This is a genomic window from Caenispirillum bisanense, assembly GCF_039523075.1.
Taxonomy (GTDB): Bacteria; Pseudomonadota; Alphaproteobacteria; order Rhodospirillales; family Rhodospirillaceae; genus Caenispirillum; species Caenispirillum bisanense.
This window is the reverse complement of the sequence record NZ_BAAAEP010000045.1, coordinates 1-42787: the sequence shown is the minus strand read 5'-3', so window position 1 is coordinate 42787 and position 42787 is coordinate 1. Positions and strand designations below refer to the sequence as shown.

The window sequence follows — 42787 nt, the reverse complement described above, 5'->3', positions numbered from 1 at the left end:
CCTTCACCAGCCTCGCGCAGCTTACTGCCGACGCTGGGCAAGACATACAAGGGACAGGGAAAAAACACTTCGGCGCCTGAGGGACCAGAAAAAACAAACTCCCCGGGGAAACCCTGACCTACTTCGGGTTCCGACCCTGGCGGGCCAGCGGCTCGTTGGGCATCAGTTCGGCGTCCCAGGGGAACAGCAGCCAGACGCCTTCCTTGATCGGCACGGCGAAGGTGTGGGCCTCGTGCTGGCCGGCGGGCTTGGCGTAGACGGTGGCGAGGTGGCCCTTGGGCAGCAGGCGCTTGACCTCGCGGGCGGTGACGCCGCTGTCGACCAGGTCGTCGACGATCAGCCAGCCTTCGCCGTCGTTGTCCACCGCCGAGGGGGCCTTGATGACCTGCGGCTCGCCGGCCACGCGGTCGTCATAGGTGACGACGCCGATGCAGTCGATCAGCCGGATGTCCAGCTCGCGCGCCAGGATGGAGGCCGGGATGAGGCCGCCGCGGGTGATGGCGACGATGCCCTTGAACGGGCCGGCGCCCGATTCCATCAGCTTGTGGGCCAGGGCGCGGGTGTCGCGGTGGAACAGTTCCCAGGCGATGGGAATGTAGACGGCGGTGGTGTAGTCCTGGGCCATGCTCGGCAGTCCTGCACTGACAGACGGGGCGGCGGGGGGTGAAAGGCGGTTGATTTATACGAACGCGCACCGGAGGGCAAGGCGGCCTTGCAGCGGTCGCGGCTCCGGCGTCCGCCAGCCGATGCCGTCGGGCCGCCCCGCCACGGCCGCAGGGCCGCCTGTACGGATAAACGCTTTACCCTTTCGTCTTCTTTTTCAACAATGTCGCCGAAGAGTCAGGACGAGGCGGCATGCTCCACACCTCTTATGCACGACGCGGCATGGTCACGGCCCCCCACGCGCTGGCGGCGCAGGCGGGGGCGGCAGTGCTGCGCGAGGGCGGCAACGCGGTGGAGGCGATGATCGCCGCCGCCGCCACCTGCGCCGTCGTCTATCCCCACATGAACGGCCTCGGCGGCGATGGCTTCTGGCTGATCTCGGAACCCGGCCGGCCGGTGGTGTCCATCGACGGCAGCGGCGCCGCCGGCCGCAAGGCGACGCCGGAAACCTACCGCGCCCACGGCCTCAACGCCGTGCCGGCGGTGGGGCCGCTGGCCTGCGCCACGGTGGCCGGCACCATTTCCGGCTGGCAGTCGGCGCTGGAACTGTCGCAGCGCTGGGACGGCCGCCTCGGCCTCGCCCGGCTGCTGGCCGATGCGGTGTGGTACGCGCGCGACGGCGTGCCGCTGACCGCCGCCGAGGCGCTGGCCATGCAGCCCCGGCGCGAGGTGCTGGCTCGCCAGCCCGGCTTCGCCGCCCTGTGCCTGGGCGAGGATGGCGCGGTGCCGCCGCTCGGCAGCCCGCGCCGTAACCCGGCACTGGCGGAAACGCTCGAGTCGCTGGTGCGCGACGGGCTCGACGATTTCTATCGCGGCGCGGTCGGGCGCCGCATCGCCGCCGATCTGGCGGCGGTGGGGGCGCCGCTGACGGGCGACGACCTCGCCCGCCAGCGCAGCGTGCGGCGGCGGCCGCTGTCGGTCGGGCTGGACGGCGCCACCGTCTACAACACCCCGCCGCCGACCCAGGGCCTGGCGTCGCTGATGATCCTCGGCCTGTACGAGCGCCTGCGGGTGGCGCCGGAGCAGGCGGAGGGCTTCGCCCACATCCACGGGCTGATCGAGGCCACCAAGCTGGCCTTCCGGGTGCGCAACACCCACATCGCCGACCCCGGCGCCATGCAGATCCACGCCACCACCTTCCTGTCCGACCACCTGCTGGACCGGCTGGCGGCGGAGGTGAGCCCGAAGCGCGCCCTGCCGTGGCCACTGCCGGCCATGAGCGGCGATACGGTGTGGCTCGGCTGCATCGATGCCGAGGGCCGCGCCGTCAGCTTCATCCAGAGCCTCTACCACGCCTATGGCTCCGGCGTGGTGCTGCCGGAAACCGGGTTGCTGTGGCACAACCGCGCCATCGCCTTCGACTTCGACCCCGAAAGCCCGCGCTTCCTCGCCCCCGGCCGCAAGCCCTTCCACACCCTGTCGCCGGCGCTGGCGCGGTTCCGCGACGGCCGGGTGATGGTCTACGGCAGCATGGGCGGCGACGGCCAGCCGCAGACCCAGGCGGCGGTGTTCACCCGCCATGCCCTCTACGGCCAGGGCCTGCAGGCGGCGGTGACGGCGCCGCGCTGGGCGCTCGGCCGCTCCTACGAGGGCGAAAGCCGCGACGTGACGGTGGAAAGCCGCCTCGACCCCGCCGTGGTGGCGGCGCTGGAGGAGGCCGGGCACACGGTGCGGCGGGTGGAGGCCTTCGACGACCTGATGGGCCATGCCGGAGCCCTGGTGCTGCGCCCCGACGGGGTGATCGAGGGCGCTGCCGACCCGCGCGGCGACGGCGCCGTCGCCGGCTGGTGAGCGGCGGCGGCGGTGCGGTGGTTGTGAGGCAGGCAACTGCGCAACACCGATCAAGCGGCCGGCGCTAGCCTGACCGGGCATCGGAGGAGACACCATGCCACGCGCCGCCACCGCCCTTGACTACAGCCGCCGCATCCAGCGGGTGATCGCCCACATCGGCGCCCACCTGGACGGCGACCTGAGCCTGGAGCGGCTGGCGGCGGTGGCCTGCCTGTCGCCCTACCACTTCCATCGCGTCTACCGCGCCCTCACCGGCGAGACGGTGGCCGACACGGTGCGCCGCCTGCGGCTCGCCCGGGCCGCCGACTCGCTGCTGCGCCGCCGGCTGACGCTGGAACAGGTGGCGCGGCAGGCCGGCTATGGCGGCGTCGTCGCCTTTACCCGCGCCTTCGGCGCCGCCTACGGCATGCCGCCGGCCGCCTATCGGGCCGCCGGACGGCTGGTGCCGCCTCCGCTGCCGTCCCAACCGACTCCGCTGGAGGATACGACCATGCCTGACGTCACCATTCGCGACTGTGCCCCGATGACCCTCGCCGCCATGCGCCACACCGGCCCCTACATGGGCATCGGCGCGGTGTTCGACCGCCTGGGGGCCTGGGCCGGGCCGCGCGGCCTGATCGGGCCGCAGACCCTGGGGGTCGGGGTCTACTTCGACGATCCCGCCAGCGTGCCGGAGTCGCAGCTGCGCTCCGCCGCCGGCATCACCGTGGCGGCGCCGGTGGACGACCCGGCGGTGGAAACCCTGACCCTGCCCGGCGGCCCCTGTGCGGTGCTGCGCCACCTCGGCCCCTATGCCGAGCTGGAACGCTCCTACCAGTGGCTGTACCGGGAATGGCTGCCGACCAGCGGCCGCGAGCCGGCCGACCAGCCGTGCTGGGAGGTCTACGTCAACGACCCGCGCACCACCCCGCCGGCGGAGCTGGTGACCGAGATCCACCTGCCGCTGAAACCGTAACCGCACCGGCCGGGACCGCCGGAGGCGGTGCTTCAGGCGGTGGCGCCGAAGGCCGGGTGGAAGGTCACCCGGCCGCTCGGCACCGCCGCCCCGAAGGGCAGCACCAATGCCCTGGCGCTGGCAGTCCGGCCGCACCGACACCGTACCAGCCGACCGCGCCGGCGCTGGCGGGAGACGGGAAGCCCCAGGCGCCGCTGCCACTCCCGGCGGCAATGCGCGCCCTGGCTGCCGGGTCAACGAACGATGTCGCCGCTACCGCAAAGAGGTGGATGCGACTGGTTCGGAGTTTTCCCGTTGTCCGTCGGTCCGACACCCCTCACCCGGTCCGGCGGTGGGGCTGTAGGCCTGGGCGGGGCGGCAGGATGGCCGCCTGCAGGCGGTGGCCGGCGTCGGAGTCCAGGCGCAGGCCCGGGGTCACCGGGCGGTCCTCCACCACGCGGCCGGCATCCAGCACGGCGATGCGGTCGCACAGGCGGGGGATCAGGCGCAGGTCGTGGGTGATGAGGACGAAGGCCGTGCCCAGCCGCTGCCGCAGCCCGGCCAGCAGGTCGAGGACCTGGATCTGCAACACCAGGTCCAGGTTCGACACCGCCTCGTCCAGGATGATCAGGTCAGGCCCCGGCGCCAGGGCACGGGCGATACACACCCGTTGCACCTGCCCGCCGCTCATCTGGCCCGGCAGCTTGTCGGCATCGGCGGGCGACAGGCCGACCAGCGTCAGCAGCTCCGCCACCCGGTCGGCGCGCTGGCGCTCGCCGAGGTCGGTGAGGTGGCGCAGCGGCTCGGCGATGGTGCGGCCGATGCGGTGGCGCGGGTTCACCGCCCCCAGCGAGTCCTGGAACACCACCTGCACCGCCCGGCGGTAGGCCAGATGCTCCGCCCCGCGCAGGGCGTCGAGGGGGCGGCCGTTGAACAGGACGGTGCCGCTGCTCGGCCGCTCCAGGCCCAGCAGCAGGCGGGCGAGGGTGCTCTTGCCGGAGCCGCTGGCTCCCACCAGGGCGAGGCTCTCCCCCGCCGCCACGCCAAGGTCGATGCCGCTCAGCACCGTCCGGGCGGGGCCGCTGCCGAAAAAGCCGCCGCTGCGGTAGGTCTTGCCGACGGCCTGCGCCTGCAGCAGGGTCATGGCGCATCCTCCGGCGCGAGGTCGGGGTAAAGGGCGAGGTGCGCCGCCACCAGGGCGCGGGTGGGGGCGGCGGCGGGAGCGTCGAACACCTGCGCCACCGGGCCGTGTTCCACCATGCGGCCGTGGTCGAGCACGGTGACGGTGTCGGCCAGCCGCGCCACCACGCCCATGTCGTGGGTGACTAGCAGCACGCCGAGGCCGCGATCCGCCACCAGCTGCTCGATCAGCGCCAGCACCTGGGCCTGCAGCACCAGGTCGAGGTCGGTGGTGGGCTCGTCGGCCAGCAGGAACGGCGCCTCGCTCAGCAGGGCGAGGGCCAGCATCATGCGCTGGAGCATGCCGCCGCTCATCTGGAAGGGGTGCAGGCGCAGCACCCGGCGCGGATCGTCCAGCCCCACCTCGGCCATGGCGGCCAGGGCGCGGCGCTCCGCCTCGGCGCCGGTGATGCCGCGGGCGGCCAGCGTCTCGCGCGCGTGGGCGGCCATGGTCAGCGCCGGGTTGAAGGCGCTGCGCGGCGCCTGCATGACGGTGGCGGTCACCCGCCCGCGCAGGGCGGCGGGGGCGGTGTCGCGGCCGTCGACCGTCACGCGGCCGCCGGTCTGCGTCACCCCCGGCGGCGTCAGGCCTTGCAGGGCGAGGCAGGTGAGCGACTTGCCGGAGCCGCTGGCGCCCACCAGGGCGGTCACCTGCCCGCGCCGCAGGTCGAGGCCGAGGCCGTCCACCAGGGTGAGGGGGCGGCCGTGGCGGCGGGTGACCAGGGTCAGGCCGTCGAGGCGGAGATGGCTGGCGGCGGTGGTCATGCGTCGCCCTCCGCCTGCAGAGTGGGGTCGAGGGCGTCGCGCAGGGCATCGCCCAGAAGGTTGAAGGCGGCGACGGTCACCAGAATGGCAAGGCCGGGCCACACCAGCAGCAGCGGGTTGGTCCAGATGAAGTCGCGGGCGTCGCCGATCATCACCCCCCATTCCGCCGTCGGCGGCGTGACGCCGAGGCCGAGGAAGGACAGGCCGGCGACGTGCAGGATCATGTGGCCGATGTCGAGCGTCAGCAGCACCACCAGCTGGGCGAACACGCCGGGCAGGATGTGTTCGGCGAACACCCGCAGGCGCGAGGCGCCGGCCACCCGCGCCGCCAGCACGTACTCGCGCTCCTTCAGGGTCAGCACCAGCCCGCGCACCAGACGGGCATACCAGGCCCAGTGCGACAGGGCGATGGCCAGCACCACGTTGACCAGCCCGGTGCCGAGCACGCCGACCATGAACATGGCGAGCACGAAGGTCGGGATGGTCAGGAACATGTCGCAGCCGCGCATGATCACCGCATCCACCCGCCCGCCAATGAGGCCGGACAGCCCGCCGATGCCGATGCCCAGCACCACGATCAGCGTCAGGATCACCGCCACCGCCCCCAGCGAGACGGTGGCGCCGTGCATGAGGCGCGACAGGATGTCCCGCCCCAGGTGGTCGGTGCCCAGCCAGTGCGCCGCGCTCGGCCCCTGCAGGCGCTCGGTCAGGGCGATGGCGGCCGGGTCGTGGGGGGCGATCAGCGGCGCCAGCAGGGCGACCAGGACCAGCAGCACCGCCAGCCCGGCCCCGATGCGCGCCGGCCACGGCCAGCGGCGGCGGCGGCCGGGGGCGGCGACGGCGGCGGCCGGGGCGGGCTCGGCGTCGGTGGCGGCAGTCATGACGGGGCCTCCCCCTTCAGGCGGATGCGCGGATCAAGCCAGGCATAGAGGATGTCGACCACCAAGTTGCACAGTACGAAGATCAGCGTCATCAGCAGGGTGAAGCACTGGATGACCGGGTAATCGCGGTTGTAGATGGCGGAGACGGCATAACGCCCCACCCCCGGCCAGCCGAAGATGTTCTCGATCACCAGGGTGCCGCCGATCAGTTCGCCGATGTGCATGCCGACGGCGGTGACGATGGGCAGCAGGGCATTGCGCAGCACATGGCCGCCCACCACCCGCCGCTCGCTCAGGCCGCGCAGGCGGGCGTAGAGCACATGGCGCTGGCCAGCGGTTTCCAGCATGCTGGCGCGCAGCATGCGGGCGTTGATCGACAGCGACATGAAGGCGGCGGCGAAGGCCGGCATCAGCAGGCTGGTGGCGCCGTCGCGGCCCATGGGCGGCAGCCAGCCGAGCCAGACCGAGAACAGCAGCACCAGCAGGAAGCCGAGCCAGAAGTTCGGCACCGACACGCCCAGGAAGGCGATGCCGCGCACGATCTGGTCGGGCAGGCGGTCGCGGTGGCGGGCCGCCCAGATGCCGAGCGGAACGCTCACCACCAGCGTCACCGCCAGCGCCGCCGCGCCCAGTTGCAGGGTGGCCGGCAGGTAGTACAGCAGCTCGTCCAGCACCGGCCGGCGGTTCACGAAGGACTGGCCGAAATCCAGGTGCAGGGCATTCCACAGCCAGGTGAGGAACTGTTCCGGCAGCGGCCGGTCGAGCCCCAGCATCACCCGCGCCGCCGCCACCGCCTCGTCGGTGGGCGGGATCTGCGACAGGCGCAGGTAGTCCACCGCCGGATCGCCGCGCCCGAGGCGCAGCAGCAGGAATACCACCAGCGACACGCCGAGCAGGATGAACGGCAGCGCCAGCAGGCGGCCAAGGATGTAGCGCAGCATGGCGGCCGGTCCTCAGCGCGCCGCCGGGCGGATGGTGTGCAGCGGGATCTCGTTCCTGGTGGCGCCGAAGGTGACGTTTTCGATGGTCGGCCGGGCGACGGCGACGCTGGTCAGGTAGGAAATGGGCAGGTACACCGCCTGCTGGTGCAGGGTGGTCAGGATGTCGGTGTAGAGCGCCTGCCGCTCCGCCTCGTCCACCGACACCAGCACGGCGCTGATCCTGGCGTCCAGGTCGGCCTTCATGGGCAGGCCGGACTGGGCCTGATAGTCGGCGTGCGACGGCATCCGCATGGAGGCGACGAAGGAGTGCGGCTCGTAGGGGGCGCCCCAGGTGGCGTTGAAGATCATGCCGAAGGAACCGTCCTTCTGGCGGGCCTGGAAGGCGCTCTTTTCCTCGCCCACCAGGGCGGCGTCGATGCCGACGACGCGCAGCTGGGCCTGGATGATCTCGGCGATGGCCTTTTCCTGCGGCTCGTTGCCGACGAAGCACAGCTCCAGCCGCAGCGGCAGGCCGTTCTTCTCGCGGATGGCGCCGGGCTTGGGGGCGATCCATCCGGCCGCCTCCAGCAGCGCCGCCGCCCGCGCCGGGTCGAAGGCATGGGGCGGCAGGCCGATGTCGGCATAGGGCACGTTCGGCGCGAACAGGGTTTCGGCCACCGGCTCCAGGTCGTGCAGCACGCTGGCGACGATGGCGCGCTTGTCGACGGCATGGCTGATGGCCTGGCGCACCGCCAGGTCGTCGGTGGGCGCCCGGCCGGAGTTGATGGCCAGCGCCCGCGTCGCCTGCGGGGCGGAGATGCCGGTCCACAGGTCGCCGCGGGCCTGCAGGCGGGCGAAGGTATTGGCGCTGATCTGGCTGTCACCGCCGTAGATCAGGTCGATGCCGCCGGTTTCGAAGGCGACGGCGCGGGCGTTGGTGTCGGGGATCACCTTCACCAGCAGCCTGTCGAAGGCCGGGGCCTCGCCCCAGTAGCGGTCGTTGCGGGCGTAGAGGTCGAACTCGCCAAGGCGCGCCTCCACCAGCCGCCACGGCCCGGTGCCGATGGGAGCGACGATGCCCTCGGCGGTGGAGCCGCCGGCGGGAATGGCGGCGGGCGACAGAAACCGGAACGGCCGCACCAGGGCGAGGTCGTAGAGGGTCGGGTAGTAGGCGCCCTTCAGGGTCAGGCGGAACGTACGCGGGTCGATCACCTCGGTGCGCTCGATCTGCGCCGCCAGTTCAAGCCAGCGGTGCCGCTCCAGGTTCGCCAGCACGGCGTCGAAATTGGCCTTCACGGCGGCGGCATCGAAGGGCACGCCGTCGGAGAAGGTCACCCCCTCGCGCAGGGTGAAGGTGTAGACGCGGCCGTCGGGCGAAACCTCCCACGCCGTCGCCAGCCACGGCTCCAGGGTGCCGTCGGCGCGGTACTTGAGCAGCGGCTCGTAGACCAGCGACTGCGCCGTCATCTCGTTGGGGGAATAGAGGTGCGGGTTGAGCGCCCCGCCGTTGCGCGGCCAGGAATAGGTCAGGGTGGTCTCGGCCGCCGCCGCCGCCGCCGCCGTCGCGACCGGCAGGACGGCCGCGCCGAAGGCAAGGGCGCCCAGCATCAGCCCGCCGCTCAGCACCGCGGCCGGAGTCATCCGTGACTGCATCTCAAGTCCCCTCCGTGGCATAGTGACCGCCGCCCCACCGCGCCGGCCCCCCTTCGAGCCTGATTAGCGCGGCTTGAGTATGATGTCCAACGCAAAACGTCATACTCGCGGAGCGGGGCGGATCGGCACACCACGGCGGCAGGGGCGACATGCAGCGCATCACCATCACTCTCGACGACGATCTGCTGGCGGAGATTGACCGGCTGGCGGCCGATCGCGGCTACAGCGGTCGGTCGGAGGCGGTGCGCGACCTGGTGCGCAGCGGCCTGAAGGAAGCCCGCAGCAGCGCCGGCGGCGGCCCCTGCGTGGCGGCGCTGGTCTATGTCTACGACCACGCGGCGCGCGAACTGGCCAAGCGCCTGACCCGCACCTTCCACCATCACCACCATGTGTCGCTGGCGTCGCTGCATGTGCATCTGGACGAATCCAGCTGCATGGAGATTTCCGTGCTGCGCGGCGATGCCGACGAGATCCGCGGGCTGGCCGATCAGGTGATCGCCGAACGCGGCGTGCGCCACGGCCAGGTGGTGACGGTGGGGGTGGACGGCGACGGGCCCGGGGCCGGCGAGGGCGACGGCTCCCACCATGGCCATTCCCACGACCACGACGAGCCCGCGGGCGACCAGGATCGGCCGGCTACGGACGCACGAACTCGATGAAGCGGGCCATGGCCGGCGACGGCGGCAGGTTCAGGTCCTCCGCCGTCACCTGATTGACGATCAGCGCCGGCTGCGGCGGGGCGACGATGGGGATGGTCGCCGGGTCGGCCCCTTCCAGCACCCGATGGGCCAGCCGCGCGGTCAGGCGGCCGACGTCGTGGTAGCGGTAGACCAGCCCGAGCAGGGCATGGCCGCTGCGCACCGGCGCCTCGCCGGCCGCCAGCACCGGCATGCGCTGGCTGAGCGCCGCGGCTGTCAGGGCGTGGCGGTTGACGTTCAGGAAGGTATCGGCCGGCTGGTAGACGAGATCGGCGCCGGACGAGGCCAGGTCCGCCATCAGCCGCGGGATGGCGCTGGCATAGGGCGCCCCTGACTCGTCCAGCGGCAGCGGCAAGGCGGTCAGCTGCAGGCCGCGGCGGGCGGTTTCGGCCCGCAGCTGGTCGATGTTGATGACCGCATTGGGCTCCGCCGGGTTGTAGAGGGTGCCGACATGGGTGATGCCGTCGGTGCTGTCCCACGGCGTGGTGCGGCGGCTGCCGACGTAGGCCGTGGCGGTATCCAGCTGCTCGCGCACGTCGGAAAGGTACAGGCTGCCGGTCAGCGGCCGCCCCGGCGCCCGCACGTCGCGCACCAGCCCCGACGCCACCGGCTGCGACACCACCATGAAGATGCCCGGCACCCCCACCACATGCACCGCCGGGTCCACCGCATCGGCCTGCCCGAACACCGCCTGGGCGGTGCGGGTGCCCCAGGTCACCACCAGATCCGGCGGCGAGGCGCGGATGCCGGCGACGATCTCCGCCAGCCGGTCCATGGACTGGCCGGCGTCGTGCTGGCGGATGTCGACCGGGATGTTGCGGTTGGCGAACCAGTCGATGAAGCCGCGGCAGGCATCCTCGCAGCCGCGAAACAGCACCAGGTCGATGGTGTGGCGCGGCCGGCTGCTCTCCACCGGCTGGGCCGGGGCGGCCGTGGGCAGCAGCGGCAGCAGCAGCGCCAGAAGCGCGAGCAGCGGCATGACCCTGCGACAATGACAGCGGCGGCCGGACACGGTTGCCTGATCCCCAGGTGACGCGAAAGACGCGAGAGACACTGCAGTTTTATGGTATTTCTGCTGGCAGCGAAATGCCCATTGGGAATTGGTGCTCATGGACAGCGATCCGCGGCCGCCGATGCCGCCGCCCGACGCCGCCGCCCATGGCCGCCGCCGCCGGCTGCTGCTGCGGTGGCCGGCCACGGCGGCGGGGGCGGCCATCGTCAGCGCCCTGCTGGTGGTGACGGGCCTGTTCCTGATCGACGACCACCGCAAGCACCTGGGGCTGATGCTCGGCCGTGCCGACACCGCCATGGAACGGGCCTACAGCGACATCCTGACGCCGCTGCAATCCATCAACACCTTCTTCGCCGCCGCCGTCATGGTGGCGGCGCGGGACGGTCCGGGCGACAGCCTGTCGTGGGTGACGCCGGGCACGCTCGATACCCTGCGGGTCGGCCATGTGGCGGTGACCGACCACCACGGCGCCATCCTGGCCGCCGCCGGCCTGCCGATGACGGCGGTGGAGCGCATTCCGGTCCCGGCCGCCGCCGGCATGACCCGTCTGCACGTTTCCGCCGTTCTGGCCGGGCCGCTGCCGTGGCTGCGGCGCATTGATCTGGTGCGCGGCATCGTCATCGAGGACGGCCAGCCGCTCTACCTGTTCGCCAGCATCGACCCGACCCTGTTCAGCGACGGCCTGCAGGCGGCCGTGCTGCCCCATTCCACCTTCATCCTGCGCAACCAGGAGGGCGAGGCGCTGATGGTGGTCGCCGACGCCGGCGCCACCGTCGGCGAGGCGGCCCAGGTGGCGGAGGCGGCGGTGACCGGGCGCCCCGGCCAGCGGCAGGTGGAGATCAGCGACGCCCGCCACGGCCTGCAGCTGGTGCAGGTGATCGACGTCAAGGCCATCACCGCGGCCTGGCTGCGCGACCGCCTGGTGGTGGCGGCGGCGGCGCTGCTGGCCGGCGGGCTGATCCTGTGGGGTGGCCGGCGCATCGACCGTCAGGCCGCCGATGCTCTGTTCCGCGGCATCACCGATGCGGTGCCCAACGGTCTGGTGGAGGTCGACGGCGGCGGCCGCATCCTCTACGCCAACCCGGCGCTGCGGCGCTTCCGGGCCGGTGACGGGCCGCTGCCCGACCTGCGCGGCGCCGCCCTCGACGGACTGTTCGCCGCCGAACACCGCGATCTGGTGCGGCAGATGGTGCGCGGCCGCGTCGCCCAGCCGGTGACGGTGCGCCTGCAGCAGCTGGACGGCGGCTGGCTGGAGATGGACGTCGGCGGCGCCGACCTGCCGCCGGCGGCGGTCGGGCTCGGGGCCGACGGCGGTGGCCGCATCTTCAGCCTCACCGACGTCACCGCGCGCGAGGGCGCCCTGCGCGCCCGCGCCGCCGCCCTGGATGCGGCGCGCGAGGCCAGCGCCGCCAAGAGCCGCCTGATGGCCGCCGCCAGCCACGACCTGCGCCAGCCGGTGCAGGTGGTGACCCTGATGGCCGACCGGCTCGCCAAGCGCGACCTGCCGCCGGCGACGGTGAAGGAGGTGGCGCTGGACATCCGCCAGGCGGCGCGGGTGATGACCGACTTCATCTCCGCCATCATGGACTACAGCCGCCTCACCGCCGGCATCATGGAGGTGCACCGCCGCGACGTCGATCTGGTGCCGATGCTGCACGAGGCGACCGCCAGCGCCCGCGCCGGCTGCGAGAAGCCGCTCGACTTCGCCCTGCGCACCCCGGCGGCGCTGGTGGCGGAAACCGATCCGCTGCTGTTCCGCCGCATCGTGCAGAACCTGCTGTCCAACGCCGTCAAGTACACCGCTGCCGGCACCATCACCGTCAGCGCCGAGGCCGGGCCCGACGGCCGCCCGCTGGTACGGGTGAGCGACACCGGCATCGGCATCGCCTCCGACCTGCAGGGGCGGGTGTTCGACGAGTTCTTCCAGGTGGACAATCCGGCCCGCGACTTCTCCCGCGGCTTCGGCCTCGGCCTCACCATCGTGCGGCAGGCGGTGGACCTGCTGGGCCATGACCTGGACCTGCAGTCGGCGCCCGGCCGCGGCACCACCATTACCATCCGGCTGTAGCCGCCGGCGGCGCCTCAGCGGCGGCGGGCGGGCGGCAGCAGGTCGTGCCGGCGCAGGGCGGACAGGCTTTCGACCAGGCTCTTCAGGTCGGCGCGCAGGCGGCCGAGGCCGGGGCGGCGGCTGAAGGTTTCCTCGTCCATGTAGAGCCGGCGGTTGATCTCGATCTGCATGGCGTGGACGCCGTGCTCCGGCCGGCCGTAATGGCGGGTGGTGTAGCCGCCGGCATAGGGCGCGTTGCGGGTGACGGAATAGCCGAGGTCGGCCAGCCGGTCCTCCGCCGCCGCCGTCACCGCCCGGGCGCAGGAAATGCCGAAGCAGTCGCCCAGCACCATGTCCGGCGGCGGCGTGCGGCCGTCGCCGCTGGCCGAGGGCATGGAATGGCAGTCGATCAGCAGGCAGAAGCCGAACTGCGCCACCGTATCCTCCACCAGCCGGCGCAGCGCGGCGTGATAGGGGCGGTAGAGGCTCTGCACCCGTCGCTCGGCCTCGGCGAAGGACAGCTTGCGGGCATAGATTTCGGCGCCGCTCGCCACCACCCGCGCGATGGTGCCAAGCCCCGCCGCCACCCGCGCCGAGGTGGTGTTGACATGGGCCGGCAGGTCGTCGGCGAACATGGCCGGGTCCAGCTCGTAGGGCTCGCGGTTGGGATCGAGGTAGGCGCGCGGGAACAGGGCCTTCAGCAGCGGCGCGCCAAGGGCGGGCACGTCGGCGAACAGCTCGTCGACGAAGCAGTCCTCCGACCGCCGCAGCCCGTTGCCGTCCAGCAGCGAGGCGGCCAGCAGATCGTCGGGGTAGGCGCTGCCCGAATGGGGCGAGGCGAAGACCATGGGCAGGGTCTGCCGCGCCGGCGCCTCGACCGCCAGCACGCCGGGAATGGACAGCCGGCCTGACAGCCCGGCCGCCGGCGATGCCTCGGTTGCGCCCTGGGGAGCGGCCGGAATGTCACGGCGTGTCTGGTTCATGGGTGCTAGCCTATCCTACCGGCCCGTCCGCCGCCATAGGGCAACGGCCGACCGGATAAGCCGGCCCGCCATCCTCCGCCGGTTTAACGTGGGGTGCCATCCCGCCGCTGCAACCCGCCCGCCGGCGGAGCGGCAGGGTGTTGCAAGGGCATGAAAAAAGTTCTTGCCAAGGCCGGGAGGGGACGGTACATAGGGCGCCCTCGGGACGGACATTCCCGCCGGTGCCGAGAGACAAGGGCGTGTAGCTCAGCGGGAGAGCACTACGTTGACATCGTAGGGGTCACAGGTTCAATCCCTGTCACGCCCACCACCGAAGCCCCAGCGGAAACGCTGGGGCTTCGTCCGTTCTGGGGGTTGGCGGTTGGACCGGATGTCTCGGTCTGTATCTCCAGATTGCGCGAGTTGATTTAATCCCGATTATGCTGCATCAAGGGAGCTTCTGGTAGGCAGAGGCATCCATGACGCTTAAGGCTATCACTGTGCTGGTTGATGAGGCGGACGAGCGGACGATCCAGACGGTCGCTCAATGCCTTCGTGCGGGCGGGCGGCGAGCTGGGCAGGTTCGTGATTTTGCGGCCAGCATTGAAGAACACCACCCGGTGCAGGGCCTCCGCTTCATGCCGAAGCCGGGCCAGATCCTGTTCTGCGACTTCGGACTGGGTTTCCAGCGCCCGGAGATGGTCAAGGCGCGTCCTGTTCTTGTGATCTCCCCGATGCCGCGGGAGAAGAGCGAATTATGTGTGGTCGTGCCGATCAGTTCTAAGGCGCCACAGTCCCCCATGCCCTATCATTACCGCCTTCCAGACGGACTTGTACCCGACAAGAGCTACGACGAAGCCTGGATCAAGGGGAATCATATCCACACCGTGGGGCTGCACCGCCTTGACAGGTTCAAGGTCGGTTTTCGAGACTATCGGTCTCCCGAGGTTCCTCTGGAGGTGCTGAAGGCCGTGCGACGGTGCGTATTACACGCCACAGGAATGCATCTCTTGACGCGGCACCTGTGAGGTAGTATATAGTTCCGGTCACCGCTTCGGCGGACTTGGAAGACCACCGCGAGGTGGCAGGCTCCGGCGAGGACGATAACAAGTCTGCTGGAGCCTCAAGGCTAGGCCCCGCTTCGGCGGGGCCTTCCTTTTTTGGGCGTCGCCTCCCGGCCCATCAGCCGCCCCTTGCCGCCTCTACCCCTTCCGGCGTAGCCTCAGGTCCGTTGCGGGCGGGGGGCTGCCTGCCGTGGGGGGATGAGGACATGACTATCCGCAGGGCGCTGTGGGTTGCGGCGGTGGCTGTTGTGCTGCAGGGGTGTGGGCCGGTCTATACCACCCATTACGATTACACCGCACCGGCCACGCCCGAAGGGAAGGCCTGTGCGGCGCAGTGTCAGGTCAGCCAGACCCACTGCCGCAGCTCCTGCGAGTCGGCGCAGGATGCCTGCCGGGCCCGCGCCAGGCTGGAAGCGGTGCAGGAATACGAGCGCTATGCCGAGGCGCGCACCCAGGCCGGCAAGAAGATCGACCGCAGCGTGTCGTCCTTCGACCGCTCCTACTCCTGCAGCAGCCAGACCTGCCGGCCCGGCTGCGACGATGACTTCCGCATCTGCTACAGCACCTGCGGCGGTCAGGTGAGGGCGACCGTGGTCTGCACCTCCGGCTGCGAGTAAGGCGGGGCGGGCGGAGCGGGCCTCAGGTGTCGGCGGGGGCGTGGCGGGGCCAGGCCTTGAACACCGCCTGCACCAGCGCGGCCAGCGGGGCGGCGAAGAAGATGCCCCAGAACCCCCACACGGCGCCGAAGATCAGGATGGCGACGATGATGGTGATGGGGTGCAGGTCCATGGTGCCGGCCAGCAGCAGCGGCGCCAGCACGTTGCCGTCCAGCAGCTGGATGATGCCGTAGGCAATCATCGCCCACATCAGCTGGTCGCCGGCCCCCCACTGGGCGAACCCGACCACCGCCACCGGCAGGGCGGCGACGGCGGCGCCGACGTAGGGCACCAGCACGGAAAAGGCGGTGGCCGCCGCCAGCAGGGCGGCGAAGTCCAGGTCGAGCAGGGCGAACACCACGTAGCTGACGGCCCCGACGATGGCGATTTCATACAGCTTGCCGCGCACATAGCCGCCCACCTGGCGGTTCACCGTGTGCCACACGCTGGCCGCCAGCCGGCGGCGGGGCGGCAGCAGGCTGGTGAAGAAGCCGAGGATCAGCGGCTTGTCCTTCAGGAAGAAGAACACCACCAGCGGCAGCAGGATCAGGTAGACGCCGATGGTCACCAGGGTCGGCAGCATGGCGACGGAATAGCCCACCAGCCACTGGCCGATGAGCAGCACCTCCGCCCGCATGTGCTGCACCATCTCGGTGGCCTGTTCCTCCGCGATCAGGTCGGGGTACAGCTCCGGCAGGGCGAGCAGGCGGGCCTGGAGGCTCTGGAAGGTGCCGGGCAGCATCTGGGCGAGCGCCGCCATCTGGCCCAGCAGCAGGGGCAGCAGCACCAGCAGCAGCGCCAGCATGAGGGCAGTGAACAGCATCCACACCACCGCCACCGCCACCGGGCGCGGCATGCCCAGCCGCCGCAGCCCTTCCACCGCCGGGTCGAGCAGGTAGGCCAATACCAGCGCCGCGATGATGGGCGCCAGCACGCCGCCGGCGATCATCAGCACCAGCAGGCCGGCCAGCAACAGGCCGCTCAGCAGCAGCACCTCGGAGTCGGAGGAATGGCGCCGGAACCACGCCCGCAACGGGCCGAAAGGCTCCCCTGGGGCGGGTGGGGGCGGCTGGTCCTGCTCCGTCGCCATCCGGCGGTCTCCCTGCTGTGACGGCGGCCAGTCGAGCATGAACGGCGCCGCCGCCGCAACTCTCCATGCGGCGGGCGCCCCGTGGCGGCCCGCCAGCGCACCACATGGGTGCCGGCGGCGGCAGGACCAGCAGCAGCGGCAGCAGTAGCAGCCGCCGCCGGGCCGACGTCAGTCGACGCCGCGTTCGGCGCCGTAGCGGGCCTTGATTTCGGCCACCCGCTCGGCATTGGCGGCCAGCCAGGCGTCGAAGCGGGCGATCAGCTCCGGGTGGCGGGCGGCGGACAGGCGGTAGTCGTCGCGGCTGTGCGGCAGGCCGGCGTCGAACACCAGCGCCCCGGCATCGCCGAAGTCGGCGGCCAGCAGATGGCTGGCGACGGCGACGCTGACATAGGCGCCGTCGATGCGCTCCGCCATCACCTGGCGCAGCAGGGGGCGCATCTGAGCGTTCTCGCTCAGCCGCACGCGGCCGTCCTGGATGCGGTCCAGCCACGAGAAGGGGGTGAAGCCGGTGACGGTGCCGAGGGTGGCGACGGCATCGGGCCCGGCGCCCTTGCGCGCCGGCCGCACCATCACGCCGTCGATGTAGGCGATCACCGGGGCGCTGTAGACCACGTCGGCGCCCGCCTTGGCGGCGGGGTTCCAGTGCGGGTTGTCGGGGAACTTGAAGTCGATGCCGCCGCCGGTGAGGTCGGCATAGAGGCGGTTGACCGGCAGCGGCTGGTAGCGGAAGGCAACGCCGGCATCGGCGGCGAAGGCATCCAGAATCTCCCGCGCCGCCCCCACATAGGCGCCGTCCTGCACGGCGTAGACGGGGTAGTAGTCCAGTTCCTCCACCCCCACCACGTATTCCGGGCGGTCGGCGGCCAGGGCGGCGGGCGCCGCCGCCAGGCCGAGGCAGAACAGCAAGCCGAGCAGACGCCGCATGGTCTTTCCCCTTCCCGTCATTTCTGCTTGAGGACGATCAGCGTGAGGTCGTCGAAGATGGTCTGCGTGCCGATGTGGGCCATCACGTCGTCGACCACCGCCTGCTTGATGCCTTCCGCCGGCTCGTGCCAGTGGCGGGCCAGCACCTCGCACAGCCGGTCGAGGCCGTAGAGCCGGTGGTCGGCCGCCGCCGCCTCGGTGATGCCGTCGGTGTAGAGCACCACGCCGTCGCCGGGCGCCAGGGTCAGGTCGGCACCGCCGATGTAGGCGTCGATGCTGTCCACCAGCCCGAGCGGCATACCGAGCAGGGTGGTGTCGATCAGTTCCACCCGGCGGTCGGCGCGCACCACGATCACGCTTTCGTGCTGGCCGCCGATGCGCAGGCCGCCGCCGCTGCCGCCGGCCGGGGCGGGGGCATAGTCGAGCAGGGCGAGGGTCAGGTTCTTGTCGCTGCCCATGCGCTGCACGTTGTCGTAGACGGTGCGGTTGAGCACGGCGAGGGTGCGGCGCATGTCCGACTCGTCGGCGGTGATCATGGTGCGCACGGCGCTCTGGATCATCAGCATGACGACGCCGCTTTCCAGCCCGTGGCCGGTGACGTCGCCGATGCCGATGCGGACGCGGCCGCCGGCCTGCAGGATGTCGTAGTAGTCGCCGCCCACCTCGTTGGCGGGCTGCATGAAGGCGGCGACGTCCAGCCCCGGCACCGCCGCCAGTTCGGGCGGCTTGGGCAGGATCATGCACTGGATGCGGCGGGAAACGTCCAGTTCCGCCCCCAGGCGCAGGTTCTCGGCGGCGAGGCGGCCGTTCAGCTGCTCGATCTCGTCCTTGGCGGCGGCCAGGGCGGCGGTGCGCTGCTCGACACGGGCCTCCAGCTCCAGGGTGAGGGCGGTCAGCTCGTTCTCGGCCCGGTCGCGCTGGTCGAGGCCGCTCTGGAAGGCGGTGAGCAGGTGGTTGAGGGTGCCGATCAGGCCGCCCAGCTCGTCGTGGCGGTGGCCGGCGGCGGCGGGCACCAGGGCGGCGCCGGGGTTGCCGGGGTCGATGCGCGCCACCTGCTGCGACAGCCGCAGCAGCGGCCGGGTGATCATCAGGTAGAAGGCGAGCACCACCACGCCGCAGATGGCCAGCGCCCGCAACAGGCCCATGACGGCGTTGTAGGCGGCGCGGTCGAAGAACGGCTGGGCGAGCAGGGCGGCATCCAGCTCCACCGCCAGGGTGCCGACGGCGCGGCCTTCGTGCGACAGCGGCACGTCCCAGTGGGTGAGGTCGCCGAACAGCCGGTCGGCCAGGTGGCGCGGGCCGCTGCCGGCGGCGCCGGTGTGTTCGGCCAGCACGCCGTCGAAATCGTCGCGCAGGGTGACGCGGGTGACCGAGGCATAGCCGGCGAGGCCGCTGGTGACGCGACGGGCCAACGCCTCGTTCAGCTGGTAGGCGGCTTCGGCGGCGGAGGGTTCGACCATGGCCAGGGTCTGGCGCATGGTGGCGGCGGTGTCCTGGCGCATGGCGCGCCAGTCGAACACCAGTTCGGCGGCGCTGCCGAGGATGCCGAACAGCAGGGCGATCACCAGCGTCACCGCCGCCTGCTTGGCGGTCAGGCTGCGCAGGGCGCCCACCGCGGCGGCACCGGGGGCGCCGTCGTCGTCGTCGGAGCGCGGGGTGGCGCCGCCGGCCGGCACCTCAGACGAAGTCCATCACCAGCGCCGGCATAAGGCGCTGCAGGTTGACCAGGGACTTGCTCTGCCACGGCACCGCCCGCGCGGCGCGGATGGTGAGCGCCACCGACTTGTTGCGCGCCTCGATGACGAACTTCGACAGCACGGCAATGCCCGAGCTGTTGAGGAACTCCAGCGCCGTCAGGTCGACGGTGACGCTCTGGTGTTCGGCGATGCTGCGGGACAGCAGGGCCACCACCGGGGCGTACTCCGTCATGCCGTTCAGGCGCATGATCCCCGACAGGCGGACCGTGCCCGTCGCCGCGTCGTAGGCGGCGGCATGGGTGGCGCCCGTGATGTTGGTATCCATTCCTCAGTAACCCTCTCAGATGTCCACCGTGACGAAGGTGGTGACCGTCACGGCGGAACCGGCCGCGTCCTCGAACTTCCAGCCGAGGTTGGCGGCGTAATCGTTGATCATGGTCAGAAAGCCGAGACCGGTGCTGGTGCCTTCGGCGGCTTTTTCCAGCTGCTCGACATAGAACTCGCCCGGATCGGTGGTGGTCAGGCGGTGGATGAAATCGCGGAAGGTGGCGGCCTGGGCCGGCGTCACCGTGTTGGTTTCCCAGAACGCGACGCGGCCGTCTTCCAGCTGCAGGCGGATGGAAATGGGGTAGGGCAGGCCGCCGGCGCTGTACTTCATGGCGTTTTCCAGCAGCTCGTTGGCGATGAAGTTGACGGCGCTGCTGATCTGGTCGCGGCGGGCCTCGGCCAGGGCGTCGCCGCCGTCGGTGCCTTCGTCGCCGGGCAGGAAGGTGGTGACGTAATCGGCCAGGAAGTCGGCGGACAGGCCGTTGTTGCGCCAGCGCTGCTGCAGCGGCACGGAACTCGGCGAAAACCGCAGCATGAGGGTCTCACCGCCCATGTCCTCCTGCGGCGCGACGAAGGTCCCGATGGTATCGTTCATGCGTGTCCTCGTGGGGTACGGAAGGTGTTGCGGCCGCCCTGCTTGGCGCCGTAGAGCAGATGGTCGGCATCGGCCAGCAGGGCCGCCGGCGACCGTTCCCGACTCGGCACCTCGGCGGCCACGCCGAGGGAGACGGTGACCACGCCGAAGGGCGACCCGGCATGGGGGATGGCCTGCGCCGCCAGGTCGTCGCGGATGGTGCGCACCACCGTCAGGGCGCCTTCCAGGTCGGACTCGGGCAGCACCAGCACGAACTCCTCGCCGCCGTAGCGGGCCACCAGGTCGACCGGCCGGCGGCAGGCATTGCGCAGGGTGCGGGCCAGCTGCACCAGGCAGGCATCGCCGGCCTGGTGGCCGTAGGTGTCGTTGAACACCTTGAAGTGGTCGACATCAAGCAGGATGAGGGCCAGCGACGAGCCGGTGCGCAGGCCGCGCCGCCATTCGGTGTCCAGCACTTCGGACAGGCCGCGGCGGTTGGCGACGCCGGTCAGCGGGTCGGTGCGCGACACGAACTCGATCTCGCTGTAGCGGCGCAGCCACTGGGCGTCGATGTCGTCGGAATGCTCGGTGATGGTGGTGACCAGGATCTCCAGGTCGTCGCGCTGCTGGCGCAGGGCCGACAGCAGGGTCTGCAGGCAGTTTTCCGCCCGCATCCGCTCCATGATCTCGCGCTGCAGGCGGGCGTTGGTGGCCGACAGGTCCGCCTCGATGGCGTCGCCGTGCTCGGCGGCCATGGAGAGCGAAATGTCCAGGTCGCTGACCTGCTGCTCCAGGTCGCGGACACGGGCGGTCAATGCTGCCACCTCTCGGTGCAACAGCTCTGCCTCGCGGTCTTCCGTCGCCATCGCGCCCTGCCCGCCCAAGAGATGATCGTGTGCCACCACGGGAGCCCCAGTTCCCCCCTACGTGCCGTCATCATAGTCCTTAGGGAGTAGGGGCGGAAGGCCAAAAGCGGGCCGCATGGCAGCCCCGCCGGCGATGTCACGGGCGCTGCCGCCGGCCGTGGCGGTGGCTCCCGGCTCCGGTCCTTCATTGGCACCGACGATGGAAATCATCCGCGCCGTCTGTCTTTGATGCTTGAAACTGCGAATCAATCTCATTATGACCACGGGCAGGGCAGGCACTCTGTCCCTTGTTTCGACCCCCGCGCAGGGCCGTCGCCTCGGCTCTTACGCCGGCGGCCCCGACGCGGGCGCCGGAGGGGGCTTTGTGTGTCTGAAGGAGATGGTGGCAATGGCGGCAACGACTGGCGGATTGCGGGCCCGGCTGGCGGGCGGACTGGCGGCGGCGGCGCTGCTCGGCCTCCCGGCCGGGGCGGTGCAGGCGCAGGACCAGGCCGAACCCCCGGCCGAGGCGGGCGGCGAGGCGGTGATGCTGAAGCAGATGGTGGTCAGCGCCTCGGCGGCGGAGACCGACCTGCGCGACGCCCCGGCCAGCATCTCCGTCATTTCCCGCCAGGACATCGAGAAGCGCCCGGTGTCGGACATCAACGAGGTGCTGCGCACGGTGCCGGGCGTCAATATGCAGTTCGGCAGCGACGGCACCCGCGGCGTCAGCATCCGCGGCCTTGGCAGCAGCTACACCCTCATCCTCATCGACGGCAAGCGGGTGGACGGCGGCCTCACCACCTTCCGCCACTACCGCGGCGATACCAACTGGGTGCCGGTCGAGGGCATCGAGCGCATCGAGGTGGTGCGCGGCCCCATGTCGACGCTCTACGGCTCCGACGCGCTGGGCGGCGTGGTCAACATCATCACCCGCAAGGGCGGCGACACCTGGAGCGGATCGGTCACCGCCGAGACCATCGTGCAGCAGGACGACGATCACGGCGACACCGGCAAGGTCACCTTCTACACCGCCGGCCCGCTGATCCCCGACCGCATGGCGTTGCGCGTCTACGGCGGCTACAGCCGCACCGGCAGCGACTCGGCGGCCATCGCCAATCCGCGCGAGGGCACCAGGAACCGCGACCTCAGCGGCGACCTGTCCATCGCCCTGACCGAAGCGCAGACCGTCGACCTCGGTCTGTCCTACGGCGAGCAGGATTACCTCGCCCTGGACGGGGTGGAAAACAGCAACCCCACCACCATGACCCGCCTCGGCGCCTCCATCGGCCACACCGGCGCGTGGGACTTCGGCACCTCCACCGTGCGGGCGTATGTGGAGAAGGCCAAGAACGAGCACACCATCACCAATGCCGCCGGCCTCACCCTCGGCGACGGCATCGAGGCGACGTCCTACACCGTCGACGGCAAGCTGTCGCTGCCGCTGGACCTGGTGGTGCCACAGACCGTCAACATCGGCGGCGAGGCCCGGTATCAGGAACTGGACGATCCGGAAAACACCGGCAAGTTCAACACCCTGCTCGGCATCACCGGGCCGAGCACGGCGGACGTGACGACCTATGCCCTGTTCGTCGAGGACACGGCTTATGTCACCGATGCCTTCAGCGTCACCGCCGGCGTGCGCATGGACCACCATGAGAAGTTCGGCGAGCACTTCAGCCCGCGGCTCTACGGCGTCTACCACATCACCGACGCCGTCACCGTGAAGGGCGGCTATGCCGAGGCCTTCAAGGCCCCGGACCTGCGGGAACTGAACCCCTACTGGGTCACCACTTCGCGCGGGCGCGGCTGCGGCGCCGTCGGCGGCCCGTGCGAGATGGTGGGCAATCCCGACCTGCAGCCGGAAACCAGCAAGAGCAAGGAAGTCGGCCTCTACTACGACCACGACGGCTGGGCCGCCAACGTCACCTACTTCCACAACGACATCGAGAACCTGATCACCTCCGCCCGCACGGCGTCGCTGATCCTGCCCAACGGCACCAAGTACGTGCAGCGCATCAACGTCGACAAGGCGCGCACCAGCGGCATCGAGGGCGGCGTCACCGTGCCGCTGCACGACACCCTCAGCTGGACCACCAGCTTCACCTACATGATCGAGGCGAAGAACCTCACCACCGGCATGCCGCTCAGCAGCAGCCCGGAACTGAGCGTCAACACCGACCTGACCTGGCAGGCGCGCGACGACCTGCGCGTCACCCTGACGGCCCAGTATATGGGGGAGCAGGTGGATTATGTCGCCAGCCCGGAAACCCTGATCGCCCAGAGCGTCGACCCCTACACCACGGTGTCGTTGTCGGCGGCCTATGACCTCACCGACAGCCTCACCCTGCGCGGCGGCGTCCTCAACGTGTTCGACGAGACGCCGGAGGGCGAGGGCTACAACTACCGCGAGGACGGCCGCGCCTTCTTCGCCTCCATCACCGCCACGTTCTGACCCGCCTGTCTCAGCCACCCACTGACCTGGGGAAGGGAAAAAGCATGCTGCACATGACCCGACGCACCTTCGCTTCCGCCGCCGTCGCCCTCGGCCTGACCCTGGCGGCCGGCGCCGTGCAGGCGGCCGACCTGACCATCCCGCACGCCAGCGGCGAGACCACCCTGCCGGCGGTGCCGCAGAAGCTGTTCGTCTACGATCTGGCGGCGCTCGACATCCTGGATGCGCTGGGCGTGCCGGTGGCCGGCGTGCCCACCGGCAACAAGCCGGCCTATCTTGAGGAATACGCCGGCGGCAAGGTGCTGGAGATCGGCAGCTTCTTCGAACCGAACTACGAGACCGTCAACGCCGAGGAGCCGGACCTGGTGATCGTCGGCGGCCGCTCCGCCGCCAAGTATGCCGAGCTGTCCCGCATGGTGCCGACCATCGACCTGACGGTGCCGGCCGAGAAATACGTCGAGGGCACCCGCGACAACACCCTGCTGCTCGGCCGCCTGTTCGGCAAGGAGGCGGAGGCGGCGGCGCTGGTGGAGAAGCTCGATGCCTCCATCGCCGCCCTGCGCACCACTGCCGCCAATGCCGACCCCGGCCTGCTGGTGCTGACCACCGGCGGCAAGATGAGCGCCTACGGCCCCGGCTCGCGCTTCGGCGTCATCCACGACAGCTTCGGCGTGCCGCCGGCGGCGCCGCACCTGCAGATCGGCAACCACGGCCAGCCCATCTCGCACGAGTTCATCCTGGAGACCAACCCCGACTGGCTGTTCGTCATCGATCGCGATGCCGGCATCGGCCGCGACGGTCAGGCGGCGCAGCAGTTCCTGGACAACGACATCGTGCGCCGCACCACCGCCTGGCAGAAGGGCCAGGTGGTCTACCTGAACCCCATGACCTGGTACCTGGTCGGCACCGGCATCCAGGCGGCGCAGCAGAACGTCGACGCCATCGCCGCCGCCCTGGCCGGCGCCCGCACCCAGTAAGGGCCCTGTCCGGCCCGTGCCTCCCTTCGCCGTCCCTGGTCCTCCGCCGCCATGCTCCGCTTCCTCCTCCCCCTGGTCTGCGTGCTTGCCCTTGCCGGGGCGAGCCTGTTCGTCGGCGTCAGCGCCGTGTCGTGGGCGTCGCTGGTCGGACCCGAGGCCAGCGACACGGCGCTGGAGGTGCTGCTGGCCAGCCGCGTGCCGCGCACCGTGGCGCTGATGCTGGCCGGCGCCGGCATGGCGGTGTGCGGGCTGATCATGCAGATGCTGGCGCGCAACAAGTTCGTCGAGCCGGCGACGGCCGGCACCGCCGAATCCGCCATTCTCGGCATCCTGGTCATCACCTTCTTCCTGCCCGACCTGCCGGTGGTGGTGCGGATGATCTTTTCCGCCGCCTGCGCCCTGGCCGGCACGGCGCTGTTCCTGGCCATCCTGCGGCGGGTGCCGCTGCGCTCGCCGCTGGTGGTGCCGCTGGTGGGCATCATGCTGGGCGGCGTCATCAGCGCCGTCACCGCCTTCTTCGCCTATCGCTACGACCTGCTGCAGTCGCTGGTGGGGTGGACGACGGGCGACTTCTCGGGCGTCATCCGCGGCCGCTATGAACTGCTCTACCTGTCCTTCGGGCTGACGGTGCTGGCCTACATCACCGCCGACCGCTTCACGGTGGCCGGCATGGGCGAGGACTTCACCGCCAACCTGGGGCTCAACTACCGCCGGGTGGTGTCGCTCGGCCTCGTCATCGTGTCGCTGGTGACGGCGGTGGTGGTGGTGACCTGCGGCATGATCCCCTTCCTCGGGCTGGTGGTGCCGAACGTCATCAGCCTGATGATGGGCGACAACATGCGCCGGTCGCTGCCCTATGTGGCGGGCCTGGGGGCCGGGCTGGTGCTGGCCTGCGACATCGTCGGGCGGCTGGTGATCCATCCCTTCGAAATTCCCATCGGCACCATGATGGGCATCATCGGCAGCGTCGTCTTCCTCTACCTGCTGCTGCGGAAGAACAGCCATGCAGCCTGACCGCCGCCGCCTGCCTTCCCCCGCCGTGGTGCTGGCGCTGCTGGGCGCCGTCGCCGCCCTGTCCGTCGTGCTGTTCATGACCATCGACGCCCGCGGCAAGTGGAGCTTCATCCTCAGCTTCCGCGGCACCAAGGTGGCGACCATGGTGCTGGTGGCCTATGCCATCGGCGTGTCCACCGTGCTCTTCCAGACGGTGACCACCAACCGCATCCTCACCCCCGCCATCATGGGCTTCGACTTTCTCTATCGGCTGGTGCAGACGGTGCTGGTGTTCTCCCTCGGCGCCGCCCAGACCTCGGCAGTCGACCCGCGCCTGCGGTTCGCGTTCGAGGTGGTGGTGATGGTCGGCTTCTCGGTGCTGCTGTACCGCTGGCTGTTTTCCGGCGGCATGCGCAGCCTGCACCTGATGATGCTGGTCGGCATCGTGTTCGGCATCCTGTTCCGCAGCCTGACCGAGTTCCTGCAGCGCATCATCGACCCGAACGAGTTCATCGTCCTGCAGGACCGCCTGTTCGCCAGCTTCAACCGGGTGAACCCCGACCTGCTGCTGGTGTCGGCCCTGGTGGTGCTGGCGGTGTCGGTGCTCGGCTGGCGGTGGCGGCGGACGCTGGACGTGCTGGCGCTCGGCCGCGATACCTCTGTGAACCTGGGCATAGAGTACCGCCGTGTGGTCACCGGCATTCTGGTGGTGGTGGCGGTGCTGGTGGCGGTGTCGACGGCGCTGGTCGGGCCGGTGACCTTCTTCGGCCTGCTGGTGGCCAACCTCGCCTACATGCTCGTCGCCTCCCACCGCCACATGCTGATCCTGCCGGCGGCGGTGCTGGTGGGGGTGATCACGCTGGTGCTCGGGCAGCTGGCGCTGGAGCGGCTGTTCGGCTTCGACACCGCGCTGGTCATCATCATCGAGTTCGTCGGCGGTCTGTTCTTCCTGTTCCTTCTGGTGCGAGGTGCGGCGCGATGATCGAGGTCCGGTCGGTCAGCAAGTCCTACGGCGCGGCGGTGGTGGTGAACGATGTCACCCTCACCCTGCCGGCCGGCGGCATCATCTCCATCGTCGGCGGCAACGGCGCCGGCAAGTCGACGCTGCTGTCCATGATCAGCCGCCTGCTACCCATGAGCAGCGGCCAGGTGCTGGTGGAGGGGCTGGACGTCGCCACCGCGCCGGGCGACGTGCTGGCCCGCAAGCTGTCCATCCTGCGGCAGGACAACCACGTCATGTCGCGGCTGACGGTGCACGATCTGGTTGCCTTCGGCCGCTATCCCCACTCCAAGGGCCGGCTGACCGAGGACGACCGCACCCACATCCGCCGCGCGCTCGATCACCTCGACCTCGGCGGGCTGGAGGGGCGGTTCCTGGATGAACTGTCGGGCGGCCAGCGCCAGCGCGCCTTCATCGCCATGGTGCTGTGCCAGGATACCGACTACGTGCTGCTGGACGAGCCGCTCAACAACCTCGACATGCGTCATGCAGTCAGCATGATGAAGGTGTTCCGCCGCGCCGCCGACGCCTTCGGCAAGACGGTGGTGCTGGTGCTGCACGACATCAACTTCGCGTCCTGCTACTCCGACCGCATCGTCGCCATGCGCGACGGCCGCGTCGTCCACCAGGGCACGCCGGAGGACATCATCCGGCCGGAGGTCATCCACGACATCTACGGCATCGGCGCCAGCGTCCACGCCATCGACGGGCGGCGCATCGTCGTCTACTACGGCTGAGGCTTGGGCGGCGGCGCTACTCCACCGCCCGCCGGGCCAGTACCGCCAGCATCACCGGCAGCACGATCAGCGCCATCAGCACCCAGCCGGCGTGGCGATGGGCGAGGTTGATGGTGCGGCCGAACGCGGCGTGGCGCTTGCGCACGAACAGGCGCGGATCGTCCTTGCAGAAGTACATGCCCATGGCGCCGTGGCCCCAGTGGGCGTCGTCCTGCCACAGGCGGTCGAGATCGCGCGACGGGTCGGCAGCGGGCGGCGGGGCGTCGGTCATTGTCTGCGGGGCCTCATGCGGTGGTCCGGGGACCACCGCATGTAGCACGCTCCGCCGGCACGGGGAACCGCCCCTATTGCCCCGCCGGTGCCGTCGCCGGTGTCGCCGCCGCGCCGCTGCCGGTGCGCTGGCCGAGGGTCGCTTCATCCCACCCCGGCGGCACGCCCGTCATGTCGGGCAGCTGGTGGGCGATGCCCTTGTGGCAGTCGATGCAGGTCCGCTCGCCGGTGAACAGGAAGGCCTGATGGACGCGCGCCGCCCGCGGCTGCTGCTGGGTGATGTCCATGGATTCGGCGCTGTGGCAGTTGCGGCATTCCAGCGAATCGTTGGCCTTCAGCCGCGCCCATTCGTGCTCCGCCAGTTCCCGCCGCTTGTCGAGGAACTTGTCGCGGGTGTTGATGGTGCCGAAGATGGTGCCCCAGACCTCCTTCGACGCCTGCATCTTGCGGGCGATCTTGTCGGTCCATTCGTGGGGGACGTGGCAGTCCGGGCAGGTGGCCCGCACGCCCGAGCTGTTGGCGAAGTGGACGGTGGTCTTCATCTCCTCGAAGACGTTGTTCTCCATCTCGTGGCAGGAGGTGCAGAAGGCCTCGGTGTTGGTCGCCTCCATGGCGGTGTTGAAGCCGCCCCAGAACATGACGCCGGCGACGAAGCCGCCGATGGTCAGGAAGCCGAGGGAGAGGTGGGCGGAGGGCCGGGCGATGATCTGCCAGGCCCGCCGCAGGGCGTGCCACAGTCCTTTCACTGCTGCCTCCCGCCCGCGGCGCCGCCGGACAGGGAGTCGATGTCGACGAAGCTGTTGCTGACCAGGGGCCGCGCGTCGGTCTGCTGCACGTGGCACTGGGTGCAGAAGTAGCGCCGGGGCGCCACCGAGCCGAGCACGTTGCCGTCGCGGTCGGTGTAGTGGGTGACGCTGACCATGGGCGCCTGCACCGCCTGGGTGTAGACGCGGCTGTGGCAGGTCAGGCAGCGGTTGGTGTTCAGGTTGACCTCGTAGCCCTGGATGGCGTGCGGGATCACCGGCGGCTGTTCCGGGTAGGCGCGCAGCTGGCGGCGTTCATCGGTGACCGGGCTGGCCATTTCCGGCGCCGGTGCGGTTTCGGCGAAGGGGCGCTGCGGCGGGTTGGGTCCGCGGGCATCCTGGGCGGCAACCACCGGCGCGAGCACCACGGCGGCGACGGCGAGCAGCAGGGGGATCGTCGATCGCATGACGGCTCCTCACACGGGTTCGACCTTGACGGCGCTCTTCTTGAAGTCCGTCTGGCGGGAGATCGGGTCGGTGGCGTCCAGGGTGACCTTGTTCACCAGCTGGGTGGCGTCGAAGAAGGGCATGAAGGTGACGCCGCGCGGCATGCGGTTGCGGCCGCGCGTCTCCACGCGGGTGCGCACCTCGCCGCGGCGCGACCGCACCCACACCTCCGACCCCCGGCGCAGGCCGCGCTCGGCGGCGTCGTCGGGGTGCATGTAGAGCACCGCGTTGGGGAACGAGCGGTGGATCTCCGGCACCCGCTGGGTCATGGAGCCGGTATGCCAGTGTTCCAGCACCCGCCCGGTGACCAGCCACAGGTTGAACTCGTCGTCGGGGGTTTCCGCCGGCGGCTCGTAGGGGTAGCTGATCATCTTGGCGCGGTTGTCGGGCATGCCGTAGAAGGCGACGCCCGCCCCGGCCGGCACATAGGGATCAAGCCCCTCGCGATACCGCCACAGGGTTTCGCGCCCTTCCACCACCGGCCAGCGCAGGCCGCGGACCTCGTGGTAGGTGTCGAAGGGGGCGAGGTCGTGGGCCTTGCCGAGGCCGAACTTGCGGTATTCCTCGAACAGCCCCTTCTGGACGTAGAAGCCGAGCAGTTCCGCCTCGTGGTTGGCGTAGCCGGCCTCGATCTGCTCCACCGGGTACTGGTTCACCTCGCCGTTGGCGAACAGCACCTCATAGAGCGTCTTGCCGCGGTAGTCGGGGAAGTTGGCGAGGGTTTCCTCCGGCCACACCTCGTCGGTGGTGAAGCGCCTGGAGAACTCCACCAGCTGCCACAGGTCGGACCGCGCCTCGCCCGGCGCCGGCACCAGCTGGTGCCAGAAGTGGGTGCGGCGTTCGGCGTTGCCGTAGCCGCCTTCCTTCTCCACCCACATGGCGGCCGGCAGGATCAGGTCGGCGGCCATGGCGGTGACGGTGGGATAGGCGTCGGTGACGACGATGAAGTTGGACGGGTTGCGATAGCCGGGGTAGGTCTCCTGCGTCGTGTTGGCGGCGGCCTGCAGGTTGTTGTTGCACATGATCCAGAAGGCGTTCAGCTCGCCGTCGCGCAGCTTGCGGTCCATCTGCACGGCGTGATAGCCGACCTGCCCGGGCAGATGCCCGCTCGGCAGCTTCCAGATGCGTTCGGCCACGGCACGGTGGTTTTCGTTGGTCACCACCATGTCGGCCGGCAGGCGGTGGGCGAAGCACCCCACCTCGCGCGCCGTGCCGCAGGCCGAGGGCTGGCCGGTGAGGGAGAACGGGCTGTTGCCGGGCTCGCTGATCTTGCCGGTCAGCAGGTGCAGGTTATAGATCAGGTGGTTGGCCCAGACGCCGCGGACGTGCTGGTTGACGCCCATGGTCCAGAACGACATCACCTTGACGTTCGGGTCGGCATACATCTCCGCCAGCTGCTCCAGCCGCTCGCGCGGCACGCCGGTCAGTTCGGCGGTGTGGTCGAGGGTGAATTCCTCCACCGACTTGGCGAATTCGTCGAAGCCGATGGGTTCGCTGTCGCCGGCGCGGCGGGCGTTCTCCGCCCGCATCTCCAACTCGTGGTCCTCGCGCAGGCCATAGCCGATGTCGACGGCGCCGCGGTGGAAGGTGCAGTGGGCGTCGACGAACTCGCGGTTGACCCGGCCGGACTGGATGATGTGGTTGGCGATGAAGTTGAGGATCGCGAGGTCGGTCCCCGGGGTGAAGGTCATGGCGACGTCGGCAAGGTCATAGCTGCGGTGCTGGTAGGTCGACAGCACCGCCACCCGCGCATCGGGGTGGCTCAGCCGGCGGTCGGCCACCCGCGTCCACAGGATCGGGTGCATCTCCGCCATGTTGGAGCCCCACAGGACGAAGGCGTCGGCGTGCTCGATGTCGTCGTAGCAGCCCATGGGCTCGTCCATGCCGAAGGCGCGGATGAAGGTCACCGCCGCCGAGGCCATGCAGTGCCGCGCGTTGGGGTCGAGGTTGTTGGTGCGGAAGCCGGCGCGCATCAGCTTGGAGGCGGCATAGCCCTCCCAGATGGTCCACTGGCCGGAGCCGAACATGCCGACGGCGGTCGGCCCCTTCTCGCGCAGCACCCGCTTGAACTGCTCGGCCATGACGTCGAAGGCCTGGTCCCACGACACCGGCTGGAACTCGCCGTCCTTGCTGTACTGGCCGTCGCGCATGCGCAGCAGCGGCGTGGTCAGGCGGTCCTCGCCGTACATGATCTTGGACAGGAAGTAGCCCTTCACGCAGTTGAGGCCGCGGTTGACCTCCGCCTGCATGTCGCCGTGGGTGGCGACGACGCGGTCGTCCTTCACCGCCACCATGACGCCGCAGCCGGTGCCGCAGAAGCGGCAGGGGGCCTTGGACCATTTCAGCTCGGTGGGCGGGCCGCCGGTCATGGTCTGGGCCATGGCGGGGGCGCTGATGCCGGCCGCCAGGGCGGCGGTGGCGACGGCCTGGGATTTCAGGAAGTCTCGACGGTTGATGGTCATGGCGCGGTCCCTCCGTGGCGCGGCGCGGCGGCGGAATCTGGATGACTGGACGGGGCGGAGGCGGGAAGGCCGGCATCCTCCGCCGGCAGCACGTGGTGGTAGACCAGCACCGCCGACAGCACCCCCGGCGTCAGGTGCAGGCGGGCGAGGTGATCGGCGATGACGCGGTCGCTCGGCCCTTCCAGCGACAGCACCGCCTTGCCGTCCTGCACGGCGTGCACCTCCACCCCCGGCATCTCCGGCAGCAGGGCGTCCATGGCGGCGAGGCCGGGCGGCAGGGCGTGCACCACGGCGCTGGCGATGTGCCATTCGGTCATCGGTCGTCTCCGGTGGTCGGCGGGGGGGAGGGCTGCACGCTGACCGCCGCGGCCGGGCAGGGCGCCACGCAGGCGCCGCAGCCGGTGCAGGCGGCCGGGTCGAGGCGCGGCTGCGGACTTCGCCCCACCTCCATGCGGAAGGTGATGGCGGCGGTGGGGCAGGCCTCGCCACAGCTGCGGCAGACGACGCCGAGGCCGGTCAGGCAGCCGTCGCCGATGACCGCCGTCAGCTGCCAGGGCGGCGCGGCGGGGTCGGTGCGGGCGAGGGCGGGGGTGGGGCAGGCGGCAGCGCAGTCGCCGCAGAAGGTGCATTCGCCGCGGCTGAAGTCGACGGTGGGAAAGCCGCCGTCCCCGCGCACCAGGATGCCCTCGCCGCAGGCCGGCAGGCAGTCGCCGCAGCGGTCGCACAGGTCGCTGAAGACGGCCTGCGGGGCGGCCCACGGCGGGCGCAGGGCCGGCGGCTCGTGGCGGCGCAGGCGCAGGAAGGCGCGGCGGCTGGGGCGGTCGGCGGCGGTGGTGGTGGCGGCGGTCATGGCGGAACGGGCCTCCCTCTCCCGGTTCCGGTTGGCGGCGGCGCGGGCGGGCGGCGTTACACCGAGGGCGGGCCGGGAGGCCCGAAGATCATCTGGGTGATCCACACGATGAAGCCATAGGCGCCGATGAAGGCCATGGTAATCACCGGCCAGATCAGCACCGCCAGAACCAGGAACATAAGGATTTCCTGTTTTTTGGTGGCGGCGGGGCGAGTCGGCGCGGCGGCGGAATCATGGACGTTTCTTGTCGCCATTGGCTTTTCCCCAGCAATCAACAATGCAGCCCGGAGCGATCTTTCCTGGTTTAATGGTCCATCTGCTGTTTTGGTTGCCGATCTTGTTTGCCGCGCAACCGTTTTCCCCTTTGCCGTGTTGTCTTTCCAGATCCCCGGTGACCTCAGGCGGAAGGAGCGGCGCAATGGCACGGCGGCTGACCACGGTGATGGCGACGGGCCTGCTGACGGCCCTGGTGGCGCTGCCGGCGCACGCCCAGACGGAGGCCCAGGGCCAGCCGGAGCCCTCGGCGGAGGCGCAGGCGGAGCCGGGGACGGCGACGCTGGAATCGCTGGTCCAGGCCGGCCACGGCGCCCAGCTGATGGCCGAGGCCATGGAGCGCGGCATGGCCGTCGTCGCCTTCTCGGAACAGGTGGCCGAGCGCGGCGCCAATGCCGAGGTGCAGACCTACGCCGCCGAAACCGCCAGGGACCACGCCGCCTTCAACGACCGTCTGGCGGCGCTGTTCGAGGCCCGCGGCCTGCCGGTGCCGGAGCTGATGGACACCCGCGACCAGCAGGTGCTGGCCCGGATGTCGACCCTGGAGGGGCAGGCGCTGGACGATGCCTATGTGTTCCACGTCGCCCGCGCCCACATGCGGCAGTACAACACGGTGAAGAAGCTGGCCGCCCAGACCGACGATCCCGATGTGCGCGCCGCCGCCGACGAGATGGAGGCGGTGATGCGCGGCCATCACGAACGGTCGCAGGCGCTGCGGCTGGATCATGTGCCGGTCGACCAGGGGCCGGTGGGGGCGGCGCCGGAGCAGGCGGCGCGGCCGTCGGAGGTGACGCCGCAGTCCGAGGAGGCGCCCTACAGCGACCATGGCGAGGGCCGCGTCACCACCGACTGAACAACTGAACCGACTGACGCCCCCGTTACCCGGCATCATTGCCGCCGCGCGCCCCATTCCCCCGTATGAACGGCGGAGGGATCGTCACAGGGGGAGACCGCGCCATGCCGGGATACAAGCGGCTGCAGCGCCTTGCACACCATCTGGAGGAGGCCGAGCGGCGGCAGGCGACGCAGCCGCGCTGCGCCCTCTGCCCCGCCCGCCGTCATGTGGGCGAGGCGGTCGCCGCCTGCCGCGCCGGCCAGCGGGTGAGCGCCGCCTACCACTGCCTGCAGGCCATGGGTTTCGGCCTCTACCAGCGTTGCGGCCTGCCCGACGCCATCCAGGACATCGCCGCCGAGGTCATCGACGCCTGCATCCAGGCCGGCGACCGGGTGCCGCTGAGCGAGGGCGAACTGGCCTTCAGCCGGACTTGACCCGCAGCGGCACCGCCGCCGGGGCGGCCGGCGCCACCCGCTCCGCCGGCAGCCGCACCGTCGCCCGCGTGCCGACGCCAAGGCGGCTGTGCAGGTCGAGCCGGCCGCCGTGCAGTTCCACCAGCCGGCGGCAGATGGGCAGGCCGAGGCCGGTGCCCTCCTTCTCGCGCACCAGGGCGTTGCGGGCCTGGCCGAAGGGCTGCATCACGCGCTCCAGGTCCTCCTCGGCGATGCCGCTGCCGCGGTCCTCGACGGCCATCTCCACCCCGGCGGCATCGACGGTCACCGTCACCGTCACGGCGAAGCCGGGCTCGCTGTACTTGATGGCGTTGGTGAGCAGGTTGATGAGCACCTGCCGCAGCCGCAGCACATCCACCCGCAGCCGCAGGCTGCCGTCGGGCAGCAGGGTGCGCACCGGTACGCCGGCGCGGGCGGAAAGCTCGCGCACCAGCGATACGGCGGTGTCGACGATGTCCGCCAGGTCGACGGTTTCCTCGTGCAGTTCCATCTGTCCCGCCTCGATCTTCGACAGGTCGAGCAGGTCGTTGATGAGGTCGAGCAGGTGCCGGCCGGAGAACAGGATGCTCTCCACGTACTCGCTGTGGCCGGGGCTGAGGGTGCCGTTGACCTGCATCTGCATCAGTTCGGAATAGCCGATGATGGCATTGAGCGGCGTGCGCAGCTCGTGGCTCATGCTGGCCAGGAAGTTGGACTTCACGCGGCTGGCTTCCTGGGCGTTGATGAGGGCGGCGCGCAGGCGTTCCTCCGTCTCCTTCATGGGCGTCACGTCCTCGCCGATGACGAAGTAGCGGCTGATGCGGCCGCGCCCGTCGCGCAGCGGAGTGATGGCCTCGTACTGCCAGAACAGCTCGCCGTTGCTGCGACGGTTGAGGATCTCGCCGCGCCACTGGCGCCCGGCTGCCAGCGACTGCCACAGGTCGCGGTAGGTGGCGACCGGCGTGCGGCCGGACTTGAGCAGCGCGGGCGTGCGGCCGACCGCCTCGTCGCGGCTGTAGCCGGTGACCTCGCTGAACCGGGCGTTGACGAACTCGATGCGGCCGTCGCAGTCGGTGATGACGACGCAGACCGGCAGCGACTCGAGCACGTCGTAAAGGGCCGCCACGTCGGCGCGGGCCTCCACCTCGGCGGTGACGTCGGCGACGATGAGGATGTGGCGGCGCCCCGCCACCCGCACCCGCACGTCCAGGTGCAGGTCGCGGCCATGGCGCGACAGGCCGGCGACGCGGACGCGGGTATCTTCCTCCAGGCGCGGCGGCACCGGCATCAGGTCGGTCAGGCGCGGCCGGTCGTCGCGCGACCAGCCGAAGATGCGTTCCGCCTCGTCGTTCATCTGCTCCACCACCCCGTCGTCGCCGTCGAGCACCAGCAGGCCGTTGGGCAGGCGGTCGACCACGGCGCGCTGGAAGGTCTCAAGCTCCGCCAGATGCAGCACCACCCCTTCCACGTCGCGGCTGAGCGGCCACAGCAGCCGGGCGCCGAGCAGGGTCAGCACCGCCATGAAGCCGGCCGTCGCCGCCACGGCATAGAGGCGGATCTGGTCGTGCCGCTGACGGGAGGCGCGCTCCAGGGCCTTGATCACCCGCTCCAGTTCCTCGGTGAAGGGCCCGGCCACCAGCCGCGCCACCTCGTCACCGGCGGCCAGCGCCTCCACGTTGGTGAGCAGGCCGGCCTCCAGCGCCACCACGCGGGCATTGGCCTTCAGCGAGTCGTAGTGCGTCCGCAGCGCCGCCAGGGCGGCATCGTCGGCCGTGTCGGGCAGGCGCAGACCGGCGGCCAGGGTGTCGTCGAGCCGCGCGAAGGCGATGTCCATGGCGTCCAGGTTGGCGGTGATGGCGGCCGCCACCGTCTCGCCACTGGCCATGCCGTCGCGCACCTGCAGGGCGGCGATGGCCACCCGGTGCGACAGCATGCGCTGGCGTCCGACCATGTTGATCAGGCCACCCAGCTCCGCCCCCTCCACCACCACCAGCAGGAAGGTGGTGTAGCCGCCTAGCGCCGTCGCCCCGATCAGCAGCAGGAACGCCAGCAGGCGCCGCCGCAGCAGCACGCCGATGCGTTCCCAGCGCCCGTGCAGCTGGTCCTTAAGCTCGAACCGCATGGTGTCCCCCCTGTGTGGTCGGCTTTTCCTCCATGAGGACGGATCGCGGCCGGACCGTCTTTGACGTCGGGCAAGGGTTCGGTTCGTTGTTGACGTTTACGTTAACGTAAAGTAGTCTCGCCCCACAGCCGGACGAGGGGCCCGCAGAGGCCGCCCCGGCGGGAGCGCCACGAAGGTTCGACGAGAGGACGACGGCCCCATGACCCCGAACGCCATCAGCTTTCCCAGCCTGAACTTTCCCCTGGGGGAAGAGGTCGAGATGCTGCGCGACAGCGTCCGCAACTTCGCCGCGGCTGAAATCGCCCCCCGCGCCGCGGACATCGACCGCAACAACGAATTCCCCATGGACCTGTGGCGCAAGTTCGGCGACCTCGGCCTGCTCGGCCTGACGGCGGAGGAAGAGTACGGCGGCGCCGGCATGGGCTATGTGGCGCACATCGTGGCGATGGAGGAAATCTCCCGCGCCTCGGCCTCGGTCGGCCTGTCCTACGGCGCCCACTCCAACCTCTGCGTCAACCAGATCCGCCGCAACGGCACCCAGGCGCAGAAGGAAAAGTACCTGCCGAAGCTGATCTCCGGCGAACACGTCGGCGCGCTGGCGATGTCGGAGCCGGGCGCCGGGTCGGACGTGGTCGGCATGCGCACCCGCGCCGACAGGAAGGGCGACCGCTACGTCCTCAACGGCAACAAGATGTGGATCACCAACGGCCCCGACGCCGACACCCTGGTGGTCTACGCCAAGACCGACGTCAACGCCGGCCCGAAGGGCATCACCGCCTTCCTGATCGAGAAGGGCATGAAGGGCTTTTCGACGGCGCAGAAGCTCGACAAGCTGGGCATGCGCGGCTCCAACACCTGCGAACTGGTGTTCGAGGACTGCGAGGTGCCGGAAGAGAACGTGCTGGGCGAGGTCGGCAAGGGCGTCCGCGTGCTGATGAGCGGCCTGGATTACGAGCGCGCCGTGCTCGCCGGCGGTCCGCTCGGCATCATGGTGGCGTGCATGGACGTGGTGGTGCCCTACATCCACGAACGCCGCCAGTTCGGCACCGCCATCGGCGAGTTCCAGCTGATGCAGGGCAAGATCGCCGACATGTACGTGGCCATGAACACCGCCAAGGCCTATGTCTATGCCGTCGGCCAGGCCTGCGACCGCGGCGAGACCAGCCGCAAGGACTGCGCCGGCGCGATCCTCTACTCCGCCGAGAAGGCCACCTGGATGGCGCTGGAGGCGATCCAGACGCTGGGCGGCAACGGCTACATCAACGAATACCCGACGGGCCGCCTGCTGCGCGACGCCAAGCTGTATGAAATCGGCGCCGGCACCAGCGAAATCCGCCGCATGCTCATCGGCCGCGAGCTGTTCAACGAAACTGCCTGACCGGGTTTTGAACCACCAAGGCACAAAGACACCAAGGTGCCGTGCAAGCCGTCAGGCCGGGGTCCGGGTCGGCGGTGGAGCGGCGGAGGCGACGGGAAGACATTGCGGCCGCAGGCCGCAGGAGAGTCCCGCCCGGCCCGACGCCGCAGCGCCTGCCGACCCGCCGCAGCCTCTTGGTGTCTTGGTGTCTTTGTGGTTTTCCTGAACAAGCCTCCGGCCGCTTTTGTCCAATGGGAGAGACAGACACATGACCGCTTCCGATCCCGTCGTCATCGTCGGTGCCGCCCGCACGCCCATGGGCGGCTTCCAGGGTGATCTGAAGGACATGACCGCGCCGGAACTGGGCGCCGTCGCCATCACCGCCGCGCTGGAGCGCGCCGGCGTGGCGAAGGAAGACGTGCAGGAGGTCATCATGGGCCTCGTGCTGCCCGCCGGCCTCGGCCAGGCGCCGGCGCGCCAGGCGTCGCGCGGTGCCGGTCTGCCGGACGCCGCCGGCTGCACCACCATCAACAAGATGTGCGGCTCGGGCATGCGCGCCGCCATGTTCGCCAACGACATGCTGCTGGCCGGCACCAGCGACATCATGATCGCCGGCGGCATGGAGAGCATGACCAACGCCCCCTACATCCTGCCCAAGGCCCGCGCCGGCCTGCGCATGGGTCACGGCGAGGTCAAGGACCACATGTTCCTCGACGGGCTGGAAGACGCCTACGACAAGGGCCGCCTGATGGGCACCTTCGCCGAAGACACCGCCCAGCACTACCAGTTCACCCGCGAGTCGATGGACGACTTCGCCATCGCGTCGCTGGCCCGCGCCAAGAAGGCCAACGAGGACGGGTCGTTCAAGGCCGAGATCGCCGCCGTCACCGTGCAGGGCCGCAAGGGCGAGACGGTGGTGGATGCCGACGAACAGCCGTTCAAGGCCAACATCGAGAAGATCCCCACCCTGAAGCCGGCCTTCCGCAAGGACGGCACCGTCACCGCCGCCAACAGCTCGTCCATCTCCGACGGCGCCGCGGCGCTGGTGATGATGCGCCGGTCGGAGGCGGAAAAGCGCGGCCTGACGCCGCTCGCCACCGTCGTCGGCCACGCGACCGACGCCCGCGAGCCGCGCTGGTTCACCACCGCCCCCATCGGCTCCATCGAGAAGGTGCTGGCCAAGGTGGGCTGGAGCGCCAAGGACGTCGACCTGTGGGAGATCAACGAGGCCTTCGCCGTCGTCACCATGGCGGCCATGCGCGACCTCGACCTGCCGCACGACAAGGTCAACATCCACGGCGGCGCCTGTGCCCTGGGTCACCCCATCGGCGCGTCGGGCGCGCGCATCCTCGTCACTCTCATCAACGCACTGAAAAAGAACGGGCTGAAGCGCGGCGTCGCCAGCCTGTGCATCGGCGGTGGCGAGGCGACCGCCATGGCGATCGAGGTCCACTGACAGGCCCCGCTCGCTTCCCGCCCGCCCATCCGTGGCGGTCGCCCCTCGGGGACCGGCTTGCCCTCGGCCGGCCGGTCCCCCATTCTCGGCGCCGACCGTCAACGGAAAGAGGAGGAGGAGCATGCCGACCGTCGTCATCACCGGCTGCAATCGCGGCATCGGGCTGGAGTTTGCCCGCCAGTACGCCCAGGGCGGCTGGCGGGTGATCGCCGCCGTGCGCGATGCCGCACGGGCGCCGCAGGCCCTGACCGGGCTGCCGGGCATCACCGTCGAGTCGCTGGATGTGAGCGATCCGGCGGCCATCCGGGCCTTCGGCCAGCGGCTGGCGGGCCAGCCGGTGGATCTGCTGATCCACAATGCCGGCACCTACGGCGGCGACCGGACGGCGCAGGAGTTCGGCAGCGTCGATGCGGCGGCGTGGCTCGACACGTTTCGCATCAACACCATCGCCCCCCTGCTGCTGACCGAGGCGCTGGCCCCGTGCCTGGATGCGGCGCCGGCGGCGAAGGTGGCCATCCTCACCAGCCAGATGGGCTCCATCGCCGACAATACCTCGGGCGGGGCGGTCATCTACCGGTCGTCGAAGGCGGCCGTGAACATGGTGGGCAAGACCCTCGGCCTGGACCTTGTGGCGCGCGGCATCAGCGTCGTGCTGCTGCATCCCGGCTGGGTAAAGACAGACATGGGCGGACCCAACGCGCTCATCACCACGGAGGAAAGCGTCACCGGCCTGCGGCAGGTCATCGACGGGCTGTCGATCGAGACCACCGGCCGGTTCTTCGACTACAGCGGCAAGGAGATCCCCTGGTGACGCACAACCCCGTGGACCGGCTGATCGCCGGCTTCCGTGGCTTCCACGCCCTTTACTACGAACAGCGGCCGGAGCGCATCCGCGATCTGGTCGACCGCGGCCAGACCCCGAAGGTGCTGATGATCGCCTGTTCCGACAGCCGCGTGGACCCGGCCATCATCACCAATTCCGAGCCGGGGGAGATCTTCATCGTCCGCAACGTCGCCAACATGGTGCCGCCCTATGCGCCGGACGGCGCCTATCACGGTACTTCGGCGGCGCTGGAATATGCGGTGCGCGACCTGAAGGTGGAACACATCGTCATCCTCGGCCATTCGCGCTGCGGCGGCATCCGGGCGCTGATGTCGGCGGCGCAGGATGAAACGGCGCTGGCCGGGCGCGACTTCGTCGGCCAGTGGGTGTCCATCTGCGGCGACGCCGGCGGCCACGAGCATTCGGACGAGGCGGAGAAGGCCGCCATCAAGGTGTCGCTGGAAAACCTGCTCACCTTCCCCTGGGTGGCGGAGCGGGTGGAGGCCGGCAAGCTGGACCTGCACGGGTGGTGGTTCCAGATCGAGACCGGCAATCTGTGGGAACTCAACCGGGAAACCGGGGAGTACGAGAAGCGCGTCTGACCAAAGAAGCGCGCACTCGGTTAGCAGGCCAGACACGGCGCCCCTGCGGCCCGGTCTGGGGAGGAACAGACGGGCGGAGCCGTCGCCGCATCGGGCGGCCGCGGCTCCGCCTTCCAAGGGAGGCGTATCGGCCATGACCAAGGGCCCCATCGAGTTCTACTTCGACTACAGCTCGCCCTACGGCTATCTGGCCGCCACCCTCATCGAGGACATCGGCGCCGCCCACGACCGTCCGGTGGTGTGGAAGCCGATCCTGCTCGGCGTGGTGTTCAAGGCGACGCAGATGGCGCCGCTGACCGAAGTGCCGCTGAAGGGTGACTACTCCAAGCACGATTTCGCCCGCTCCTGCCGCTATCACAACGTGCCCTTCCGCATGCCGGCGGTGTTCCCCATCGCCAGTCAGGCGCCGGCCCGCGGCCATTACTGGCTGTGGGACCAGGACCCGCAGCTGGCCAAGCGCTTCAGCCTGGCCGCCTACAGCGCCTATTTCGTCGAAGGCACCGACGTCTCCGCCCCGGAGGCGAGCGCCGACATCGCCGCCGCCCTGGGGGTGGACCGCGACGCCTTCCTGGCCGCCATCGGCTCGCCCGAGATCAAGGTCCGCCTGAAGCAGGAGACCGAGGCGGCGCTGGCCAAGGGCGTGTTCGGCAGCCCGTTCATGATCGTCGACGGCGAACCGTTCTGGGGCGCCGACCGCCTTCCCATGCTGTCTGCATGGCTCGAACGCGGCGGCTGGTGAGGAGGGGCACGGCATGGCCATGAAGAAAGGCTACCGCGCCCTGGTCGACGAGGCGCTGGCGGAGGTGAAGACCCTCTCCCCGGCCGAGGCGGCGGCGCTGCTGGACGATCCGGCGGTGCAGTTCGTCGACATCCGCGACGTGCGCGAGCTGGAGCGGGCGGGCCTGATCCCCGGCGCCTTCCATGCCCCGCGCGGCATGCTGGAGTTCTGGGTCGATCCCGACAGCCCCTACCACAAGCCGGTGTTCGCCGCGGCGAAGACCTTCGTCTTCTACTGCGCCGCCGGCTGGCGGTCGGCGCTTGCCACCAAGACCGTCCAGGACATGGGCCTTGCGCCCGTGGCCCACATCGACGGCGGGTTCGAGGCCTGGAGCAAGGCCGGCCTCCCCACCGTCGCCCGCCCCGCCCATTCCCCTTCGTCCCAGAAGAACGGCTGAGGTCCTGCCCACCATGACCGTCCTGAAGAGTGCCCTCAACCCCCGGTCCGAGGACTTCCGCGCCAACGCCGCCCACATGGAGCGGCAGGTCGCCGAACTGCGCGAGGTGGTCGCCCGCATCAAGCAGGGCGGCGGCGAGAAGGCGCGCGAGAAGCACCTCGCCCGCGGCAAGCTGCTGCCCCGCGACCGCGTCCGCACCCTGCTGGATGTCGGCTCGCCCTTCCTGGAGTTCAGCCAGCTGGCCGCCTTCCAGATGTACGGCGAGGACGACGTGCCGGCGGCCGGCGTCATCACCGGCATCGGCCGGGTGTCGGGGGTGGAATGCGTCATCGTCGCCAACGACGCGACGGTGAAGGGCGGCACCTACTACCCCATGACGGTGAAGAAGCACCTGCGGGCGCAGGAAATCGCCAAGGAAAACCGCCTGCCGTGCATCTATCTGGTGGACAGTGGCGGCGCCTTCCTGCCCAAGCAGGACGAGGTCTTCCCCGACAAGGAGCACTTCGGCCGCATCTTCTACAACCAGGCCACCATGTCGGCCATGGGCATCCCGCAGATCGCCGTGGTGATGGGATCGTGCACCGCCGGCGGCGCCTATGTGCCGGCCATGTCAGACGAGAGCATCATCGTGCGCAACCAGGGCACCATCTTCCTCGGCGGCCCGCCGCTGGTGAAGGCGGCGACCGGCGAGGAAGTCTCGGCCGAGGACCTGGGCGGCGCCGACGTCCACTGCAAGATCAGCGGCGTCACCGACCACTACGCCATGGACGACACCCACGCCCTGCACCTGGCCCGCCGGGTGGTGGCGAACCTCAACCACCGCAAGCAGGTGCCGCTGGACCTGACGACGCCGGAAGACCCGCTCTACGACCCGCGCGAGATCTACGGCGTCATCCCCAAGGACACCCGCAAGCCCTACGACGTGCGTGAGGTGATCGCCCGGCTGGTGGACGGCTCGCGGTTCGACGAGTTCAAGGCCAACTATGGCAACACCCTGGTCACCGGCTTCGCCCGCATCATGGGCTATCCGGTCGGCATCGTGGCCAACAACGGCATTCTGTTCTCGGAAAGCGCGCTCAAAGGGGCGCATTTCGTGGAACTGTGCAGCCAGCGCGGCATTCCGCTGGTGTTCCTGCAGAACATCACCGGCTTCATGGTCGGGCGGAAGTACGAGAACGGCGGCATCGCTAAGGACGGCGCCAAGATGGTGACGGCGGTGTCCTGCGCCCAGGTGCCCAAGTTCACCGTCCTCATCGGCGGCAGCTTCGGCGCCGGCAACTACGGCATGTGCGGCCGCGCCTATGGCCCGCGCTTCCTGTGGATGTGGCCGAACTCGCGCATCTCGGTCATGGGCGGCGAGCAGGCGGCCGGCGTGCTGGCGACCGTGCGCCGCGACGGCATCGAGGCCCGCGGCGGCCAGTGGCCGGCGGCGGAGGAGGAAGCCTTCAAGGCCCCCATCCGCGAGCAGTACGAGCACCAGGGCCACCCGTTCTATGCCAGCGCCCGCCTGTGGGACGACGGCGTGCTCGACCCGGCGGAGACGCGCATGACGCTGGCGCTCGGCCTGTCCGCCTCGCTCAACGCCCCGATCCCGCCGACCCGCTTCGGCGTGTTCCGGATGTAATGCCCCGAGGGGCGATGCTATCGCCCCTCGACCGGCCCGACCGGGCCGGCGCCGCGCAAGCGGCGTGAGCCAAGGGGGCGGTCAGCCCCCGCCCGGCGCCTGAGGGCAAACCAACCTCTCCGGCGCCCGAGCAAGCCACCGCGTTCCCATGGAACGCGGCCGGCCCGACCGGGCCGGCGCCGCGCAAGCGGCGTGAGCCAAGGGGAGGCGGGAGCCTCCCCGCCCGGCGCCTGAGGGCAAACCAACCTCTCCGGCGCCCGAGCAAGCCACCGCGTTCCCATGGAACGCGGCCGGCCCGACCGGGCCGGCGCCGCGCAAGCGGCGTGAGCCAAGGGGAGGCGGGAGCCTCCCCGCCCGGCGCCTGAGATACCGTGTCGGGCGTCAAGTCGGGACGAAGGGGCGGCGGGTTTTCA

42 protein-coding genes and 1 tRNA gene are annotated in these 42787 nt (G+C 70.4%); 21 read left to right on the top strand and 22 right to left on the bottom strand.

Translation table 11 applies throughout. The features are described 5' to 3' along the window. Window positions 1-118 precede the first annotated feature (118 nt). Window positions 119-625 carry a xanthine phosphoribosyltransferase gene (gene gpt / locus ABD056_RS17445; RefSeq protein ID WP_343868725.1) on the bottom strand — a complete coding sequence of 169 codons (507 nt, stop codon included), beginning with the start codon at window positions 623-625 and terminating at the stop codon, window positions 119-121. A 230-nt stretch (window positions 626-855) separates the two neighbouring features. Between gpt and ABD056_RS17440 the strand changes: the two genes are divergently transcribed. Both ABD056_RS17440 and ABD056_RS17435 read left to right on the top strand, forming a co-directional pair. Beyond that, the gene (locus tag ABD056_RS17440; RefSeq protein WP_343868723.1) at window positions 856-2454 is read left to right on the top strand and encodes a gamma-glutamyltransferase family protein; all 1599 of its coding nucleotides are present in this window, start codon (window positions 856-858) and stop codon (window positions 2452-2454) included. 94 nt (window positions 2455-2548) lie between these two features. Next, entirely contained in the window at window positions 2549-3409 is an 861-nt protein-coding gene (locus ABD056_RS17435; protein ID WP_343868721.1) for an AraC family transcriptional regulator, read from the top strand. Between the two features lie 316 nt (window positions 3410-3725). Here the strand turns inward: ABD056_RS17435 and nikE are convergent, their stop codons facing one another. The 5 genes from nikE to nikA are packed head-to-tail and all read right to left on the bottom strand — an operon-like array spanning window position 3726 to window position 8786. After that, complete coding sequence (gene nikE / locus ABD056_RS17430) at window positions 3726-4532, bottom strand: nickel import ATP-binding protein NikE (protein ID WP_343868719.1); 807 nt, start codon at window positions 4530-4532, stop codon at window positions 3726-3728. Continuing rightward, a complete protein-coding gene (locus ABD056_RS17425) occupies window positions 4529-5332 on the bottom strand; it encodes an ATP-binding cassette domain-containing protein (RefSeq protein WP_343868717.1) in 804 nt (267 codons plus the stop codon). Before ABD056_RS17425 ends, nikE begins: the two co-directional genes overlap by 4 nt. Continuing rightward, the gene (nikC, locus tag ABD056_RS17420) at window positions 5329-6213 is read right to left on the bottom strand and encodes a nickel ABC transporter permease subunit NikC (RefSeq protein ID WP_343868715.1); all 885 of its coding nucleotides are present in this window, start codon (window positions 6211-6213) and stop codon (window positions 5329-5331) included. Before nikC ends, ABD056_RS17425 begins: the two co-directional genes overlap by 4 nt. Beyond that, complete coding sequence (gene nikB / locus ABD056_RS17415) at window positions 6210-7154, bottom strand: nickel ABC transporter permease subunit NikB (RefSeq protein ID WP_343868713.1); 945 nt, start codon at window positions 7152-7154, stop codon at window positions 6210-6212. Before nikB ends, nikC begins: the two co-directional genes overlap by 4 nt. Before the next feature lie 12 nt (window positions 7155-7166). Beyond that, window positions 7167-8786 carry a nickel ABC transporter substrate-binding protein gene (gene nikA / locus ABD056_RS17410; RefSeq protein ID WP_343868711.1) on the bottom strand — a complete coding sequence of 540 codons (1620 nt, stop codon included), beginning with the start codon at window positions 8784-8786 and terminating at the stop codon, window positions 7167-7169. 149 nt (window positions 8787-8935) lie between these two features. Between nikA and nikR the strand changes: the two genes are divergently transcribed. Beyond that, complete coding sequence (gene nikR, locus ABD056_RS17405; protein WP_343868708.1) at window positions 8936-9445, top strand: nickel-responsive transcriptional regulator NikR; 510 nt, start codon at window positions 8936-8938, stop codon at window positions 9443-9445. On the opposite strand, the gene ABD056_RS17400 is transcribed toward nikR, so the two are convergent. Further along, window positions 9423-10463 carry an ABC transporter substrate-binding protein gene (locus ABD056_RS17400; protein WP_343868706.1) on the bottom strand — a complete coding sequence of 347 codons (1041 nt, stop codon included), beginning with the start codon at window positions 10461-10463 and terminating at the stop codon, window positions 9423-9425. The genes nikR and ABD056_RS17400 overlap by 23 nt on opposite strands. A 130-nt stretch (window positions 10464-10593) precedes the next feature. Between ABD056_RS17400 and ABD056_RS17395 the strand changes: the two genes are divergently transcribed. Then, window positions 10594-12564, top strand: a complete 1971-nt coding sequence (locus tag ABD056_RS17395) for a PAS domain-containing sensor histidine kinase (RefSeq protein WP_343868704.1) — start codon at window positions 10594-10596, stop codon at window positions 12562-12564. Window positions 12565-12578: 14 nt separating this feature from the next. On the opposite strand, the gene ABD056_RS17390 is transcribed toward ABD056_RS17395, so the two are convergent. Next, on the bottom strand, window positions 12579-13526 hold the full coding sequence (locus ABD056_RS17390; RefSeq protein WP_343868702.1) for an N-formylglutamate amidohydrolase: 948 nt from the start codon (window positions 13524-13526) through the stop codon (window positions 12579-12581). Window positions 13527-13761: 235 nt separating this feature from the next. Between ABD056_RS17390 and ABD056_RS17385 the strand changes: the two genes are divergently transcribed. The 3 genes from ABD056_RS17385 (at window position 13762) to ABD056_RS17375 (ending at window position 15186) form a co-directional block, all read left to right on the top strand. Next, a tRNA-Val gene (locus ABD056_RS17385) sits at window positions 13762-13836 on the top strand. Between the two features lie 148 nt (window positions 13837-13984). Next, window positions 13985-14533 (top strand): type II toxin-antitoxin system PemK/MazF family toxin, encoded by a 549-nt coding sequence (locus ABD056_RS17380; protein WP_343868700.1) that lies wholly within the window; start codon window positions 13985-13987, stop codon window positions 14531-14533. 242 nt (window positions 14534-14775) lie between these two features. Beyond that, window positions 14776-15186 carry a hypothetical protein gene (locus ABD056_RS17375; protein ID WP_343868698.1) on the top strand — a complete coding sequence of 137 codons (411 nt, stop codon included), beginning with the start codon at window positions 14776-14778 and terminating at the stop codon, window positions 15184-15186. A gap of 22 nt (window positions 15187-15208) precedes the next feature. On the opposite strand, the gene ABD056_RS17370 is transcribed toward ABD056_RS17375, so the two are convergent. The 6 genes from ABD056_RS17370 to ABD056_RS17345 form a co-directional block, all read right to left on the bottom strand. After that, window positions 15209-16315, bottom strand: a complete 1107-nt coding sequence (locus ABD056_RS17370) for an AI-2E family transporter (protein ID WP_343868695.1) — start codon at window positions 16313-16315, stop codon at window positions 15209-15211. A 168-nt stretch (window positions 16316-16483) separates the two neighbouring features. Beyond that, window positions 16484-17239, bottom strand: coding sequence for a substrate-binding periplasmic protein (locus tag ABD056_RS17365; protein WP_343868693.1), 756 nt, complete (start codon window positions 17237-17239; stop codon window positions 16484-16486). A 17-nt stretch (window positions 17240-17256) separates the two neighbouring features. Further along, a complete protein-coding gene (locus ABD056_RS17360; RefSeq protein WP_343868691.1) occupies window positions 17257-18915 on the bottom strand; it encodes a PP2C family protein-serine/threonine phosphatase in 1659 nt (552 codons plus the stop codon). 1 nt (window position 18916) lies between these two features. Then, complete coding sequence (locus ABD056_RS17355; protein ID WP_343868689.1) at window positions 18917-19261, bottom strand: slr1659 superfamily regulator; 345 nt, start codon at window positions 19259-19261, stop codon at window positions 18917-18919. Between the two features lie 15 nt (window positions 19262-19276). After that, a complete protein-coding gene (locus ABD056_RS17350) occupies window positions 19277-19858 on the bottom strand; it encodes a slr1658 family protein (RefSeq protein WP_343868688.1) in 582 nt (193 codons plus the stop codon). Beyond that, window positions 19855-20661, bottom strand: a complete 807-nt coding sequence (locus ABD056_RS17345) for a GGDEF domain-containing protein (protein ID WP_425545053.1) — start codon at window positions 20659-20661, stop codon at window positions 19855-19857. Before ABD056_RS17345 ends, ABD056_RS17350 begins: the two co-directional genes overlap by 4 nt. Before the next feature lie 430 nt (window positions 20662-21091). On the opposite strand from ABD056_RS17345, the gene ABD056_RS17340 reads away from it, so the two are divergent. The 5 genes from ABD056_RS17340 to ABD056_RS17320 are packed head-to-tail and all read left to right on the top strand — an operon-like array spanning window position 21092 to window position 26844. Further along, window positions 21092-23137, top strand: a complete 2046-nt coding sequence (locus tag ABD056_RS17340) for a TonB-dependent receptor domain-containing protein (RefSeq protein ID WP_343868684.1) — start codon at window positions 21092-21094, stop codon at window positions 23135-23137. Between the two features lie 44 nt (window positions 23138-23181). Next, window positions 23182-24114 carry a siderophore ABC transporter substrate-binding protein gene (locus tag ABD056_RS17335; RefSeq protein ID WP_343868682.1) on the top strand — a complete coding sequence of 311 codons (933 nt, stop codon included), beginning with the start codon at window positions 23182-23184 and terminating at the stop codon, window positions 24112-24114. Between the two features lie 51 nt (window positions 24115-24165). After that, window positions 24166-25128: an ABC transporter permease gene (locus ABD056_RS17330; protein ID WP_343868680.1), complete on the top strand. Its 963-nt coding sequence runs from the start codon at window positions 24166-24168 to the stop codon at window positions 25126-25128. Next, a complete protein-coding gene (locus ABD056_RS17325; RefSeq protein ID WP_343868679.1) occupies window positions 25118-26089 on the top strand; it encodes an iron chelate uptake ABC transporter family permease subunit in 972 nt (323 codons plus the stop codon). Before ABD056_RS17330 ends, ABD056_RS17325 begins: the two co-directional genes overlap by 11 nt. Further along, a complete protein-coding gene (locus tag ABD056_RS17320) occupies window positions 26086-26844 on the top strand; it encodes an iron ABC transporter ATP-binding protein (protein ID WP_343868678.1) in 759 nt (252 codons plus the stop codon). The genes ABD056_RS17325 and ABD056_RS17320 overlap by 4 nt, the downstream gene beginning before the upstream one ends. A gap of 16 nt (window positions 26845-26860) precedes the next feature. On the opposite strand, the gene ABD056_RS17315 is transcribed toward ABD056_RS17320, so the two are convergent. The 7 genes from ABD056_RS17315 to ABD056_RS17285 form a co-directional block, all read right to left on the bottom strand. Beyond that, window positions 26861-27115: a hypothetical protein gene (locus ABD056_RS17315; protein WP_343868677.1), complete on the bottom strand. Its 255-nt coding sequence runs from the start codon at window positions 27113-27115 to the stop codon at window positions 26861-26863. Between the two features lie 73 nt (window positions 27116-27188). After that, on the bottom strand, window positions 27189-27860 hold the full coding sequence (locus tag ABD056_RS17310; protein WP_425545051.1) for a NapC/NirT family cytochrome c: 672 nt from the start codon (window positions 27858-27860) through the stop codon (window positions 27189-27191). Then, window positions 27857-28324, bottom strand: coding sequence for a nitrate reductase cytochrome c-type subunit (locus ABD056_RS17305; RefSeq protein ID WP_343868675.1), 468 nt, complete (start codon window positions 28322-28324; stop codon window positions 27857-27859). Before ABD056_RS17305 ends, ABD056_RS17310 begins: the two co-directional genes overlap by 4 nt. A 9-nt stretch (window positions 28325-28333) precedes the next feature. Continuing rightward, a complete protein-coding gene (gene napA, locus ABD056_RS17300; RefSeq protein WP_343868674.1) occupies window positions 28334-30826 on the bottom strand; it encodes a nitrate reductase catalytic subunit NapA in 2493 nt (830 codons plus the stop codon). Next, window positions 30823-31143 (bottom strand): chaperone NapD, encoded by a 321-nt coding sequence (locus ABD056_RS17295; protein ID WP_343868672.1) that lies wholly within the window; start codon window positions 31141-31143, stop codon window positions 30823-30825. The genes napA and ABD056_RS17295 overlap by 4 nt, the downstream gene beginning before the upstream one ends. Further along, the gene (napF, locus tag ABD056_RS17290) at window positions 31140-31676 is read right to left on the bottom strand and encodes a ferredoxin-type protein NapF (protein ID WP_343868670.1); all 537 of its coding nucleotides are present in this window, start codon (window positions 31674-31676) and stop codon (window positions 31140-31142) included. The genes ABD056_RS17295 and napF overlap by 4 nt, the downstream gene beginning before the upstream one ends. A gap of 56 nt (window positions 31677-31732) precedes the next feature. Continuing rightward, window positions 31733-31930: a periplasmic nitrate reductase, NapE protein gene (locus ABD056_RS17285; RefSeq protein WP_343868727.1), complete on the bottom strand. Its 198-nt coding sequence runs from the start codon at window positions 31928-31930 to the stop codon at window positions 31733-31735. Between the two features lie 164 nt (window positions 31931-32094). On the opposite strand from ABD056_RS17285, the gene ABD056_RS17280 reads away from it, so the two are divergent. Next, complete coding sequence (locus ABD056_RS17280) at window positions 32095-32802, top strand: DUF4142 domain-containing protein (protein WP_343868667.1); 708 nt, start codon at window positions 32095-32097, stop codon at window positions 32800-32802. Between the two features lie 104 nt (window positions 32803-32906). Next, window positions 32907-33218 carry a hypothetical protein gene (locus ABD056_RS17275; RefSeq protein WP_343868664.1) on the top strand — a complete coding sequence of 104 codons (312 nt, stop codon included), beginning with the start codon at window positions 32907-32909 and terminating at the stop codon, window positions 33216-33218. On the opposite strand, the gene ABD056_RS17270 is transcribed toward ABD056_RS17275, so the two are convergent. Continuing rightward, window positions 33205-35337 carry an ATP-binding protein gene (locus ABD056_RS17270; protein ID WP_343868661.1) on the bottom strand — a complete coding sequence of 711 codons (2133 nt, stop codon included), beginning with the start codon at window positions 35335-35337 and terminating at the stop codon, window positions 33205-33207. The genes ABD056_RS17275 and ABD056_RS17270 overlap by 14 nt on opposite strands. A 199-nt stretch (window positions 35338-35536) precedes the next feature. On the opposite strand from ABD056_RS17270, the gene ABD056_RS17265 reads away from it, so the two are divergent. From ABD056_RS17265 to ABD056_RS17235, 7 genes are all read left to right on the top strand, one after another. Then, entirely contained in the window at window positions 35537-36715 is a 1179-nt protein-coding gene (locus ABD056_RS17265) for an isovaleryl-CoA dehydrogenase (protein WP_343868659.1), read from the top strand. A 247-nt stretch (window positions 36716-36962) separates the two neighbouring features. Beyond that, window positions 36963-38150 carry an acetyl-CoA C-acetyltransferase gene (locus ABD056_RS17260; protein WP_343868657.1) on the top strand — a complete coding sequence of 396 codons (1188 nt, stop codon included), beginning with the start codon at window positions 36963-36965 and terminating at the stop codon, window positions 38148-38150. A gap of 121 nt (window positions 38151-38271) precedes the next feature. After that, entirely contained in the window at window positions 38272-38961 is a 690-nt protein-coding gene (locus ABD056_RS17255) for an SDR family oxidoreductase (protein WP_343868655.1), read from the top strand. After that, window positions 38958-39575, top strand: coding sequence for a carbonic anhydrase (locus tag ABD056_RS17250; protein ID WP_343868653.1), 618 nt, complete (start codon window positions 38958-38960; stop codon window positions 39573-39575). The genes ABD056_RS17255 and ABD056_RS17250 overlap by 4 nt, the downstream gene beginning before the upstream one ends. A gap of 133 nt (window positions 39576-39708) precedes the next feature. Continuing rightward, window positions 39709-40314, top strand: a complete 606-nt coding sequence (locus ABD056_RS17245) for a 2-hydroxychromene-2-carboxylate isomerase (RefSeq protein ID WP_343868651.1) — start codon at window positions 39709-39711, stop codon at window positions 40312-40314. 13 nt (window positions 40315-40327) lie between these two features. Beyond that, the gene (locus ABD056_RS17240; protein ID WP_343868649.1) at window positions 40328-40750 is read left to right on the top strand and encodes a rhodanese-like domain-containing protein; all 423 of its coding nucleotides are present in this window, start codon (window positions 40328-40330) and stop codon (window positions 40748-40750) included. Between the two features lie 13 nt (window positions 40751-40763). Next, the gene (locus tag ABD056_RS17235) at window positions 40764-42374 is read left to right on the top strand and encodes a carboxyl transferase domain-containing protein (protein WP_343868647.1); all 1611 of its coding nucleotides are present in this window, start codon (window positions 40764-40766) and stop codon (window positions 42372-42374) included. Window positions 42375-42787 lie beyond the last annotated feature (413 nt).

Bases quoted from the DNA above. Each gene is read 5' to 3' on its own strand.
- ABD056_RS17350 (WP_343868688.1), bottom strand. From the start codon at position 19,858: ATGAACGATACCATCGGGACCTTCGTCGCGCCGCAGGAGGACATGGGC.
- ABD056_RS17285 (WP_343868727.1), bottom strand. From the start codon at position 31,930: ATGGCGACAAGAAACGTCCATGATTCCGCCGCCGCGCCGACTCGCCCC.
- ABD056_RS17390 (WP_343868702.1), bottom strand. From the start codon at position 13,526: ATGAACCAGACACGCCGTGACATTCCGGCCGCTCCCCAGGGCGCAACC.
- ABD056_RS17315 (WP_343868677.1), bottom strand. From the start codon at position 27,115: ATGACCGACGCCCCGCCGCCCGCTGCCGACCCGTCGCGCGATCTCGAC.
- ABD056_RS17305 (WP_343868675.1), bottom strand. From the start codon at position 28,324: ATGCGATCGACGATCCCCCTGCTGCTCGCCGTCGCCGCCGTGGTGCTC.
- nikA (WP_343868711.1), bottom strand. From the start codon at position 8,786: ATGCAGTCACGGATGACTCCGGCCGCGGTGCTGAGCGGCGGGCTGATG.
- napA (WP_343868674.1), bottom strand. From the start codon at position 30,826: ATGACCATCAACCGTCGAGACTTCCTGAAATCCCAGGCCGTCGCCACC.
- nikB (WP_343868713.1), bottom strand. From the start codon at position 7,154: ATGCTGCGCTACATCCTTGGCCGCCTGCTGGCGCTGCCGTTCATCCTG.
- ABD056_RS17240 (WP_343868649.1), top strand. From the start codon at position 40,328: ATGGCCATGAAGAAAGGCTACCGCGCCCTGGTCGACGAGGCGCTGGCG.
- ABD056_RS17235 (WP_343868647.1), top strand. From the start codon at position 40,764: ATGACCGTCCTGAAGAGTGCCCTCAACCCCCGGTCCGAGGACTTCCGC.
- ABD056_RS17325 (WP_343868679.1), top strand. From the start codon at position 25,118: ATGCAGCCTGACCGCCGCCGCCTGCCTTCCCCCGCCGTGGTGCTGGCG.
- ABD056_RS17375 (WP_343868698.1), top strand. From the start codon at position 14,776: ATGACTATCCGCAGGGCGCTGTGGGTTGCGGCGGTGGCTGTTGTGCTG.
- ABD056_RS17265 (WP_343868659.1), top strand. From the start codon at position 35,537: ATGACCCCGAACGCCATCAGCTTTCCCAGCCTGAACTTTCCCCTGGGG.
- ABD056_RS17295 (WP_343868672.1), bottom strand. From the start codon at position 31,143: ATGACCGAATGGCACATCGCCAGCGCCGTGGTGCACGCCCTGCCGCCC.
- nikE (WP_343868719.1), bottom strand. From the start codon at position 4,532: ATGACCCTGCTGCAGGCGCAGGCCGTCGGCAAGACCTACCGCAGCGGC.
- ABD056_RS17270 (WP_343868661.1), bottom strand. From the start codon at position 35,337: ATGCGGTTCGAGCTTAAGGACCAGCTGCACGGGCGCTGGGAACGCATC.
- ABD056_RS17365 (WP_343868693.1), bottom strand. From the start codon at position 17,239: ATGCGGCGTCTGCTCGGCTTGCTGTTCTGCCTCGGCCTGGCGGCGGCG.
- ABD056_RS17320 (WP_343868678.1), top strand. From the start codon at position 26,086: ATGATCGAGGTCCGGTCGGTCAGCAAGTCCTACGGCGCGGCGGTGGTG.
- ABD056_RS17380 (WP_343868700.1), top strand. From the start codon at position 13,985: ATGACGCTTAAGGCTATCACTGTGCTGGTTGATGAGGCGGACGAGCGG.
- ABD056_RS17255 (WP_343868655.1), top strand. From the start codon at position 38,272: ATGCCGACCGTCGTCATCACCGGCTGCAATCGCGGCATCGGGCTGGAG.
- ABD056_RS17260 (WP_343868657.1), top strand. From the start codon at position 36,963: ATGACCGCTTCCGATCCCGTCGTCATCGTCGGTGCCGCCCGCACGCCC.
- ABD056_RS17245 (WP_343868651.1), top strand. From the start codon at position 39,709: ATGACCAAGGGCCCCATCGAGTTCTACTTCGACTACAGCTCGCCCTAC.
- gpt (WP_343868725.1), bottom strand. From the start codon at position 625: ATGGCCCAGGACTACACCACCGCCGTCTACATTCCCATCGCCTGGGAA.
- ABD056_RS17400 (WP_343868706.1), bottom strand. From the start codon at position 10,463: ATGCCGCTGCTCGCGCTTCTGGCGCTGCTGCTGCCGCTGCTGCCCACG.
- ABD056_RS17355 (WP_343868689.1), bottom strand. From the start codon at position 19,261: ATGGATACCAACATCACGGGCGCCACCCATGCCGCCGCCTACGACGCG.
- nikC (WP_343868715.1), bottom strand. From the start codon at position 6,213: ATGACTGCCGCCACCGACGCCGAGCCCGCCCCGGCCGCCGCCGTCGCC.
- ABD056_RS17425 (WP_343868717.1), bottom strand. From the start codon at position 5,332: ATGACCACCGCCGCCAGCCATCTCCGCCTCGACGGCCTGACCCTGGTC.
- ABD056_RS17280 (WP_343868667.1), top strand. From the start codon at position 32,095: ATGGCACGGCGGCTGACCACGGTGATGGCGACGGGCCTGCTGACGGCC.
- ABD056_RS17340 (WP_343868684.1), top strand. From the start codon at position 21,092: ATGGCGGCAACGACTGGCGGATTGCGGGCCCGGCTGGCGGGCGGACTG.
- nikR (WP_343868708.1), top strand. From the start codon at position 8,936: ATGCAGCGCATCACCATCACTCTCGACGACGATCTGCTGGCGGAGATT.
- ABD056_RS17435 (WP_343868721.1), top strand. From the start codon at position 2,549: ATGCCACGCGCCGCCACCGCCCTTGACTACAGCCGCCGCATCCAGCGG.
- ABD056_RS17330 (WP_343868680.1), top strand. From the start codon at position 24,166: ATGCTCCGCTTCCTCCTCCCCCTGGTCTGCGTGCTTGCCCTTGCCGGG.
- ABD056_RS17275 (WP_343868664.1), top strand. From the start codon at position 32,907: ATGCCGGGATACAAGCGGCTGCAGCGCCTTGCACACCATCTGGAGGAG.
- napF (WP_343868670.1), bottom strand. From the start codon at position 31,676: ATGACCGCCGCCACCACCACCGCCGCCGACCGCCCCAGCCGCCGCGCC.
- ABD056_RS17440 (WP_343868723.1), top strand. From the start codon at position 856: ATGCTCCACACCTCTTATGCACGACGCGGCATGGTCACGGCCCCCCAC.
- ABD056_RS17335 (WP_343868682.1), top strand. From the start codon at position 23,182: ATGCTGCACATGACCCGACGCACCTTCGCTTCCGCCGCCGTCGCCCTC.
- ABD056_RS17370 (WP_343868695.1), bottom strand. From the start codon at position 16,315: ATGGCGACGGAGCAGGACCAGCCGCCCCCACCCGCCCCAGGGGAGCCT.
- ABD056_RS17395 (WP_343868704.1), top strand. From the start codon at position 10,594: ATGGACAGCGATCCGCGGCCGCCGATGCCGCCGCCCGACGCCGCCGCC.